Source organism: Micromonospora sp. WMMD812, assembly GCF_027497215.1.
GTDB lineage: Bacteria > Actinomycetota > Actinomycetes > Mycobacteriales > Micromonosporaceae > Micromonospora.
This window is the reverse complement of the sequence record NZ_CP114904.1, coordinates 3,731,716-3,788,678: the sequence shown is the minus strand read 5'-3', so window position 1 is coordinate 3,788,678 and position 56,963 is coordinate 3,731,716. Positions and strand designations below refer to the sequence as shown.

The window sequence follows — 56,963 nt, the reverse complement described above, 5'->3', positions numbered from 1 at the left end:
GCGCGGCGCGGCGGCGGTGCGGTCCCAGCCGAGGGCCGCGAACGCGGCGGCCGGGTTGAGGCCGAGCCCCTCGCAGAAGGCGACCACCCGCTCGGCCTCCGGGTCACTGGCCCAGTCGCCGCGTACCCACCGGTTGATGGTCTGCCGGGAGACGCCGGTGCGGCGGGAGACCTCGGTGCCACTCCAGGCCCGGGTCGCACGTGCCTCATCGAGGGCACGCCGGACGAACGTCGCAAAGGCGATCTTCCGTGCGTTGGCCGTCTCGGTCACCCCGTGACGGTACGGCCAGTCGGCCCGGGATGAGGGCCCTGGCACGCTGCTGTCACGCGAACGTGACGGACCATTCGGATTTCCGGTAAACGATCCAGCGCCGCTCCTGAGGGGTATCACCTGGGCAGAATAGATGCCCGTAGGTGTCGGGGTAAACGGACGAAAAGCTGATACTGTCACGCTCATGGGACAACCTACGGTGTGTCACGTGCCTGAGACGATCGGTGCTCACATGCGTCACATCTTCGGTGCAGGGGAGGTGTGGTGACCGAACTAGCAACCCGTGCCCAGGCCTTCGGTCTGATCGCCCAGGGGGTCGATGCCGGCCTGAGCGCCCCCTGGCGCCTCTACCTGGCCCGGGGCTGCCGTTACCTCTCGCTGAGCGTGGGCGACCGGACGGAGTGGAACGCCTGGCGTACCCACCTCGGCTGCCCCGAGCTGAGCGTCCGGGTCTACGACGCCGGCGGCGAGATCCGGCGGTCGTCGGTGGCGGAGGTGGTCCTGGACGGCTGCCGGATCAGCGTCGAGCTGGTCGAGGAGGTCAGCACCGACGACCTGGACCGGCTGCTGGTCGCCGATCCCACGAGCGTCGAGCCGGAGGAGCGATGACCCGGCACCCGCGGCACATCGGAGGGGCGCGATGAGCCCCTTCCTCGCGATCTTCCTGGTACTTGTGCTCGGCGCGACCAGCTACGCGGCCGGGCGGTTGCACGGGCAGCTCAGCTACCGCATCGGCTACCGGTTCGGCTACCGGCAGGGCTACTTCGACGGCGACCGTGGCGCCTGGAACCGGCGCCGCCGGGACGCGCAGGCCGCCATCGCGTCGGCGTTGTCCGCGCCGCCGAGCACGCTGCAGGTGAGCGGCACGGTGGCCCGGCCCGGCACCACGTACACCGGCTCGTCGTTCACGGCGCCGGCCGCCCCGGTCACCGGGCGGCACCCGACCGGCACCCTCGTCCGGCGAACCGGTTAGACGGCCGACGGGGCGCCCACGGGCGCCTCGGCGGCCGCCGAGCAGGCGCGGTGCGTCGTCCGCGGCGGACACGCACCGTCGGGGCCACGTCAGACCGGTGACGGTGGTCCCACCGGCCGGGATGCGCGCAGGGGGCATGCATCCCGGCCGGCTCCGCCGCCCACGGCTCGGCAGCCGGCGTGCCCGATCGCGCCGGCTGCCGCCGGCCGCGCGGCTGTTCACACACCGGTCCCCGGAGATCCACGATCGCCCCCTAGCCGGGGGGCCCGTACGCGGCTAGCGTCTAGGCATGGCACGGGGTTCTCCCGGGCCAACCGGTTGCCCGGACCTGCGACCTCGCGCACGGGGCCCGCATCCGACCCCGTGTCTGCCCGGGCACCGGAGGAGGCGGAACGCGGGTGGCGGGTGCCCACCTGCCGGAGCAGGCCTGTGACGACTCGCCGTACCACCGCCGGTGCCGACCAGACCCCGGCCGCGACTGCCACGACCCGCCGCGCCACCCGGAGCCGCCGCACGGCGGCCGCCGCGTCGGCCGACGCCAAGGAGCCCCGACCAGACGGCCAGGTCTATGTCCTGGACACCTCGGTACTGCTCTCCGACCCTGCGGCGTTCCACCGCTTCGCCGAGCACGAGGTGGTGCTGCCGCTGGTGGTGATCTCGGAACTGGAGGGGAAACGGCACCATCCGGAGTTGGGCTGGTTCGCGCGCCAGTCGCTGCGCATGCTGGACGAGCTGCGCGTGCGGCACGGCCGCCTGGACCGTCCGGTGCCCGCCAACGACGCCGGCGGCACCCTGCGGGTGGAGCTCAACCACACCGACGACGGGGTCCTGCCGCCCGGCTTCCGCACCGAGTCCAACGACGCCCGGATCCTCTCCGTGGCCCTCAACCTGGCCACCGAGGGTCGGGCGGTGACCCTGGTCAGCAAGGACATGCCGCTGCGGGTCAAGGCCGCCTCGGTCGGCCTGCGCGCGGACGAGTACCGGCACGGCCAGGCCAGCGACCCGACCTGGACCGGGATGTCCGAGCTGGAACTGAGCGAGGAGCAGATCGGCCGGCTCTACGGCGGCGAAGCGATCGACCTGGACGGGGCGGCGGGGCTGCCCTGTCACACCGGCCTGGTGTTGCACTCCGCGCGGGGGTCGGCGCTCGGCCGGGTCCTGCCGGACAAGTCGGTGCGGCTGGTCCGCGGCGACCGGGAGGCGTTCGGTGTGCACGGGCGCTCCGCCGAGCAGCGGATCGCGCTGGACCTGCTGCTGGACGAGTCGATCGGCATCGTGTCGCTCGGCGGGCGGGCGGGCACCGGCAAGTCGGCGCTGGCGCTCTGCGCCGGGCTGGAGGCCGTGATGGAGCGGCGCCGGCATAAGAAGGTGATCGTCTTCCGACCGCTGTACGCGGTCGGCGGCCAGGAGTTGGGCTATCTGCCCGGGTCCGAGTCGGAGAAGATGTCGCCCTGGGCGCAGGCGGTCTTCGACACCCTGGGGTCCGTGGTGCACGAGAACGTGCTCGAGGAGGTCACCTCCCGCGGTCTGCTCGAGGTCCTGCCGCTGACCCACATCCGGGGCCGCAGCCTGCATGACGCCTTCGTGATCGTGGACGAGGCGCAGTCCCTGGAGCGGGGGGTGCTGCTCACCGTGCTGTCCCGGATCGGGCAGGGCTCCCGGGTGGTGCTCACCCACGACGTGGCGCAGCGGGACAACCTCCGGGTCGGCCGGCACGACGGGGTGACCGCGGTGATCGAGGCGTTGAAGGGCCATCCGCTCTTCGCCCACGTCACGCTCAGCCGTTCGGAGCGGTCGCCGATCGCCGCGATGGTGACGGATCTCCTGGAGGATGTCCCGACCTGATGACTGTTATGTCCGGGTTCATCCGGATTTAGCTTGTGGCGCAAGTCACAAACATGTCCGGTGGTTTCCCATCGGCCTCACTGTGCGCGATGGTGTCCCACGAGCGCCCGCGCACCGGAAAGATCGCCGAGCATCGTTCGTCACACCAGGAACGAGATCGGCGGGATCCGGTACGTCGGCTGCGACCGGCTGCGGTCGGGGCGCTCACGGCGCGGGGACGGGGCCCCGAGGGCCCGACACCGCGCCGTGTCCTTGCCCCCGACGAAGGGACCACTTCGTGAGTCGGCTGTGGAGCCGGTTGGGTGCCCGTACGGCCGCCGTCGCACTGCTCTCCGTGGGTGTTGCCGGCGGCTTCTATCTGGGCGAAGACCGGGAGACCCAGCAACAGGGCCTCACCGCGCAGGTCGGCGCGGAGGTCGACCAGGCCGAGTACGAATACCAGCGGGACCGGCAGGCCGCACACCAGATGCAGTCTGCCAAGCAGCGCGCGGCCGAGTACCAGGCCAAGCTGCGGGCCGCCGAGGCCGCCAAGGAGGCAGCCGAGCGGGCCCGGAAGGCCGAGCAGGCCGCGGCGTCCCGCAAGCGCGAGCGCGAGGCCGCGGAGAACGCGCCCGCCAAGCCGTACACCGGGCCGATTCCGGCCTCCTGCGAGGAGTACAGCGGCAACCGGAAGATCGGCTGCGCCGAGATGATCAAGGCGGGCTTCGAGATCGCGGAGTTCCCCTGCCTCGACAAGCTCTGGAGCAAGGAGAGCGGCTGGAACCACAAGGCCCGCAACTCCTCATCCGGTGCGTACGGCATCCCCCAGGCGCTGCCCGGCAGCAAGATGGGTTCGGTCGCCGACGACTGGCAGACCAACCCGGCCACCCAGATCAAGTGGGGTCTGGGCTACATCGAGGGCCGGTACGACACGCCGTGCAAGGCCTGGGCGCACTCGCAGAGCAGCGGCTGGTACTGATCACCACGCGACGACGGCGGGGCGGGTGGAGCACCACCCGCCCCGCCGTTGTTCGTCCGGTGCGGCGGGACGTGAGTGGCGGCCGGCCGGGTTTGCTGATAGCAGTTGGAGGGTGACCCTGCTCCCCGGAAGTGGCGACCCCAACCGGTTCGGCACCGAGGCCTTCTACGCGGCGCTCGGCCGGGCCTTCGTCGCGATGTGCGCGGTCGTGCCCTTCCTCTTCCTCATCGAGGCGATCGACCAGGGCCTCGCGTTCGGACTGGACTCCACCGCCGGCATCATCCCGCACCGCATCGACGGTCTTGACGGGGTCTTCTTCTCTCCGTTCCTGCACCACGGCTTCGACCACCTCTACAGCAACAGCATCCCGCTGATCCTGCTCGGCACCTTCGTGCTCGCCGCCGGCGCCCGCCGGTTCCTCTGGTCCACCCTGGTGATCGTCCTGGTCAGCGGGCTCGGTGTGTGGTTCACCGGCTCGTCGAACACCGTGGTGGTCGGTGCGAGCGGGGTTATCTTCGGCTACCTCGGCATCCTGCTCACCCGGGGCATCGTCGAGCGCAGTTGGTGGAACTTCGCGGTCTTCCTGCTGGTCGGTCTGCTCTACGGCTGGCAGCTCGTCGGAATCCTCCCCACCGACGACCGGATCTCCTGGCAGGGGCACCTGTTCGGGCTGCTCGGCGGGGTGATCGCCGCCATCCTGTTCCGGCGCCGCCGCTCCGACCGGGGCGGGCCCTACCACTCCGAGTCCACGCTCTCGCTGCCCTGACGCCAGCGGGCGCCGCCGCTCCGCCCCAGCCCGCCCGGCCCCGCCCCGCCCCGCCCCAGCCCGCCCGGGCGCGCCCCGCCCCGGCGCGGCGCAGCGCGCGCCCATGCCGGGCGTGCTCATGATCTGCGCAACTTTCCGGATGTTGCTGTCTCCCAATCCTCCGAGGGGGCAACTTCAGGGATGTTGCCGCCTCGATGCGGTCCCCGGTCCCGGCTCGGCCTTGGTGCCGCGGGTTGGGTCCGGGTCAGCTCGAGCCTCGATGCGGCGGCTCGGGCCCGGGGAAGGGCTCGGGCCGCGGGCAGGGTTCGGGCCTCGGAAGGGCTCGGGCCTCGGGGGGTGTGTGGCGGCGGCGTCGCGAGCTTTCGCGCGGCGTCCTGGGACATGCTTGCCCGGGCGGCACCGCCGCCCTACCGTCGGCATCAGCACGCGTTGATCCGCGAGCGGGAAGCGACGGTACGCCATGCGCGAGGTCGATGTCGCAGTGATCGGGGCCGGTCCGGCCGGTCTCTTCGCCGCGTACTACGCCGGGTTCCGAGGGCTCTCCGTGGCGGTGATCGACGCCCTGCCGGAGCCCGGCGGCCAGGTCACGGCCATGTACCCGGAGAAGCTGATCCTCGACGTGGCGGGCTTCCCGTCGATCAAGGGCCGCGACCTGGTGGCCAACCTCGTCGCCCAGGCCGCGCCGTTCGCGCCGCGGTACCTGCTCGGCACCCGGGCGGAGAAGCTCTCCTACGCCGACGGGCACCCGGTGCTCGGCCTGGCCGGCGGGGAGCAACTGCGGTGCGGCGCGGTGATCGTCACCGGCGGGCTGGGCAGCTTCACCCCGCGCCCGCTACCGGTCGCCGAGCACTTCGTCGGCACCGGGATCGTCTACTTCGTACCGCAGCCGGCCGAGCTGGCCGGCCGGGACGTGCTGATCGTCGGCGGGGGCGACTCCGCCTTCGACTGGGCGTTGACGCTGCACCCGCTGGCCCGCTCGGTGACGATGGTGCACCGGCGGGAAAAGTTCCGGGCGCACGCCGCCACGGTCGCCCGGGTCCTGGCGCTGCCGATCCGGGTCGTGGTCAACGCCGAGGTGACCCGGCTGCACGGTGACGGCGCGGTCAGCGGCGCGGAGATCACCGTGCGGGGAAGCGCCGCGGAGACGCTGCCGGTCGACACGGTCGTCGCGGCGCTCGGCTTCACCGCCGACCTCGGCCCGCTCGCCGAGTGGGGGCTGCGGCTGGACCGGCGGCACATCGTGGTGGACAGCACGATGGCGACCAACCTGCCGCGGATCTTCGCGGCCGGCGACATCACGGAGTACCCCGGCAAGGTCCGCCTGATCGCCACCGGCTTCGGCGAGGCGGCGACGGCGGTCAACAACGCGGCCGTGGCGATCGACCCGGCCGCCCACCTCTTCCCGGGCCACTCGTCGGACGGCACCTGACCCGGACCGGTACCGTAGGCGGCTTTCCGCGTGGTCGGATTCCCGCCGCCGCCGCCGCTGCCGCTGTCGCTGTCGGTCATGCCGCGCGGCTGACGCGGCCAGCCGGTCAGGGCAGGCCGATCAGGTCGGCCATCAGCCCGACCTGGTGGTCGAAGTACGCGTCCCGGTGCGGCAGACTCCGGTTGATCCGGCCGAACAGCTCGAAGCTGATCAGGCCGAAGAGCTGCGTCCAGCCGGCCATGCCCCGAGCGAGCAGCGCCTCCGGCAGCTCCGGGAAGAAGGCGTCGGCGAGTTCGGTCAGGTCCTCCCGCAACGGTGCGGCCAGCTCGTCGGCCGGGGTCGGGGTGAGCAGGCCGGCGGCCAGCCCGTCGCGGAGGACGCCGACCAGGGTCAGCGGTGGCCGCTGGGCCGGGCCGATGGTGTCGTCGGGAGCGGCATATCCGGGCACCGGGCTGCCGTAGAGCAGCGCGTACTCGGCCGGATGGGTCAGCGCCCAGTCGCGGGCGGCCCGGCACGCGGCGTGCCAGCGCCCACGCAGGTCGTTCCGGTCGACCGCGGCGTCGGCCGCCTCCACCGCGTCGCCCAGCGCGTCGTACGCCTCGATGATCAGGGCTGTCAGCAGCTCGTCCCGGCTCGGGAAGTAGCGGTAGATGGCCGACGAGACCATGCCCATGTCCCGGGAGACCGCGCGCAGCGAGAGGTTGGCGCCGTCGGTCGCGAGGTGCCGGCGGGCCACCGCCTTGATCTCGGCGATCATCTCGGCGCGGACCCGGGCGCGGATCGAGGGTGCGGACATGGATTCACTCTGCCACATGAGAGAGCGCGCGTCCAAAACTAGAGCGGTGCTCTTGACACGGCCGCCGCCCTGCCGCATTCTGGTGTCAGTCGAGAGCAGTGCTCTCGCAACGAAGCTCTGCGTCGAAAGGTGACCTCCCATGGCACTGCACGTGATCGTCGGCGCCGGACCGGTCGGCACCGCCACCGCTCTTCTGCTCGCCGAGCGGGGTGAGCGAGTCCGCCTGGTGACCCGGCGCGGCACCGGCCCCGAACACCCGGCCGTGGAGCGGGTGGCCGCCGACGCCACCGACGCCGACCGGCTCGGCACGCTGGCCGAGGGCGCGGAGGTGCTCTACAACTGCGCCAACCCGCCGTACCACCGCTGGTCGACCGACTGGCCGCCGCTCGCCGCCGCGCTCCTGGCCGCCGCCGAGCGGGCCGGGGCGGTGCTGGCCACGGTGGGCAACCTCTACGGCTACGGGCCGGTGGAGGGCCCGATGACGGAGGCGACCCCGCTGCGGCCGAGCAGCGTCAAGGGCCAGATCCGGGTGCGGATGTGGACCGACGCCCTGGAGGCGCACCGCGCCGGCCGGGTGCGGGTCACCGAGGTGCGCGGCAGCGACTACCTCGGTGCCGGTGCCCAGTCGGTGGCCGTCATGCTGGTGCTGCCCCGGGTGCTGGCCGGGCGGCGGGCGACGGCCCCGGCCGACCTGGACGCCCCGCACAGCTGGACGTACGTGGGCGATGTCGCCCGGACCCTGGTCGCGGCCGCCGGTGACGAGCGCGGTCTCGGCCGACCCTGGCACGTGCCGAGTACACCCCCGGTCTCCCTGCGCGCCCTCGCCGAGCGCGCGGCGACGCTGGCCGGCGCGCCGGCGCCGAAGCTGTCCCGGCTGCCCTACCCGGTGCTCTGGCTGGGTGGCGTGTTCAGCCCGCTGGTCCGGGAGTTGCGCGAGGTGGCCTACCAGTTCGACCGGCCGTTCCTGCTCGACTCCCGCGCGGCGACCGCGACGTTCGGCATCGAGCCCACCCCACTCGACAAGGTGCTCGCCGAGACCCTCGCCGGGCTACGCCGCTGACGATGGTCGCGGGCCCGTTCCGCGCGGGCCCGTTCCGCGCGGGCTCGCAAAGCGGCGGAGCGCTCAGCCCCGGCTGCTCAGCCCTGGGGCTCACCGCCGGGCACTCCAACGCCGGAGGGCTCAGCGCTGGGGCGCGAGGGCGGCGACGAGCACGGCGACCATGGTGAGGGCGGCGCCGATCAGCGTGGTGGGGCCGGGATGGGAGGCCGCCGTCGGCAGGGCGAGGTCCAGCAGGACCGCGCCGACGACCTGGCCGGCGATGGTGGCCAGCCCGAGCAGCAGGACGCCGGTGAAACGCACGATGGCGGCGGCGATCGCGATGAACACGATGCCGATCGGACCGCCCAGGTAGAGCCAGGGTTCGCTCGGCAGGCTCCCGGCCGGCCAGCCGCGTACGGCCACGTCGACGGCGAGCGCCACGAGCAGCGCGACCGTACCGACGGTGAAGTTGACCAACGTGGCGGTCAGCGCGCTGTCGGCGGCGGCTCGGACCCGCCCGTTGACCGCCTGCTGCCAGGCGATGCCCACCCCGGCCAGCAGCGGCAGCACCGCCAGCGCCAGCGCCTGCGGCTCGCCGAGCCGGTCGCTGACGGCGATCAGCACCGCGACCACGGTCAGCACGGCGCCGGTGAGCCGCTGGCCGGTGACCGGCTGCCGACCGGTCGGGCCGATGCCCGCCCGGTCGACCGCCAGGCTGCTGCCCGACTGGCCGGCGACCACCGCCACGGTGAACACGGCCACCCCGAGCGTGCCGATGGTGAGCCCCTGGGTGGCCACCAGGAACGCGCCGCACACACCGCCCAGGCACTGCCACGGCCGCAGGGAGCCGGCGGCGAGCGCCTTGCGGAGGGCGACCAGGCCCCGGCGCCCCGTCGGGGTGGCCGGGACCAGGGCCAGCAGCACCAGCAGCCCCAGGCCGAAGGAGACCACCGCAGCGGCGAAGCCGTCGTCGAGGCGTACGCCCAACTCGCCGTTGATCCGGGACTGCACGGCGACGGCGACCCCGGAGACGCTAGCCAGACCCACGCCGACGATCCGGCGGGTCGCCGGCAGGGTGGCCTGGACGGTGGTGCCCGCGCTCACTCCTGCTCGGCCAGGGGTCGGCCGTCGAAGTCGACGGCCGAGTAGAGCGCCAGCTTCTCCAGCCGGTGGTACGAGTCGATCACCCGGATCGTGCCGCTCTTGGACCGCATCACGATGGACTGGGTGTATGCGCCGCCCGCCCGGTAACGCACCCCGCGGAGCAGGTCCCCGGAGGTGACGCCGGTGGCGACGAAGAAGCAGTTGTCCCCGGTGACCAGGTCGTCCGTGGTGAGCACCCGGTCCAGGTCGTGCCCGGCGGCCAACGCCTTCTCCCGCTCCTCGTCGTCCTTGGGCCAGAGCTTCGCCTGCATCACACCGCCCATGCACTTGAGCGCGCAGGCCGAGGTGATCCCCTCCGGGGTGCCGCCGATGCCCATCAGCACGTCGACGTCCGACTCGCCCCGGGCCGCGGCGATCGCGCCGGCGATGTCGCCGTCGGAGATGAACCGGATACCCGCACCGGCCCGTCGGATCTGGTTGACCAGGTCCTTGTGGCGGGGCCGGTCGAGGACGCAGACCGTCACCTCGGAGATGTCGGTGCCCTTGACCTTGGCGATCCGGCGGAGGTTGTCGGCGACCCCGGCATTGATGTCCACCACGTCCGCGTAGAGCGGGCCGACGGCGAGCTTCTCCATGTAGAAGACCGCGCTCGGGTCGAACATCGCGCCCCGCTCCGCGACCGCCAACACCGCCAGGGCGTTCGGCATGCCCTTGCTCATCAGCGTGGTGCCGTCGATCGGGTCGACCGCGACGTCCACCTCCGGACCGGTGCCGTCACCGACCTCCTCACCGTTGAAGAGCATCGGCGCGTTGTCCTTCTCGCCCTCGCCGATCACCACGACGCCCCGCATCGGGATCGAGTTGATCAGCTTGCGCATGGCGTCGACGGCGGCCCCGTCGCCGCCCTCCTTGTCACCGCGGCCGACCCAGCGGCCGGCGGCCATCGCCGCCGCCTCGGTGACCCGGACCAGGTCGAGGGCGAGGTTGCGGTCCAGATTCTGTGGAATCCGGGTCCTGGTGTTCGTCATGACGGCTCCTCCTCGCGACGGTGCGGGGTGGACCGGCGCCACGGGACGTCCCGCGCTGCCGGCTTTGTCGCTGATCCTCACACGATGGCGGACCGGGCGCGGGAGCGGGGCGGTGATGGCCCGGATACCGCCGGTCGGGCGGCTGCGAGAATGGCGGCGTGGAACCCGCACAGCCTGCCGACCGCGTACCCGCCGAGCCGACCCCGACCAGTGGCCCGACCCCGACCGGTCGCCCCTCCTCGCCCGGTAGCCCCTCCTCGACCGGCCCGGACATCCCGCCGCCGGTCGACGGCGAGCCCGCCCTTGTCGAACCGGCCGGGACCGGAACGCCAGCGCAGCCGGCCGCGCCCGCGCCGGGGGCGCAGACGGCCGCGGCCGGCCAGCCGCCGAGCGGCCTGTCGCCGGCGGGCGTCCCGGGTCCGACGCCGACGGGCGCCCCGGTGGACTCGCCGACGCCGCCGGCCGCGGTCGACGCGCGCCGGTCCGAGCGGTCGCCCAAGGACATGGCGATCTCGCTGCTGGTGCTGCTGATCCCGATCGCCCTGCTGCTGGCGTTCTACCGGGGATTCCTGGGCGGAGACGAGGCCAACACGGTCGACCCGGCGCCCGCCGTCGAGCAGGCCCGGGCGGCGAACGCCTTCCCGGTCAGCCAGCCGGCCGACCTCGGTTCCGGCTGGCGCACGGTCAGCGCCAGCTACCGGTCGGTCGACGGCGGCGCGAACCTGCGGATCGGCTACGTGACCCCGGAGGGCCAAGGTGCCCAGCTCGTGCAGAGCAACGTCCCGGCCGAGCAGCTGCTGCCGGCCGAGCTGACCGACCGCGCGCAGCCACAGGGCCAGGCCGACCTGGCCGGGCGGAACTGGCAGCGGTACACCGCCCGGGAGAACGAGCAGGCGCTGGTGCTGCTGGAGCCAGGCCGGACGGTGATCGTGGTCGGTGACGCCCGGGAGGCCGAACTGCGCCAGCTCGCCGCCGCACTGAGCTAGCCGTCGCGCTCAGCGGAACGCCGGGGACGGCGGGCCGGCGCGGGCATCGGACCGCCGGTGACGTCGGGCCGCCGGAGGCGTCGGACCGGCGGAGGCGTCGGGCGGCCGGGACGTCGGGCGGCCGGGACGTCGGGCGGCCGGGACGTCGGGCGGCCGGGACGTCGGCCGGCGGGAGCGTCGGGCGGGCGGCGACGTCGGGCCGCCGATGGCAGGTGAACGGACCGTGTCCCGTTGATGTCCGACCGGTCGGCTACGCTGCCCCGGCTGATGCCCGGGCGGTCTCATCGCCCGGGCGCTTGTCATACCTGGAGAAGAGACGACCGTGAACATTCGACGGTGGAGCGTCGGCGTTGTCGCCGCCACCCTGTTCATCCCCGCCATGGCCGCCTGCAACTCGAAGACCGACGAGCCCGCGGCCGGCGGCTCCCCCGCCGCGGCCGTCCCGGCCGACCCCAAGGAGGCGCTGCTCGCTTCCACGAAGGAGCTCGAGAAGGGCAACTTCACCTTCACCCTCGCCGGCGACGGCATGACCGGTCAGGGCCTGGTCCACAAGCCGAGCAACAGCGCCCAGGTCACCATGACGATGGACGACGGCTCCGGCACGTCCATGGGCATGGAGCTGATCTACATCGAGCCGGAGAGCTGGGTGAAGCTCGACCTGGGCGAGCTGGGTGACATGATCCCCGGCGCGGCCGCGACGAAGGACAAGTACCAGCACCTCGACCAGTCCAAGGTCAAGGACGCGGAGGCGCTCAGCCTCAACATGCAGGACGTGGACCCGGGCGACAGCGCGACGCTGCTCAAGGGCATCAGCGACGTACAGAAGACCGGCGAGGGCGCGTACGGCGGCAAGCTCGACGCCTCCGCGGTGACCGACTCCGACGCCCTGGACGCGGACCAGGTTAAGGCGCTCGGCGCGCAGGCCAAGGCCCTGCCCTTCACCGCGAAGCTGGACGCGCAGGGTCGCCTCACCGAGCTGGTGATCTCGGTTCCCGCCGCGGGCGAGACCAAGGCGCACGACATCAAGGTCACCTACGCCGACTACGGCAGCGCCACCGCCGCGCAGAAGCCGCCGGCGGACAAGGTCGTCGAGGCGTCCGAGCAGACGTACGAGATGTTCAAGTAGGTCGAACGACGGCGACGGGGGCGGCTGCGGCCGCCCCCGTCGTGTGTCCACGAGGGTCACCCGGTCGGGGCAACCGGACAGCAGGGTGATTGTGCGGCGCGCCGGCAGGGAACAGGAGGAGAGCGGACCCCGGTCGGGCAGCCACCGAGGCAACCGGCCACCGGGACCGCGCGGCGCAGCCGAGGGTCGTTGCGCCGCCCGGCTCCGGCGCCGCCAGCTGCGTCGGGTGACCCTTTTGGGAGACACAGATGAATGTTCGACGACTCAGCGCCGGCCTGCTGGCCGCCGCGTTGTTCACTCCGGGTCTCGCGGCCTGCAACGCCAACGGCACCCCGGGCGGCTCCGCCTCGCCGACCGCCACCACCTCGACGACGGCCACCGCCTCCGGTAGCGCCTCGCCGGCCAGCGGCGACGCGAAGCAGGCCCTGCTCGCTTCCACCACGGCGATCCGCGACGGGAACTTCCGGTTCACCATGACCGGTGTCGGCAGCACCGCCGAGGGCCAGGTGCACGAGCCGAGCCAGAGCGCGCAGATGCGGGTGTCGATCGGCGACGCGTCCTCGGACCTGTCGATGACGCTCGACGTCGTCCACTACCGCCCGGACAGCTGGGTGAAGGTGGACCTGGGCGGCAAGGCCGCCAGCAGCGTGCCCGGCCTGCAGAACCTCAACCTCGGCAAGTACCAGCACCTCGACCAGACCCGGATCAAGGGAAACCGCAACCTCGGCTTCGACTTCGACAAGCTCGACCCGGCCGGCAGCGAGGTGCTGACCCAGGGCATCACCGAGGTCCGGCAGACCGGCGAGGGTGCGTACAGCGGCACCATCGACCTGTCGAAGGCCGCCGAGGCGGGCTCGATGGACGCCAACGTGATCACCGCGCTCGGCCCGCAGGGCCAGTCGGTGCCGTTCACCGCGAAGCTGGACCCGCAGGGCCGGCTCAGCGAGCTGGTGATCCAGATCCCGGCGGCCGGCCAGGCCAAGGCGCAGGACGTCCGGATCACCTACTCCGACTACGGCAACGCCACTGCCGCGCAGAAGCCGCCGGCCGCCCAGGTCGTCGAGGCCCCGCTGGAGCTCTACAACCTCTTCAACTGACCGGGTGCGTCAGGCCGATCACGCGGTCGTGGTGGGGGATGGGTGCCACCGCATCGCCCATCACCACCGCTGATCGGGGCGGGTCAGGAACTCTGCTCCTGCCGGGCGGCGTCGATGCGGGCCCGGGCGCCGTCCAGCCACCGCTGGCAGATCACCGCGAGCGCCTCGCCGCGCTCCCAGAGGGCCAACGACTCCTCCAGCGACGTGCCACCGGCCTCCAGCCGCTCCACCACGGACGCCAGTTCGGCGCGCGCCTGCTCGTAGCTGAGCCGCTCGTCCGGCCCGGCCTTCGTCTCGTCAGTCATCGGCTCCATCCCAGCACACGCCGGTCCGCCCGGCTCACCCGTCCACCGTCGCGGCCAGCTCACCGTCGGCGAGGCGTACGCGCAGCGGGTCGCCCTTGCCCACCTCGGACGCCGCGCGCACCACATGCCCGTCGGCGCGCTGCACGATCGCGTACCCCCGGTCGAGGGTGGCCGCCGGCGAGAGCGCGCGCAGCCGGGCCAGGGTGTGCCGCAGCTCGTCCTCGGCGGCGGTCAGCCGATGGTCCAGGCAGCGTCCGGCCCGCTGGCGCAGCGCGGTCAGGTCGGTGGCCCGCTGGTCCACCATCACCTGTGGCCGGGCCAGCACCGGCCGGGAGCGCAGCGCGTCGAGCCGGTGCGCCTCGCGGTCGACCAGGTTGCGGACCGCCCGCTCCAGCCGGTTCCGGGCCTGGCCGATGAGGCGTACCTCCTCGGCCAGGTCGGGGACGACCCGCTTGGCCGCGTCGGTGGGGGTCGAGGCGCGTAGGTCGGCGACGTAGTCGAGCAGCGGGGCGTCCGTCTCGTGACCGATGGCGCTGACGACCGGCGTGCGGCAGGCGAAGACCGCCCGGCAGAGTGCCTCGTCGGAGAAGGGAAGCAGGTCCTCGATGCTCCCGCCGCCCCGGGCGATGATGATCACGTCGATGGTCGGGTCCGCGTCCAGGACCTTCAGCGCGTCGACGATCTGCGGCACCGCGCCCGGGCCCTGGACGGCCACGTTGACGGTCCGGAACTCGACGGCCGGCCAGCGGCGCCGGGCGTTGGTCAGCACGTCGCGCTCGGCTGCCGAGGCCCGACCGGTGATCAGGCCGATCCGGTGGGGCAGGAACGGCGGCCGGCGCTTGCGGGCCCGGTCGAAGAGCCCTTCCGCGGCGAGCAGCTTCTTCAGCTTCTCCAACCGGGCCAGCAGCTCACCGAGGCCCACTTGGCGGATCTCGTCCGCGCGCAGGCTCAGCGTGCCCCGGGCGGCGTAGAACTCCGGCTTCGCGTGCAGCACCACGCGGGCGCCCTCGCGCAGCTCCGGAGCGCCCGTGTCGAGGACGTCCCGGTTCGTGGTGACGGTCAGGCTCAGGTCGGCCGACGGGTCGCGCAGGGTGAGGAACACGGTGCTCGCCCCGGGCCGGCGGCTGATCTGCGCCACCTGCCCGTCGACCCACACCCAGCCGAGGCGGGCGATCCAGGCGCCGACCTTCTGGCTGACCACCCGGACCGGCCACGGCTCCTCGGACGTGCTCCGCTCCACCTCACCCGTGCTCACGCGCCCACCCTACGGACCTTGCCGGTGATCAAGAAGTTTGCGTCACCCGAGGCGCGTTTCCTGACGCAAACCTCTTGATCACGTGGGTGGAGTCGGGCCTCGATGGGGCGGCGTGCGCTTGGGGCGGAATGTCTGATTTTGGGGGGTCGGCGGGGGAGGCGCGCGCTGTTGGTGCGCCTCTCCGTCGGCCCTGGGTGGTGGCTGTGGTGACGGTCGCAGCCGATGTCCCGTTCCCGCGCGGCACGTACGATGGGCGGGTGACCGAGGCTCAGGCGACTCCCCAGACCGGCAAGCGCGTGCTCCTGGCCAAGCCCCGCGGCTACTGTGCGGGCGTCGACCGTGCGGTGCAGACCGTGGAGGAGGCGCTCAAGCTCTACGGTGCCCCGATCTACGTACGCAAGCAGATCGTGCACAACAAGCACGTGGTGCAGACGCTGGAGGCCCGGGGCGCGATCTTCGTGGAGGAGAACGAGGAGGTGCCGGAGGGCGCCACCGTCATCTTCTCCGCCCACGGGGTGGCACCGGAGGTCTACGAGCAGGCCCGGGCGCGCTCGCTGAAGGCGATCGACGCGACCTGCCCGCTGGTCACCAAGGTGCACCAGGAGGCGAAGCGGTTCGCCGCCGAGGACTACGACATCCTGCTGATCGGCCACGAGGGACACGAGGAGGTCATCGGCACCGCCGGTGAGGCCCCCGCGCACATCCAGCTGGTCGACGGCCCGGAGGGCGCCGACCACGTCACCGTCCGGGACCCGGACAAGGTGGTCTGGCTCTCCCAGACCACGCTCTCGGTGGACGAGACGCTGGAGACGGTGGCCCGGCTGAAGAAGCGGCTGCCGATGCTCCAGTCGCCGCCGAGCGACGACATCTGCTACGCCACGTCCAACCGGCAGCACGTGGTCAAGGAGATCGCGCCGGAGTGCGACGTGGTGATCGTCGTCGGCTCGCGCAACTCGTCCAACTCGGTGCGGCTGGTCGAGGTCGCGGTGGACGCCGGCGCCCGCGCCGGTCACCTGGTCGACTTCGCGCACGAGATCGACGACACGTGGCTGGAGGGGGCGCGCACGGTCGGCCTGACCTCCGGCGCGAGCGTGCCGGACGAGCTGGTGCAGGAGGTGCTGGCGTTCCTCGCTGCGCGGGGCTTCGCCGACGTCGAGGAGATCACCACCGCCAACGAGCGGCTCACCTTCTCGCTGCCGCAGGAGCTCAAGCGGGACATGCGCGCCGCGGCGGCCCGCGGCTGAGCCCGTCGGGAACGGTGGGGCGTCCTGGCGCGTCCGATACGGGTATGAGGACCCTTCGGTTCGCCGTCGCCGCGCTGGTCGCCGGCGCGGCACTGAGCGCTTGCGGCAGCCAGGACGGCACCAGCACGCCCACCCCCACCCTGACAACGGGAGCATCGCCGGTGACCGAGCAGCCCTCGAGCCCCACACCGTCCACACCGCCGAGCGGCCCGACCGTCGGGCCCTCCGGCTCGCCGACCGGCGCGGGCACCCCCACCCCGTCGCCGCCGGCGGGCGGCCGGTCGCTGACCGGCATCGTCACCTCCGGCGTCGAGCCGGGCTGCCTGCTGCTCGACGGCTACCTGCTGATCGGCGGGCCCCGGGACGTGCTGGCCGTGGGCGCGCGGGTCACCGTCAGCGGGCGGGTGGTTCCCGACATGATGACCACCTGCCAGCAGGGCACACCGTTCGTGGTGGAGAGCGCGCGGCGCTCCTGACGCCGGCGGCCCGGCGGCCGCTGGTCTGGGCGGTCGCGCGGTCGCTCCTGGCCCGGGCGGGCGTGTGGTCGCTCCCGGCCCGGGCGGCCGTGCGGATCAACGGGCCGGCAGCTCGCCGTCGGGCGCGTCGACCAACTCCGGCGGCCGACGCGCCAGCTCGCCGTCGGGCGTGTCGAGCAACTCCGGCGGCCGACGCGCCAGCTCGCCGTCGGCCGTGTCGACCAGCTCGGGCGCCTGCGGCTGCCGCGGTGCCAGCTCGACCTGCGGCGGCGCGGCCAGCTCCTGGTCGGAGACGCCCAGCTCGGCGAGCTTTCGGGCGCTGACCAGCACCCGGGCCTCCAGCGAGCCGACCGCCCGGTTGTACGCGGTGACCGCGCTGCCCAGCGCGGAGCCGAGCTTGCCGACGTGGTCGCCGAGCGTGGCGAGCCGGCCGTGCAACTCGCGGGCCAGCGAGTGCACCGCGGCCGCGTTGCGCGCCAGCGCTTCCTGCCGCCACGAGTAGGCCACGGTGCGCAGCAGCGCGACCAGCGTCGCCGGGGTGGCCAGCACCACGTTGCGGGCGAACGCGTGCTCCAGCAGCGTCGGATCGCGCTGGAGGGCCACGTCGAGGAACGGGTCGGCCGGCACGAACAGCACCACGAACTCCGGTGTGCTGTCGAACGCGGCCCAGTAGGACTTGGCGGCCAGCCCGTCGACATGGGCCCGCAGGTGCCGGGCGTGCGCGTCGAGGTGGCTGTCCCGGCCGCGCTCGTCGCGCGCCTCCATCGCCGTGAGGTAGGCGTCGAAGGGCGCCTTGGCGTCGACCACCACCGACCGGCCGCCGTGCAGCCGGACCACCAGGTCTGGGCGGACCACCTGGTGGTCGGTCGCCGAGGTGACCTGCTCGGCGAAGTCGCAGTGCTCCAGCATGCCGGCCGCCTCGACGATGCGGCGCAGCTGGTGCTCACCCCAGCGGCCCCGGACCTGCGGTGCGCGCAGCGCCGCCACGAGCTGCTTGGTCTCGGTGCGCAGCTCGCCGGAGACCGCGCTCATCGAGCGGACCTGCTCGCGTAGCTCGGCGTAGGCGTCGACCCGGTCGTGCTCCAGCTCGGCCACCCGCTGCTCGTAGCGGCGGAGAGTGTCGTGCAGCGGAGCGACGGCGCGGGCCACCGCCTCCTGGGACTGGGCGGTCGCCTCGTAGCTGAGCGCCCGCATGGACTGCTCCAGCCGCCCCTCGCCCTCCCGGGTGGCGCGCAACGTGGCGTCCAGCCGGGCGATCTCGGCCGCGGAGCGGGACCGGGCGGCGAGCCAGCCCACCGCGCCGCCGGCGCCGAGGCAGAGCACCACCACGGCCAGCGTCGGGAAGTCCATCACTGAAGCTTGCCAAACGCGTACGACTTCGCCGGTGCGGGTACCTTCGTGCCCATGGAACTTCTGCTCGTGATCGTCCTCGTGGGGCTGGTGGTCGGGGCCTTCGTCTGGTGGCGGCGCGAGTCCGCCGCGCGGGAGGCCCGCAGCCTGGCCGACGTGCGGGCGGACGCCCAGCGCTGGTACGAGCGCCTGGGCGGCCAGGTGATGAATCTGCACGGCGACGCGCCCGCGGTCCGGCAGGCGCTAGTCGACGCCGGGGAGCGCTACAACGCCGCCGGCAGCCAGCTGGAGCAGGCTCGCAGCGTGCAGCAGTATCGGCTGGCCCGGGAGACCGCGCTGGAGGGGCTCGCGTACGCGCGGGCGGCCCGGATCGCGCTCGGCATCGACCCCGGCCCCGAGCTGCCGCCGCTCCTCGCCGCCGAGGGCACCGGCGAGCTGACCCGCGAGCGGCAGGTCGAGGTGCAGGGGCAGACCTTCAAGGCCGGACCGCAGCCGGGCCGGGACACCCCCTACTACTACCCCGGTGGGCGCTACCAGGGGCGTCCGGTACCGGCCGGCTGGTACTCGACGCCGTGGTGGAAGACCGCGCTCGGCGCCGGCGCCGGCGTGCTGGGCGGCATGCTGATCGCCGACGCGCTCTTCTCGCCGGCCTTCGCCGACCCGGGCTACGGCTACGAGGCCGGTTACCAGGAGGGCTTCTCCGACGGCGCCGACCACGGCGACGGCGCGGGTGGCGAGGGCGGCGGCGACATGGGCGCCGATATGGGCGGCGGCGACTTCGGCGGCGGTGACTTCGGCGGAGGCGGCGACTTCTGAGTCCACCGGCGGGTGCACGATCCGCCCGTGCCGGCCCGGGCGACCGGACCGGCGGCGACCGCCGTGGCGTCGGCTGGCTCGGGTTCGACCGAGAAGCGTGATGACTCTGCGGCATAAATATGCCTCCGAGTCATCACGCTCGCATGCATGCTGCCCCCGCGAGCCGCGAGCCGCGAGCCGCGAGCCGCGAGCCGCGAGCCGCGAGCCGCGAGCCCGTAGGTCAGCCGGTGTTGCGCATTCCGGCGGCGATGCCGTTGACCGTGGTGAGCAGCGCACGCTCCAACGCCGTACCGTCGCTCGGGGCGCGACGGCCGCCCGGCGCCGTGGCGACCGCCCGGCCCGCGGCGCCCGAGTCGCGGTACTGCCGCAGCAGCGCCACCTGGAGGTGGTGCAGCGGCTCCAGGTAGGTGTCCCGCACCGCGAGGGTGCGCTGGAGGACCGGCGAGTTCTCCAGCAGCGCGGGCGAGGCGGTCACGGCGAGGACCTCGCGCTTGGTCAGCTCGTACTCCTGCTCGATCTTCTCGAAGATCGGGTGGAGCTTCTTCGGCACCAGCGACTCGACGTACCGACGGGCGATCGTCAGGTCGGTCTTGGTCAGCATCATCTCCACGTTGGACAGGAACGTCCGGAAGAAGTGCCAGTTGCGGTGCATCTCGGCGAGCACGTCGGCCAGCCCGGCCTCCCGGGCCGCGGCGAGCCCGGAGCCCACGCCGAACCAGCCGGGGACGATCTGGCGGGTCTGCGTCCAGCCGAACACCCACGGGATGGCCCGCAGCCCGGCCAGGCCGGCGCCGGTGTTGGGCCGCTTCGCCGGACGGGATCCGATGTTGAGCGCGCCGAGCAGTTCGGTCGGGGTGGACGCCCAGAAGTACGCGGGCAGGTCCGGGTCCTCCACCAGCGAGCGGTACGACCGGTACGCGGACTCGGACACCACGTCCATCGTGGCGTCCCACCGTTCCAGCAGCTCGGCGGGCTGGCGCGGCGCGGTGTGCAGCAGGGTGGCCTGGAGCACCGCGGCCAGGGTCAGCTCCAGGTTCTCCCGGGCCAGCGACGGCAGGGTGTACTTGTCGGAGATCACCTCACCCTGCTCGGTCACCTTGATCGCGCCGTCCAGCGTGCCGTACGGCTGGGCCAGGATCGCCTCGTGCGTCGGCCCGCCGCCGCGACCCACCGTGCCGCCCCGGCCGTGGAAGAGCCGCAGGTGGACCCCGTGCCGGGCGGCCACGTCACGCAGCGCCCGCTGCGCCCGGTGGATCGACCACTGGCTGGTGGTGATGCCCGCCTCCTTGTTGGAGTCGGAGTAGCCGAGCATGACCTCCTGCACGTCGCCCCGGGCCGCGACCAGCGCCCGGTACGCGGGCAGCGAGAGCAGCTCGTCCAGCAGCTCGCCGCCGGCGTTGAGCTCGGCCGGGGTCTCCAGCAGCGGCACGAACCCGATCCGGGCCCGGCCGGTGTGCACGTCCACCAGCCCGGCCTCCCGGGCCAGCACCACGGCGGCGAGCACGTCGTCCACACCGAGCGTCATCGAGATGATGTACGACTCGATCACCTCGGTGCCGAACCGGTCCTGCGCCTCCCGGATGGTCCCGAACACGTCGAACGTCTTGCGGGCCGCCTCGGTGAGCGGAGTGTCCAGGGTAGAGAGCGGACGACGGCCGGTCAGCTCGTCGGCGAGCAGCTTGGTGCGCTCCAGCCGGGTCAGCGCCGGGTAGTCAGACACCTCGCCGACGGCCGCGTAGAGCTGGGCCAACACGGCGTGGTGTGCCTCGGCGTGCTCCCGGACGTCCATGGTCGCCAGGTGCAGGCCGAACGCCGAGACGGTGCGGATGCTGGAGGCGAGCCGGCCGACGGCGGTGAGCTGGCCGGAGTTGCGGGCCAGCGAGGCGCGCAGCAGTTCCAGGTCGGCGATCAGCTCGGCCGAGCCCCGGTAGTCCCGGCCCGGCACGTGCGCGGTGCCCTGGCGCAGCCGCTGCCGGGTGTTGGCCAGCTTGGCCTTCACACAGCGGGCCTTGAGCCGGTAGGGCTCCTCGGCGTTGACCCGGCGGAACCGGGGCGCCACCTCGGGCAGCGCGTCCAGGTCGGCGGCGAGGCTGGCGGAGAGGTCCAGCGAGACCCCGCGCAGCCGCCGGGAGACGGACACCTCGTTGATCAGGTGGTCCATCGCCTTCTCGGTGGCCTCGATGCCGTGCTCGTGCTGGATCGTCAGCACGTCGCGGGTCACCGTCGGCGTGACGAACGGATTGCCGTCCCGGTCCCCGCCGATCCAGGTGCCGAAGCTCAGCGGCCGGGCCGTCGGGGAGGTCTCCACGCCGAGCGTCCGCAGCGTGTCGGCGAGGTCGTCGAGGACCTGCGGGGCGGCCTCGGCGTACAGGTCGCGGAGGTAGTAGATGGCGTTGCGCGCCTCGTCGGTCGGGTCCGGCCGGTCCAGCCGCAGCTCGTCGGTCTGCCACATGAGGTCGAGCAGTTCGGCCAGCCGCCGGTTCGCCGGCCCCTCGTCGCTGGCGCCGTAGAGGATCGCGTTCGCCGTCTCGGTGTCCAACTCGTCGGCGATCGCCCGGAGCTTCGACAGGATCGACCGGCGGGCCGCCTCGGTCGGGTGCGCGGTGAAGACCGGCCGGACCGCCAGCCGGCGGGCCACCGAGGCGATCTCCTCGGCCGGCACCCCGCGCTCGGCGATCATCTTGGCCGCCTGGTCCAGCCAGCCGCCCTGCACCGCCCGGCGCCGGCGCAGGTCGCGGGCCCGGTGCACCTGCTCGGTGATGTTGGCCAGGTGGAAGTAGGTGGAGAACGCCCGGGCCAGCTTGGTGCCGGTGGTCACGTCGAGCGTGGCGAGCCGCTGGGCGGCGGTGGGGGCGTCGGAGCGGACCAGCGCGCGGATCTCCTCGACCAGGTCGAGCAGTGGGCGGCCCTCCTGGCGGGCCAGGGTCTGGCCGAGCAGGGTGCCGAGGCGGCGGATGTCGGCCCGCAGCGCGGCGTCGGGGCCGTCGTGGTCGTGCTGGTCGGTCACGGTGCGCTCCTTACGTCGAGACGAAGGACAGCGCTGTCCGACTCCCTGGATGGTATCCGCGCGGACCGGGATGTAAGGAGGGCCCCCAGGAGATCACCTTCCACCGGGCCCGCGCGGTCCGGTCCCGCCGCTGGTCGCGCCCCCCGGACCGGTCGGGTGATCTCAGCCACCGGCGGGCGCGGCGGCCCGGCGGTCCCGGGGGTGTTCTCCACCACCGGCGGCCGGGACGCGGGACGCGGTGGCGCGGCGACCCCGACGCAGGCTCGCGGAGCAACCATGCCGCCAGCCTAGGACCGCTTTCGCGGCGTTCGTGGTGATTCACCGCCCGGAAATCGCTTGGCCGCTCGGTTAGCTTCTGATCATGGTGTCGCTGCGCTACCCGCCCAAGCCGCGCCCGGGCGACCGGGTCGCCGTGGTCTCGCCGTCCGCCGGACTGCCGGCCGCCTTCCCGCACGTGTACGAGCTGGGACTGCGCCGGCTGCGCGACGAGTCCGGCCTGGAACCGGTGGAGTACCCGACCACCCGGATGGCGGGCGCCGACCCGCGCGACCGGGCCCGGGACCTCACCGCCGCCTTCGCCGACCCGTCGATCACCGCGGTGCTGGCCACGGTCGGCGGCGACGACCTGATCACCGTCACCCCGCACCTGGACGACGCGGTGCTACGGGCCAACCCGAAGCCGTACTTCGGCTACTCGGACAACACCAACGTCCTCAACCACCTCTACCGACTGGGCATCGTGGCCTACCACGGCGGGTCGGTGCTGGTGCACCTCGGCCGGCCGGGCGCGCCGCACCCGCTGACCTTCGACTCGCTGCGTGCGGCGCTGTTCACCTCCGGCTGGTACGACCTGACGCCGGCGACCGAGTGGGGCGACCAGCCGAACGACTGGCGCGACCCGGCCACGCTCACCGACGAACCGCTGATGCTCCCCGGTGAGGGCTGGCGCTGGCAGGGCCCGGCGACGGTGGTGCAGGGACGCACGTGGGGCGGCAACCTGGAGATCCTGCACTGGCTCATGGCGACGGACCGGGTCCCGTCCGCCGCGGAACTGGCCGGCTCGGTGCTGATGGTCGAGACCTCGCAGGAGCTTCCGTCCGCCACCGAGGTGTTCCGGATCCTGCGCAACATGGGGGAGCGCGGGCTGCTCGCCGGCTTCCCGGCGGTGCTGGTCGGCCGGGCCAAGGCGTGGGACTTCGACCGCCCGCACACCCTCGACGAGCGGCGGGCCTGGGCGGACGCCCAGCGGGCGGCCGTCACCCGGGTGCTCGCCGCGTACGCCGACGAGCCGGTGGTGGTCTTCGACGTTGACCTCGGCCACACCGACCCGCAGCTGATCGTCCCGTACGGCGGCGAGGTCCGGGTCGACGCGGTCGAGCGCCGGATCTCGGTGCGCTACTGACCGTCAGTCCTCGACGACGGCGTAGGCGCGGACCGGGAAGGTGCCCATGCCGGCGACCCGCGGCGGTGCGGCGGTGAACCGGAAGCCGGCCGGGGGCAGCGCGTCCAGGCCGGTCAGGTGCTCCACGATGGGGATGCCGGCGGCCAGCAGCGTGCTGTGCGCGGGGCGCTCCCCGCCGGCCGCCGGGCTCATGTCGTCGATGTTGATCGAGTCGATGCCGACCAGCGCCGCGCCCGCGTCGGCGAGGGCCCGGGCGGCGTCACCGGTGAGATAGGGCGCCTCCGGGGCGCCGTACCGGTCGGTGCCGAAGTTCGCGTCCCAGCCGGTGTGCAGCAGCACCGCGCGCCCGGCCACGTCGTACGGGGCCAGCATGAGCCGGTCCACCGCGCGGGTGCCGGCCGGCACGCGGACCACCACGCCGGGCAGGTCCACGAGCCGGTCGAGCGGCACGCCGCTCAGGTCGACCCCGTCGGCCCAGCGGTGCGCCGGGGTGTCCAGGTAGGTGCCCGTGTTGGCGATCATGTCGATCCGGGCCACCCGGAACTCGGTGCCCGGGGCGTAGTTGGCCCGGGACGCGGCGAAGGTCAGCCAGTCGCCGATCCGGGGCGCCGGCCAGCCGGGCAGGGTGGTCATCCCGTCGCCGATCACGTGACTCAGCTCGACGAGCCGGCGGCCGGTGCCGGACTCGGCGGCGGCGACTCCTCGGCCACCCTTGTGCGGCTCCTGGATGACCGTCTTGTCGGTGATCCGTACCTCGGCGACCATCAGCAGGCCGAGATGCCGGACCAGGAGCGCGGCGAGGTCGTCGTCGCTGATCTCCCGGCCGGGGATGTCCAGCCGGAACCCTTCGGTCCGCAGCCCGCCACCGTTGGCGAAGCTGATCTCCGCGTCGAACTGCGCCCGCCACTGCTCACCCATGCGGACACCCGACCACGACCCGTCGCCCCGGGTCAAGATCCACCATTCCGCGGCCCCGCCTGAAGGTGGCGGCAACTTCATGGAAGATGCTGCCTCCCGCACGCCGCAGGCAGCACTTTCCGCGAAGTTGCGTGGATCTTGCGGATGGGCAGGGGCGGACGGGGTGGGCGCGGGATGGGGGCGGCAGGTCGGTGGGCGGGGATAGGCTGGTGGGCGTGCACCCCCCGTCCGGCCGGACGAGGGGCATCTGTCGTGTGTCACGACTACGCGTGCCGACTCCCCTGGAAGTGATGTCACATGCTCACCGGTCTGTTCTCCGCCGCCCTGGCCGACCCCGGTCTGGCTCGGGCGCGTGACCTGGCGCGCTCCGGTGCCGCGCAGGTCGACGGGCTGGACCTCACCGCCCCGCCGGCGCTGCGCCCGTTCGCGGTCGCGGCGGTCGCGGCGGATCCCGGCGAGGCCGGCACCGGCGGCACGCCCGGCGGGGGCGCCGGTCGCCCGGTGCTGGCCGTGACCGCCACCACCCGGGAGGCCGACGACCTCGCCGCGGCGCTGGGCAGCCTGCTCCCGTCCGAGCAGGTGGCGGTCTACCCGTCGTGGGAGACGCTGCCGCACGAGCGGCTCTCGCCCCGCTCGGACACCGTCGGCCGCCGGCTCGCCGTGCTCCGCCGGCTGGCCCACCCGCAGTCGGCCGACGCGCACGGCCGCAGCGGCCCGCTGCGGGTGGTCGTCGCCCCGGTGCGCTCGCTGCTGCAACCGCAGCTCAAGGGACTCGGGGACTTGGAGCCGGTGCAGCTCGCCGCCGGGGTCGAGGCCGATCTGGAGGAGGTCGCCCGCCGGCTCATCGACATGGCGTACGCCCGGGTCGACCTGGTCACCAAGCGCGGCGAGTTCGCGGTGCGTGGCGGCATCCTGGACGTCTTCCCGCCCACCGACGAGCACCCGTCCCGGGTCGAGTTCTGGGGCGACGAGGTGGAGGAGATCCGCACGTTCGCGGTCGCCGACCAGCGGACCATCGAGCAGGTCGCCCAGCTCTGGGCGCCGCCGTGCCGCGAGCTGCTGCTCACCCCCGACGTGCGCCGGCGGGCCGCGGCGCTGGCCGAGCAGCACCCGGAGTTGGCCGAGATCCTGGACAAGCTGGCCGAGGGCATCCCGGTCGAGGGGATGGAGTCGCTCGCCCCGGCGCTGATCGGCGCCGACTCGATGGAGCTGCTGCTGGACGCGATGCCGGCCGGCACCCACGTGCTCCTCTGCGACCCGGAGCGGATCCGCACCCGGGCGCACGACCTGGTCCGTACCTCGGAGGAGTTCCTCCAGGCCAGCTGGGCCGCGGCCGCCGTCGGCGGCCAGGCCCCGGTCGACCTCGGCGCCGCCGCCTTCCGCAGCCTGGCCGAGGTACGCGCGGCCGCCGGGAAGCTGAGCCAGCCGTGGTGGACGCTCTCCCCGTTCGGCCTCGTCGAGGCGGAGGCCGCGCCGGCCCGCCAGCCCTGGGAGGACGCGCCGGAGGAGGTCAGCGTCACCCCGGACGACGCGATCGCGGTGACCCTGGCCGCCCAGCCGGCGCCGCTCTACCACGGCGAGACCGCCCGGGTGGTCGACGACCTGAAGCGCTGGGCCGGTGAGGGCTGGTCGATCGCGCTGGTCTTCGAGGGGCACGGCCCCGCCCAGCGGGCGGTCGAGGTGCTCCGCGACGCCGGGCTGGGCGCCCGGCTGACCGAGACCGTGCCGACCGCGCCGGCCCCCGGCGAGCTGCTGGTGGCCTGCGGCTCGCTGAGCGCCGGCTTCGTCGACGAGGCCTCCCGGTTCGTCCTGCTGACGGGCAACGACCTCACCGGCGGACGGGGCACCTCGACCCGCGACATGCGCAAGATGCCCAGCCGGCGGCGCAACACCATCGACCCGTTGGAGCTGAAGGCGGGCGACTTCGTCGTGCACGAGCAGCACGGCATCGGCCGCTACGTCGAGCTGGTGCAGCGCACCGTGAACGGCGCCTCGCGGGAGTACCTGGTCATCGAGTACGCCGCGAGCAAGCGGGGTCAGCCCGGCGACCGGCTCTTCGTCCCCACCGACCAGCTCGACCAGCTCAGCCGGTACGTCGGCGGCGAGCAGCCGACCCTGCACAAGATGGGCGGCTCGGACTGGCAGAAGTCGAAGGCGCGGGCGCGCAAGGCGGTCCGGGAGATCGCCGCCCAGCTGATCCAGCTCTACGCCGCCCGCAAGGCGTCCAAGGGGCACAACTTCGGCCCGGACACGCCCTGGCAGCGGGAGCTGGAGGACGCCTTCCCCTGGCAGGAGACGCCCGACCAGCTCGCGGCAATCGAAGAGGTCAAGCGGGACATGGAGCAGACCGTCCCGATGGACCGGCTGATCTGCGGCGACGTCGGCTACGGCAAGACCGAGATCGCGGTCCGGGCGGCGTTCAAGGCGGTCCAGGACGGCAAGCAGGTCGCCGTCCTGGTGCCGACCACGCTCCTCGTGCAGCAGCACTACAACACGTTCGCCGAGCGGATGGGCCAGTTCCCGGTGACGATCCGGCAGCTGTCCCGCTTCCAGACGCCTAAGGAGGCCGAGCAGACCCTGACGATGGCGGCCGAGGGCACGGCCGACATCGTCATCGGCACCCACCGGCTGCTCCAGGCCGCCACCCGGTTCAAGTCTCTCGGGCTGGTGATCGTCGACGAGGAGCAGCGGTTCGGCGTCGAGCACAAGGAGCACCTGAAGTCCATGCGGGCCTCGGTCGACGTGCTGAGCATGTCGGCCACCCCGATCCCGCGGACGCTCGAGATGGCGATCACCGGCATCCGGGAGATGTCCACCATCGCCACCCCGCCCGAGGAGCGCCACCCGGTGCTCACCGCCGTCGGGGCGTACGACGACCGGCAGGTGGCCGCGGCCATCCACCGTGAGCTGCTCCGCGACGGGCAGGTCTTCTACCTGCACAACCGGGTGGAGTCGATCGATCGGGCGGCCCGCCGGATCCGTGAGCTGGTGCCGGAGGCGCGGGTCGCGGTGGCGCACGGCCAGATGGGCGAGGAGGCGCTCGAGAAGGTGATGGTCGGCTTCTGGGAGAAGGAGTTCGACGTGCTGGTCTGCACCACGATCGTGGAGTCCGGCATCGACATCCCGAACGCCAACACACTGATCGTCGAGCGGGCCGACCTGCTCGGCCTGGCCCAACTGCACCAGATCCGCGGCCGGGTGGGCCGGGGCCGGGAGCGGGCGTACGCGTACTTCCTCTACCCGGCGGACAAGCCGCTCACCGAGAACGCGCACGAGCGGCTGGCCACCATCGCGCAGCACACCGAGCTGGGCGCCGGCATGTACGTGGCGATGAAGGACCTGGAGATCCGGGGCGCCGGCAACCTGCTCGGCGGCGAGCAGTCCGGGCACATCGAGGGCGTCGGCTTCGACCTCTACGTGCGGATGGTCGGCGAGGCGGTGCAGGCGTTCAAGGGCGAGCGCCCGGAGGAGGAGGTCGACGTCAAGATCGACCTGCCGGTCGACGCGCACCTGCCGCACGACTACGTCGGGGTGGAGCGGCTGCGGCTGGAGATGTACCGCAAGCTCGCCGAGGCCCGCGACGAGGAGCGGCTGCGCGAGGTCGTCGCCGAGATGACCGACCGGTACGGCGAGCCGCCCACCCCGGTGCAGAACCTGGTCGCGGTGGCCCGGTTCCGGCTGCTCGCCCGCCGGTACGGCCTCACGGACGTCAGCGTGCAGGGCAAGCACCTCCGGTTCGGCCCGCTGCCGCTGCCCGACTCGAAGCAGATGCGGCTCAAGCGCTACCACCCGGACGCGGTCTACAAGCAGGCCACCGAACAGGTCAGCGTGCCGCGGCCGAGCACCCGCCGGGTCGGCGGCGAGCCGCTGCGCGACCAGGCGCTGCTGGAGTGGTGCGCCCAACTGCTCTCCGACGTCCTCGGCGAGCCCGCCCTGGCAACGACGGCCGGCTGACCCACGCCCCCGCACGACGCGGTGATCATGAAGTTGTTGTCGCGACACGCCGGCGCGGCGGGCAACAACTTCATGATCGCCGGCGGTCGTACGGGGTGGACGGTGCGCAGGGTGGGGGGCGTCACAGCTGGGGGTTGGGCATGAGAGAGTGGCGGTCATGCGTGCTCGCCGTCTGATCGCCGCCGCCAGCGTCGCGGCCCTCGGTGTCCTCTCCCTCGCCGCCTGTGGGAAGTCCGCTCCGGACGTCGCCGCGTACGTCGGTGACACCAGCTGGTCGACCGCGCGGGTCGACGAGATCTACGACGACCTGCAGGCGAAGTACGGCGAGGCGGTCCGCCAGGAGGCGAGCCAGGCCGGGGCGACTCCGTCGCCGGACCAGCTGCGCTCCTCGGTGACCCGCCAGGACGTGCTCAATCTGCTGATCAGCCTGGAGCTGGGCAAGCGGGTGGCGGCCGCGAAGAACGTCCAGGTGCCGGACCAGGTCAGCCCGGAGGAGCTCCAGCAGGGCCTGCGGGTGCCCGCCGCGGCGGAGTACACGCGGCTCTGGGGCGAGTGGATCGACGTCTCGCAGGCGCTCAGCCAGCAGCTGCCGTTGGCCGAGCAGCTCAGCGACGACGCGGTGATGGCCGTCTACCGGGCGATCGCCAAGACCGGCGCGATCGACGGCGGGCTCTCGGTGGACCAGGTCCGGCAGGCGTTCGGCGACGGCGGTTTCGTCCGGGCCGCGTCGGCGCTCAGCGCCGCGCTTCAGGAGGAGGCCGAGCGGGCGGACATCGCGGTCAACCCGCGCTTCCGCACGGTCGGGGTGCCGTCGGTGGTCAGCACCGGCCAGGCGCTGGTCTTCTACTCGCTGCCGTACATCGACCAGAACGGTCCGGTCACCGACATCTCCACCCCCGAGCCGCTGCCGTCGGCCGAGCCGGCGGAGACCGCGGGCACCGACAGCTGAGCATGACCGATCGGATCGTCCTGCTGGTCACCTCGCCGCGGTTGCCGGCCGGGCTGCTGACCGCGGCCGCCTGGGACGTCGTACGGTCCGCGCCGGTGCTGACCGGCGCGGAGAGCGAGCTCACCGTGGCGATCCGCAGCGCGGGCGGCCAGGTCACCGTGGTGACCGAGGGCGTGACCCAGGCGCTGTTGGACGCGGTCGCGGAGCATCGCACCGCGGTCTGGCTGGCCGGACCGACCGGCGACGAGGCGGTCGCCCGCGAGCTGGGTCTTCGGTTGGCCCGCGAACCGGGTCTGGCCGAGTTGGAGCTGATGTACGGCTCATGGGACCCGCCGGGCGCCCGGCTGCTCGACGCGGTGACGGTGATGGACCGGCTGGCCTCCCCGGGCGGCGATCCGTGGAAGCGGGCGCAGACGCATCGGAGCCTCGCCGGCTTCCTGATCGAGGAGTGCTACGAGGCGTACGACGCGATCAGCGCCGGCGACACCGACGCGCTCCGCGAGGAGCTGGGTGACGTGCTGCTCCAGGTGTTGCTGCACGCCCGGCTGGCCGAGGAGCTGCCCGAGGGCGAGCGGTGGACGGTGGACGACGTGGCCGGCGGGTTGGTCGACAAGATGGTCCGTCGCAACCCGCACGTCTTCGCCGGCGCCGAGGCCGGGACGCTGGAGGAGATCACCGCCAACTGGGAGCGGATCAAGCGCGCGGAGAAGGCGCGTGGGTCGGTGCTCGACGGCGTTGCGCTGAGTCAGCCCGCGCTCGCCCTGGCCGCGAAGATCCTGGAACGCGCCGGTCGGGTCGGGCTGGCCGTGCCGCCGCCGCTCGCCGAGGGCCAGGTCGACCCGGAGGCGCGCCTGGGCGCGAGCTTGCTGTCCACGGTCGCCGCCGCCCGCGAGGCCGGCCTCGACCCGGAGGCCGCCCTCCGCCGGACGACGTTCGCGTACGCCGAAGCCGTCCGCGCCGCCGAGGCCGAGGCCCCAACCCCCACCGCCCCACCCACCGACCAGAGCTGATCAAGAGGTTCGGGTCAGAAGCCGGGCACTGGCTGACGCGAACGTCTTGATCAATGTGGCGCTGCGGGGCGTCGTGGGTGGCCGGTAGGGTCGGCGGGTGGAATCGTTTGCACCGCTGGCCGAGTGGATCGTCGAGGCGCTGCTGGAGAGCCGGCCCGGGCTGGCCACGTCGGCCGGCGACCACCGGTTCGACGACCGGCTGCCCGACTTCTCCCCGGACGCGCGCGTGGCCGACCGGGCGATGCTCACCGACGCGGCCAACGCGCTCTCCGAGCTGGACGCGGAGTCGCTCGAAATCGAGGAACAGGTGGACCACGCCCTGCTCAGCGCCCTGGTCGACCGGGAGCTGTTCGAGCTGACCGAGATCCGGGCGTACGAGTGGGACCCGCTGCAGCACAACCCGGGCCCCCTGCTGCACGCGCTGGTCGCCCGCCCGTACGCCCCGGCGGACGTCCGGCTGACCCAGCTGGCCGGGCGGCTGGCCGCCGTGCCGGACGCGCTGGCGATCGCCCGCGGCACGCTGCGTGACATGCCCCGCATCCACGCCGAGACGGCGGTCGGCCAGTTCACCGGCACGGCCGCCCTGATCCGCGACGAGGTGCCGCTGCTGCTCGCCCAGGCCCCCGAGCTGCACGGCCACGTCGAGCCCGCCGCCACCGCCGCGATCGCGGCGATCGAGGAGTTCGTCGCCTGGTTGCGCGCCGGTCTGGCGGCCGACGCCGGCCCGGGCCGCGATCCGCGACTGGGCCGGCGGCTCTGGGAGGCGCGGCTCTGGCACACCCTCGACACCGAGCTGGGCGCCACGGAGATCCGTCGGCGCGCGTGGGCCAACCTGGACCGGGTCACCGAGGAGATCCGGGAGGCGGCGGTCGAGCTGGTCGGCGGTCCGGCCGACGACGAGACCGTACGGCGGGCGTTGGACCTGCTCGCCGCCGAGCACCCGGACGACCACACCATCGTCGACCTGGCGGGCGTGACCCTGGACGAGGCGACTGACTTCGTGCGTGCCCACGACCTGGTCACCCTGGTCGGCGACCCCTGCGTGATCCAGGAGATGCCCGAGTTCGCCCGGGGCGTGGCGGTCGCCTACTGCGACTCACCCGGCCCGTTGGAGACCGCGGACGTGCCGACGTTCTACTGCATCGCACCCACCCCGGCGGACTGGCCGGCGCAGCGGGTGGAGTCGTTCTACCGCGAGTACAACGACCACATGATCCGCAACCTGACCGTGCACGAGGCGATGCCGGGGCACTTCCTCCAGCTCGCGCACGCCCGCCGGTACCGCGGGGCGACCCGGGTACGCGCGCTGGCCGAGTCCGGCCCGTTCATCGAGGGCTGGGCGGTCTACGCCGAGGAGCTGATGGCCGGGCTCGGCTTTGGTGGCCTGCCGGTGCGGTTGCAGCAGCTCAAGATGCAGCTGCGGATGACCATCAACGCGCTGCTGGACCAGCTCGTGCACTGCGAGGAGCTGCCCGAGGCCGAGGCGATGGCGCTGATGAGCGGGCGCGGGTTCCAGGAGGAGGGCGAGGCGGCCGGCAAGTGGCGCCGGGCGCTGCTCACCTCGACCCAGCTCTCCACGTACTTCGTGGGCTACAGCGAGGTCGCCGAGATCGCCGCGGCCCGGCCGGCGGACGTGCCGGTGCGGGACTGGCACGACGCGATGCTCGCCCACGACTGCCCGCCCCCGCGCCACCTGCGTACCCTGCTCGGCCTCTGACCGGGTCCCGGCGGCAGCCGGGCGATCCGGTCGCCGCGCGGGCTCAGCGCCGCGCCCGGGCGGCGGCCGCGTCGATCAGCCAGCGCGAGAGGGAGTACGCCGGCGGCAGCTCGGCCGGCAGCGCGTCCAGCGGGAACCAGCGCGCCCGCACCAGCTCGCGCCCGTCCACCACCGGTTCGGCGGTCGGGTCCGCGGCAGTGGCGGTGAAGCCGGTGAGCAGCACGCCGGGGCCGGACATCGCCCACGGCTGGCTCCCGAAGTACGTCGGCTCGTTCACGGCCAGCCCCACCTCCTCGCCGACCTCCCGGTGCACGGCGGCCTCCAGCGTCTCGCCCGCCTCGACGAAGCCGGCGACCAGCGCCCAGAGGTCGGTCGGCCCGTACGAGTGCCGCACCAGGAGCAGCTCGTCGGTGCCGCCGGCCCGGGCGGGGCGGGTGATCGCGACCAGCACCGCGGGGGAGAGCCGCATCGGCACGTACAGGTCGCAGTCGGGGCAGCGGCGCGCCGGCTCGCCCGGCACGTCGGCCAGCTCGGCCCGGCACGCTCCGCACCAACGGTGGCCGTGTCGCCAGGTCACCACCTGCAACGCCCGGCCGGCCAGCGCGGCGAGCGGCTCGGGCAGCTCGGCGGCGACCGCCCGCCAGCTCACCCAGCGGCCGTGATCTCCGGTGCCGGCCGCCGGCGCCCCGCCGGCTGACGCGTCGGGCGCCGGCCGCGCGGCGGCCCAGGCCGGCACGCCGTCGAGCGTGCCGAGCGGCACCCAGCCGTCGTCGTCGGGCAGGTCGGCGATCCGGGGAAACCGCCCGTCCGGCCCGATCAGCAGCTTCCGGCCGGCCACCAGCAGCGCGGGATCGCCGGGGCCGGGCGGCCCGGGGTGACCCGCGCCGGGCACGAACCGGGGGCCGGCGGTCACGAGGTGGTCGAGCGCCGGTCGACCACGCCGGCCCCGGGGGGCAGCTCGAACGCCGCGCCGTCGACCGTTTCCGAGTAGCGGCTCAGGGCTAGGTCCATCGCCTTGCCGTCGACCTGCCCGGTGAAGCTGCCGAGCACCCCCTCGGTGGTCACGCAGGCGCTGAAGTCGCCCGTCGCCTGCTCCACGTCCACGCAGGTGGCGTGGTGTCCGGCGAGGGTGGTGTCGCTCAGGTCGATGACCGCCGCCGGGTCGAGCGCTGCGGTGGTCAGCATCCCCACCACGATCGGCGGGGTGATCAGGCCGTGCCGCTTCGCCTCGGCGAACAGGGTCACCGAGGGCTTGCTGCCGGCGACCGGCGGCGGCGCGAGCGTGCACATCGTCCGGGCGCCGGTCGCGTCGCACCGGGTGGTCGCGTCGGCGGTGACGGTGAGTGTCCCGCCCGGGTAGCGGTATGCCGAGCGGGCCGGGTCCTGCGCCTGCGTGATGGCGGCCGTCTCGCCGCCGGGGAGCTGGTAGTCGGCCGAGTAGGTCAGCTCCAGCGCCCGGTCCAGCCGGGTGGCGAGGTCGTTGACCAGATCGGCCCGCCCGATCGCCCGTCCGGCGTCGTCGAGGGCCTGACAGCCGGTGACCGTGAGCGACGCGATGACCGACACGGCGAGCATGCGGAGAGTGGTCGAGGCGGCGGGCATGCCGCTCAGCCTGATAGATCGGGTCCACGCTACGCAAACCGGTTGCCGGTTGACGCCCGAGAATCCGGGAATGTCCGTGGAGGGCGGCCTTGGGGGCAGGTTTCGGACCACGCTCCGTGGCACCGCACGGCCCGCGCCCGCGCGTCGCCCGATACGCTGCGTTCAACACCTGCCTCAGCCGCACCGTCGCGGCTCGCACCGGAAACACACATACGAGGAGCGACTCAGTGGCAACCATCGAGGGAATCGTCGCCCGGGAGATTCTCGACTCGCGGGGAAACCCGACCGTCGAGGTCGAGGTCGGCCTGGACGACGGCACGGTGGCCCGCGCCGCGGTGCCCTCCGGCGCCTCCACCGGCGCCTTCGAGGCGATCGAGCTGCGCGACGGTGACGCCGACCGCTACCAGGGCAAGGGCGTCGAGAAGGCGGTCTCGAACGTCGAGGACCGCATCGTCGACCAGATCATCGGCTACGAGGCCAGCGAGCAGCGCCTCATCGACCAGAAGATGCTCGACATCGACGGCACGGACAGCAAGTCCGAGCTGGGCGCCAACGCCATCCTGGGGGTCTCCCTGGCGGTGGCGAAGGCGGCGGCCGGCAGCGCCGAGCTGAGCCTCTTCCGCTACCTGGGCGGCCCGAACGCCCACCTGCTGCCGGTGCCGATGATGAACATCCTCAACGGCGGCGCGCACGCGGACTCCAACGTCGACATCCAGGAGTTCATGATCGCGCCGATCGGCGCGCCGAACTTCCGCGAGGCGCTCCGCTCCGGCGCGGAGGTCTACCACGCGCTGAAGTCCGTCCTGAAGAAGAAGGACCTCTCCACCGGCCTCGGTGACGAGGGCGGCTTCGCGCCGAACCTGCCCACCAACTCCGCCGCGCTGGACCTGATCGCCGAGGCGGTCGAGAAGGCCGGCTACCGGCTCGGCACCGACATCGTCTTCGCGCTCGACGTGGCCGCGACCGAGTTCTGCGAGAACGGCACCTACACCTTCGAGGGCGCCGCGAAGACCGCCGAGGACATGAGCAACTACTACACCAAGCTCATCGGCGACTACCCGATCGTGTCCATCGAGGACCCGCTCTCCGAGGACGACTGGAGCGGCTGGCAGACCCTGACCGCGGCGGTCGGCGACCGGATCCAGATCGTCGGCGACGACCTGTTCGTCACCAACCCGCAGCGGATCGCCCGGGGCATCGCCGAGCAGGCCGCGAACGCCGTGCTGGTCAAGGTCAACCAGATCGGTTCGCTCACCGAGACCCTGGACGCGGTGGACCTGGCCCACCGGGCCGGCTTCAAGTGCATGATGAGCCACCGCTCCGGCGAGACCGAGGACACCACGATCGCCGACCTCGCGGTGGCCACCGGCTGCGGCCAGATCAAGACCGGCGCCCCGGCCCGTTCGGACCGGGTCGCCAAGTACAACCAGCTCCTGCGGATCGAGGAGGAGCTGGGCGACGCGGCGCGGTACGCCGGCGTGGGGGCGTTCCCGCGCTACCGTTCCGCCTGAGACGCGCGAGGCCTCGGGGGAGGGGTGTGACGATGCAGCAGCGCCGCACACCGGGTGGTCAGCGTCCCGCCCGCCGGCCCGGCCAGTCCGGCCGGCCGGGCGGGGCCCGCGGCGCCCGGGCGTCGGTCCGCGAGACCGGCGTGCGCGCCGAGCCACGCGGAGCCGCCGGTCGCGCGCCGGGCGCCACCCGGGGCGCCGAGGGCGTACGCTCCGCGAACCGGCCGGCGGCCGCCCGGCGCACCACGGCCGGTGGCACGGTCAAGCGGCTCTCCGCACCCCACCCCCGACGCCTGACCGGCCGGGCCACCGTGCTCTTCGCGGTGCTCATCGCGCTCGCCCTGGCATACACCTATCCGGTCCGCGTCTACCTCGACCAGCAGACCGACATCGAGCGGATGGAGGCCGCGCAGGCGGCGCAGGAGAAGCTGATCGCTGACCTGTCCGCCGAGGCGGCCAAGTGGCAGGACCCGGCCTTCATCGAGACGAAGGCCCGGGAGCGGTTCTACATGGGACGTCCCGGCGAGAAGCTGGTGATCCTGCTCAACGACCCGGAGGGCGCCGCGCGGGACGCCGGCAAGTCGGCCCCCCGCGCGCCGACCACGCCCGATCCCTGGTACGACACCCTGTGGTCGAGCGTCGAAGCGGCCAACGGCGAGCAGCCCGCCAACTGAGCACCGAACGAGCACCGAACGAGAGATGGGCACCGTGACTGTCGTACCACCGCAGGAGTCGGCGGCGGATTCCGTACCCCCGCCGAAGCGGGAACCGGCGACCGAGGCCGACCTGGCCGCGGTGGCCGCGCAGCTCGGACGCCCGCCCCGGGGCACCCGGGCGGTGGCCCACCGGTGCCCGTGCGGCCTGCCCGACGTGGTGGAGACGACGCCCCGGCTGGCCGACGGGACCCCGTTCCCGACGCTGTTCTACCTCACCTGCCCCCGGGCGACCGGCGGGTGCAGCCGGCTGGAGTCGGCCGGCCTGATGAAGGAGATGGCTGAGCGGCTGGCCGCCGACCCGGAGTTGGCCGCCCACTACCGCGCCGCGCACGAGGACTACCTGGCCCGGCGCGAGGCGATCGGCGAGGTGCCGGAGATCGCCGGCATCTCCGCCGGCGGCATGCCCGGCCGGGTGAAGTGCCTGCACGTGCACCTCGGCCACGCGCTCGCCGCCGGGCCCGGGGTCAATCCGTTCGGCGACGAGACGCTGGCGCTGCTCGAGCCCTGGTGGACGGCCGGGCCGTGCGTGGACGTGCCGGCGGCCGAGTGAGCCCACGGTGACCGACGAGATCGTGGTGCGGCGCGCCCGCACCCGGGACGTGCGGGGGATCCGCCGGCTGGTGGACACCTACACCGACGACCGGCGGCTGCTCAGCAAGGCCACCGTCACCCTCTACGAGGACGTGCAGGAGTTCCGTGTCGCGGCGCGCGCCGACGACGACAGCGTGGTCGGCTGCGGCGCGCTGCACGTGATGTGGGAGGACCTGGCCGAGATCCGCACGGTCGCGGTCGACCCGTCCGTCCGCGGCCGGAAGATCGGGCACCGGATCGTCGGCGACCTGATCGACGCGGCCCGCGACCTGGGCGTGGCCCGAATCTTCGTGCTCACCTTCGAGACGCGCTTCTTCGGCTCGTTCGGCTTCACCGAGATCGACGGCGCCCCGGTTCCGCAGCCGGTCTACGAACAGTTGCTGCGCTCGTACGACGAGGGTGTCGCGGAGTTCCTCGACCTGGAGCGGGTCAAGCCGAACACCCTCGGCAACACCCGGATGCTGCTGCGCCTCTGAGTCCTGCCCCCGTCCCGCCGCTCTCCGCCGCCGGGTTCGCCGGCTGCCGTAGGGTTGGCCCCGTGACGACGCGCGTGGCCGCCATCGACTGCGGGACCAACTCGATCCGGCTGCTGGTGGCCGACCTGCCCGACCCCGGTGCCGGGCCCGAGGTGCCGCTGACCGACGTCAGCCGCCGGATGGAGATCGTCCGGCTCGGGCAGGGCGTGGACCGCACCGGCCGGCTGGCGCCCGAGGCGATCGAGCGTACGCGGGTCGCGTTGGCCGGCTACGCCGCCGACATCGAGAAGCTCGGCGCGGAACGGGTCCGAATGTGCGCGACCTCGGCCACCCGGGACGCCAGCAACGCCGGGGACTTCCGCGCCATGGTGGAGCAGACCCTCGGGGTCGCTCCGGAGGTGGTGACGGGGGACGAGGAGGCGCGGCTCTCCTTCACCGGCGCGGTGCGCGGGCTGCCCGCCGACGCGAAGCAGCCGTTCCTGGTGGTGGACATCGGCGGCGGCTCGACCGAGTTCGTGGTCGGCACCCGGGACGCCGGGGTGCGGGCGGCCGTGTCGATGGACATCGGCTGCGTCCGGATGACCGAGCGGCACCTGCACGGCGACCCGCCCGGGCTGGACGAGATCGCCGCCGCGCAGGCCGACATCGCGGTCGCGGTCGACCGGGCGCTCTCCGTCGTGCCCGGCCGCGAGGCCGCCACCCTGATCGGGCTCGCCGGGTCGGTCACCACCGTGGTCGCCATCGCCCAGGGCCTCCAGGCGTACGACCCGGAGCGCATCCACCACGCCCGGGCCTCCTACGAGCAGGTCGCGGAGGTGACGGCCGACCTGCTCGGCAAGACCCGCGAGCAGCGGCTGGCCATCCCGGTCATGCACCCGGGCCGCGCCGACGTGATCGGTGCCGGCGCCCTGGTGCTCCGCGTGATCATGGAGCGGGCCGGGATGCCGTCGGTGGTCGCCTCCGAGCACGACATCCTCGACGGGATCGCCTGGAGCCTGCGCTGACGGCTCGCGCGGCGGGTCAGGTTTCCCGGCCCGCCGCGCGGCGTGTCGATCGGACGACTCGCGGGGACGCCGTTCGTTGACGCTATTACGCATCGCACAGTAGTGTGCGAAGCGTGGATACGACCCAGCTCCTCAAGGGCGTGCTCGACCTGGCGGTTCTCGCCGTGCTCCGGGAGGAGGACGGCTACGGCTACGACATCCTGCGCCGGCTGCGCGAGGCCGGCCTCGAGGAGGTCGGCGACGCCTCGGTCTACGGCACGCTGCGCCGGCTCTTCGCCGCCGGCCTGCTGACGACGTACGTGGTGCCGAGCGAGTCCGGCCCGCACCGCAAGTACTACTCACTCAACGCCGCGGGCCGGGACCAGTTGACCCGCTCCGGCAAGCTCTGGCGCTCCTTCGCCACCACCATGGACACGCTGCTCGACGATCGGGGGATGGCGGCATGACCGTCACGGAGCAGGAGATCACGGACTACGTCGGACGGGTCCGGGCGGCGCTGGCCGACCTGCCGCCGGCGGTCCGCGACGAGCTGAGCGAGGATCTGCCGGAACACCTCGCCGAGGTGGCCGCCGAGGCCGACGGCTCACTGGTGGACCGGCTCGGCGAGCCCGAGGCGTACGCCGCCGAGCTGCGCGCCGCGGCCGGCGCGCCGACCGCCCGCGGGCGCCAGGTGGACCAGCGGGTCGCCGCCGCCGTGGCCCGCGTCCGCGGCCGGCTGCGCGGCCTCGACGCCCGGCTCGGCCCGCCGCTGGGGTATGCGACCGCGAGCGAGTTCCTGCGGCTGCTCCGACCGGCCTGGTGGGTGCTGCGCGGCTACCTGGCCGCGATGCTGGTGACCGTGGTGACCACGGGCGGCGGGTTCGGTCTGCTTCCCCGGCTCGGCGGTGAGTTCCTCGCCGGCCTGGTCATGCTCGTCGGCTTCGTGCTCGCGTCGATCTGGCTCGGCCGTCGCTCGGAGCGCCTGCGCGGCTGGCCGCGCTGGGCCCTGCACGCCGGCAGCTTCGTGCTCGTCGTGTTCGCCTTGGCCGGCCTCGCCAACGCCGAGGACCGGGCCGGCTACCAGGAGTACGGTTACGACCCGATCGCGGTCAACAACCCGTACGACCGGGTCCGGGACGTGTTCGTCTACGACAGCGAGGGTCGGCTGGTGGAGAACGCCCGGCTCTTCGACCAGAACGGTGACCCGATCCGGCTCGGCTACCCGGACTGCGTCGACGAGCGGGACCCGAACGGCAACCCGCTGTTGCGCCCGTACCCGTACTGCCCCGACCAGGCGCCGTTCGCGCCGCGGGCGCCCGTGGGAGCCGCGCCGCCCGCCCTGCCGCCGCTGCCGTCACCGACCCCGTCCGTGACCGCCACGCCGCAGCCCACGGCCACCGCTACCGCCGGTCCGGGTGCGACGGTGAGCCCGAGCGGCACGCCGGGGCAGACGGTCAGCCCCACGCCCAGCGTCACCGGCTGATCCCGCTCCGCCGACTCCCGGTCGCCACGCGGCGCGGCGGCCGGGAGTTCCTGGTCACACCCCAAGCTGGGAGATTGCTGAACAAGCTGGGAAATGGCTGAACGGAGGAGGTCGGCGGGGCGGCGGAGCGAGGGTGATGATCGCTACGGTGTCGTCTGCTCATTCACCCCCTGGAAGGAACCCCCGTGTCAGAGCAGGTCGCACCGCCCCCCTCGGCCAACCCCGAGCAGCCCCAGCCGGCCGTGCCGGTGCCGCCGGCCGCGCCGGAGCCCAAGAAGTCCGGTGCCAAGAAGGTGCTCGGCATCCTCGGCGCGATCGTCGTGATCGTCGTCATCGCCGGCCTCAAGTTCGGCCTCGCCAGCTTCTTCGACAAGGACGCCACCGCCGAGGCGAAGGTCGGTGACTGCATCGCCGAGCTGCCCGAGATCACCGGCACCGAGGAGGAGGAGGCCAACGACGCCAAGGTCGTCGAGTGCACCTCGACCGACGCCGCGTACAACGTGGTCGGCCGGGTCGAGGGGCAGACCGAGGCGCAGGCGAAGGAGGGCACCGCCTGCGAGCAGTACATCAAGGAGGGTGAGGACGGCTACCTCTTCTACAGCATCGAGCCCGGCAAGACCGGTTACCTGCTCTGCCTGACCAAGAAGTCCTGAGTCCGGAGCAGCACGGCACAGCCACCGCCGACGGCGGCGCGGAGACTCTCCGCGCCGCCGTCGGCGTATCAGCCTCCACCGCCGGGCAAACAGGAGGTGAATGCCACTGTTCCGGCATCTTCCCGGCGCGGTCGCGGCGTGGCAGGCTACCGACACTGGGCGACCAGCCAACGATGACTGACCGCTAGGAGGACGGGCCGATGGGCGAAATGGTGAGGTATCGCAGCAACGGCGGTACGAGCGAGGGCTATCTCGCGATACCCTCCGGCGGTGCGGCCAGCCCTGCGGTCATCGTCATCCAGGACTGGTGGGGCCTGGTGCCCCACGTACGCGCGGTCGTGGACCGGTTCGCCGAGGCCGGCTTCGTCGCGCTCGCTCCGGACTTCCGGCACGGCGGGCCGGCCAGCAAGCCGAGTGAGCCCCGGCTCATGCTGAACAGCACGCAGATGGACGAGGCGGCGTCGGACATCGCCGCGGCCGCCGACTACCTGGCGGATCGCTCCGAGGTCACCGGCAAGGTCGGCTGTGCCGGCTTCTGCGCGGGCGCCAGCCTGGCCCTCTGGGCGGCGACCCGGTCGGAGCGGATCGTCGCCACCGCGGCCTTCTACCCCCGGCTCCCCTGGGAGGGGATGAGCCCCGAGTGGGTCGACTACGCGGGCAAGGCCGCGCTCATCCACTGCTCGGAGGCGGACGGCACCTCGTCCGCCGAGGGTGTGCAGGCCGCACGCCAGGCGATCGAGACCGCCGGCGGCAGCTGCCAGACCTACGACTACCCGGGCACCGCGCACGCCTTCTTCAACGAGGACCGGCCGGAGAACTTCGACCAGCGGGCCGCCGCGACCGCCTGGGCCCGCACCCTCGAACTGTTCCGGGCGAAGCTTGGCTGAGCCGCGTACGCCGGGGGAGGTGGTCGACCGCGCCGCGCGGGCGACCGACCTGGCCGACCTCGATGCGGCGGTGAGCGACTGCTTCGCCTGCCCCCGACTGGTCGACTGGCGGGAGGAGGTCGCCCGGACCCGAAGGGCGGCCTTTCGCGACCAGCGGTACTGGGGCCGTCCGGTGCCTGGGTTCGGCCCGCCGGACGCGCGGATCGCCATCCTCGGGCTGGCACCGGCCGCGCACGGCGGCAACCGCACCGGCCGGATCTTCACCGGGGACCGGTCCGGCGACGTGCTCTTCGCCGCGCTGCACCGTGCCGGCCTGGCCAACCAGCCGACCAGCGTCGCCGCCGACGACGGGCTCGCGCTGCGGGACACCCGCATCTTCGCCGCGGTGCGCTGCGCCCCGCCGGACAACAAGCCGACGCCCGAGGAGCGGGACACGTGTGCACCCTGGCTGCACCGCGAGGTGACGCTGATCCGTCCCACGCTGCGGGTCGTGGTCGCGCTGGGCGCGTTCGCCTGGGCTGCCTGGTGGCCGACGCTGCGTCAGGTGTACGGGGTCCGTCCGCCCAGCCCGCGACCGACCTTTGCGCATGGGGCACACTGGTCCGGCACGGCCGCACCGGATCTGCTCGGCTGCTACCACGTCAGCCAGCAGAACACCTTCACGGGACGGCTGACACCAGGAATGCTGGACGACGTGTTCGCCCGGGCGAAGCAGTTGGCCGGAGTGGACTGACCTGCGTGGGGCGGTGGCGATGACGGACGGAACGCGCCGGCCCACGCCGTACCCCTCGGCGGCGGACGGCGGGCCACGGGCCGGTCTCGGCCTGTTGCGTCGCTGGTGGCCGGTCGGCGTGGTGGCCCTGCTGCTCGCCGCCACCGCGCTGGCCGCGTCGCACTCGTCGATCGGGGCGTCCCGGATCCCGCCGGCGGCGGAGGACATTCCGTTCGTGCCCGAATATCCGACGGCGGAGCCGCCGCCGTCCATCCCGGTCGAGCCGCGCGACGCCGCCGAGGCCACCCAACCGCACGTCCCGCAGTGGATCCTCACCGCCGCGGTCGTGCTGCTCGGGCTGGCCGTCCTCGGCGCGATCGGCTACCTGGCCTGGGCGCTGCTCCGTGGCGCGCGGCGCCGCAGCACCCGGGCGTTGCCACGGCAGCGGGCCCGGCGCAGCTCCGCGGGCACCACCGACGAGGTGGTGGCGGCCGTGGACGCCGGCCTGGTCGACCTGGACGACCGGGACACCGACCCTCGGGTCGCGGTCATCGCCTGCTGGGTCCGCCTCGAGGAGGCCGCCGCCGCGGCCGGCGTCCCCCGACTGGCCGGCGACACCCCCACCGACCTGGTCACCCGGTTGCTTCGCGGCGACCCCGCGGCCGGCGTGCCGGCGATCGTCAGCGCCGACGTGCTGGGCGAGTTCGCGCACGTCTACCGGGAGGCCCGCTACGCGACCCGGCCGGTCGACGAGCGCACCCGGGACCAGGCACGGACCGCGCTGCGCCGGCTGCGCGGCGAGCTCACGACGGCGACGCCGGGCGAGGCGCAGTCGTGACCGAGCGAGCCATGAGGTTCAGCAGTGGCGCACTCGCGCCGGCGCCGAGCGGAGCGAGGTGCCGGCATGAGTGGTAGCGCGAGCATCGACGACCTGCTGACCTTCGAGGAGGAGCGGGTCCGGCACGACGACCGGGAGCGGGGCAGTCGGGCCGGGCAGGTGCTGCGCGCCCTGACCGGCATCGCGTCCGTGGTGGTCGTGCTGGTCGTCGGCCTGCGCGCGGTCGGCCTGCGGGTCTCGCTGCTGATCCTGATCGCCGGCGTGGTCGCGTTGTTCGCGGTCCGCCGCGTGGTCGCCGCGTTGGCGCCCCCGCCGCCGTCCCCGGCCCGCCCCCGGGCCCGGGCCACCGCCGTCGACGACGGCACCTGGAACTGGAACGACCGGGACGCGCTGCGCACCGCGATCAACGGCTGGGAGGTGCCGCTCGACTGGTCGGCGACCCGGCCCGAGCGGTTCACCGAGGTGATCCTGCCCCGCCTCGGCGAACTGGCCGACGAGCGGCTGCGCCTGAAGCACGGCGCGACCCGCGACTCGGATCCCGTCCGGGCCCGCGCCCTGCTCGGCGAGCGCCTCTGGGCGTTCCTGGAGACCCCGCCCCGTCGCACCCCGTCGCCGCGCGACCTCGCGGTGATCGTCGCCGAACTGGAGAAGATCTGATGAACGACGTGGACCGGACCATGCCCGCCGCCGAGGTCGGTCACCTGGCTCGGGCGGTGCTGGACGCGGTCGGCTCGGTCGTGGTCGGCAAGCGGGACGCCCTGGAGCTCGTCCTCGCCGGGATCCTGGCCGGCGGGCACGTGCTGCTGGAGGATCTGCCCGGCCTGGGCAAGACCCTCACCGCGCGGTCCTTCGCCCAGGCGCTCGGGCTGGACTTCCGCCGGCTCCAGTTCACCCCGGACCTGTTGCCCGCCGACGTCACCGGCTCGTTCCTGTACGACCAGCGCAGCGGCGACTTCGCGTTCCGCGCCGGCCCGGTCTTCACCAACCTGCTCCTCGCCGACGAGATCAACCGGACGCCGCCGAAGACCCAGTCGGCCCTGCTCGAGGCGATGCAGGAGAAGCAGGTCTCGGTGGAGGGCGTCACCTACCGGCTGGACGAGCCGTTCCACGTGCTGGCCACCGCCAACCCGATCGAGTACGAGGGCACCTACCCGCTGCCCGAGGCGCAGCTCGACCGCTTCCTGCTCCGGGTCTCGTTCGGCTACCCGGCGCACGAGGAGGAGTGGGAGGTGCTGCGCCGGCGGATGGCCCGTCGCCGCGAAGAGGCCGAGATCAAGGCGGTGGTGGACGCGGCCACCCTGCGCGCGATGCAGGCCTCGCTGGAGGACGTGGTGGTGGAGGATTCCATCGGCCGGTACATCGTGGCGCTCACCGCGGCCACCCGCGAGCACCCGTCGGTGCTGGTCGGCGCGTCGCCACGCGGCTCGCTGGCGCTGTTGCTGCTGGCTCGGGTCCGGGCCGTGTTCGCCGGTCGGGACTACGTGGTCCCGGAGGACGTCAAGGAGGTGGCGGTGCCGGCGCTGGCGCACCGGATCACGCTGCGCCCGGAGATGTGGCTGCGTCGGGTCGATCCGTCCTTCGTGGTCGGTGAGGTGCTGGAGGGCACTCCGGCACCGGCCAGCGGCGCGCTGCCGAGCTACGCGGCCGGCGGGCCCGGGCACTGATGGCGGGGCCGCGCGCGGAGCAGGAGCCGGCGGCGACCGGCGGCTGGGCGCCCACTCGGGCGCTCGGCCGCGCCGTGCTGGTCACCGGCCTGCTGCTGGTGGCCGCGGTCGTGCTCGGGCGTATCGACCTGATCGTGCTGGCCGCGCCGTTCGCGCTCGGCACCGCGTACGCGCTGCGCCGCCGGCCCGCGGCGCCGCCCGAGGTGTGGGTCGCCGCCGACGAGGGGCACCTGATCGAGGGCGGCGAACTGACCGGGTCGGTGACCATCGGCAACCCGGACACGGTCGACTACGAGGTGGCCGTAGTGCGGACCCGCGTCTCGCCGTGGCTGCGGATCGACCGGGTCGGGTTCGCCGGTGGCGCCGCGGCGGGCGGCCGGGCGGTGGCCGACCGGCCGTTCGTGACGTCGGTGCCCGCCACCTCTGCGGTCGACCTGGAGCTGACCGGCACCGCCCTGCGCTGGGGACGGCATCCGGTCGGTCCCGCCGGCGCGCGGGTCGCGGTCGCCGGTGGGCTGCTGGTCTCCCGGGCGGTGATCACCGAGCCGGTCCGGGTCCGGGTCTACCCGAAGACGGAGCCGTTCGAGGCGGTGGAGGCGATGCCCCGGGCCGCCGGGCTGGTCGGCGCGCACCACTCCCGACGGCCGGGCGAGGGCGGTGAGCTGGCCGGTGTCCGGATCTTCGCGCCGGGTGACCGGCTGCGCCGGATCGACTGGCGGGTCTCGCTGCGTGCCCGGCAGCTGCACGTGGCCGCCACCCTCTCCGACCGGGACGCGGAGGTGGTGGTGCTGCTGGACGTGCTCGCCGAGGCCGGCCGCTCGGGCGGCGTGTCCGGTGCCGCCTCGGTGCTGGACACCACCGTACGAGCCGCGGCCGCGATCGCCGAGCACTACCTGCACCGGGGCGACCGGGTGTCGCTGCTGGAGTACGGGCCGACGGCCCGCCGGCTGCGCCCCGCGACCGGCCGCCGCCAGTACCTCACCGTGTTGGAGTGGCTCCTCGACGTCCACGTGGAGCCTAGCCGGCACGAGCCGTACGACCTGGTCTTCGGTCCGCAGTTGCTTTCCGCGGACGCGCTGGTGGTGGTGCTGACCCCGCTGCTGGACGAACGGTCGGCGCAGATGCTGGCGAGGCTGGCTCGCTCCGGCCGGTTCGTGGTGGCGGTGGACACCCTGCCCGCCGACCTCACCGCGCCGAAGGATCGGGGCTGGGCCGAGGTGGCGTACCGGCTGTGGCGGTTGGACCGGGACACGATGATCGCGCAACTGCGCGAGCACGGCGTGCCGGTGGTGGGCTGGGCCGGCGCGGGCAGCCTGGACCAGGTGCTGCGCGACGTAGCCCGGTTGGCGACCGCCCCACGCGTTGGTGGCCGGTGAACGCCACGCCGCGCGGCGGGCGGCCGGTGGACGGGGGAGGCCCACGATGATCGACGCCGTCACCGAACGGGTCCAGGCGCTGCGTACGGCGGCCAACCGGATCAGCCTGACCCCGTTGCTGGTCCGGGCCGGCATCTTCCTCACCGCGGTGGCCGGCTTCCTGCTGGCCTTCCCGGCGGAGGTGCTCGCCGGTCAGCAGCTCGGCGCGCTGGTGCTGGTGGCGCTGCTGCCCGCGGTCGGTCCACGTCGAGTCTGGCCGACGTTCGCGGTGCTGGTCACCGTGGGCGGGTGGCTGCTCGCCGCCGACGGGTACGGCCGGCCGATCGCGCTGTGGCGGCTGCTCGCCCTGTCCGCGTTGCTCTACCTGCTGCACACCCTCTGCGCACTGGCTGCGCTGCTGCCCTACGACGCGGTGGTCGACCCGGAGCTGATCACGCGCTGGCTGGTGCGAGCCGGCGCGGTGCTGCTGGCCGCGGCGGTGCTGGGGGTGCTGCTGATGGAGGTCCCCGACCTCGGCGCCGGCACCGGCTACCAGCTGGCCACGGTGGCCGGGTTGCTGGTCGCGGTGGGCGTGGCGGCGATGCTGGGGTGGCTGCTGCGCCGCCGGTGAAAATCGGGAAGGCGATCAGTTGCGCAGGTCACAGCGGTTGTGCTCCGTCACAGAAGGGGGGCGCGGACGGGAATACCCGAGCACCCCGGGGAAAGATAGATGACGTGAATCCGAAGCGGATCCTTGTGGTGGGTGCCGGGCACGTCGGCCTGTACGCGGCCCTGCGCCTGTCGAAGAAGCTCAGCGTCCGTGAGGCTGAGGTCATCGTGGTTGACCCGCAGCCACACATGACCTACCAGCCGTTCCTGCCGGAGGCCTCGGCGGGCAACATCTCCCCCCGCCACGCGGTGGTGCCGCTGCGACGGGAGTTGCGGCGGTGCAAGGTGGTGGCGGGTACGATCACGCGGATCGAGCACGACCGCAAGGTCGCCACGGTCCAGCCGATCTCCGGCCCCACCCGGGAGATCGCGTACGACCACGTGATCGTGGCCCCCGGTTCGGTGTCCCGGACGCTGCCGATCCCCGGCCTGCACGAGCACGGCATCGGGTTCAAGACCATCGGTGAGGCGATCTACCTCCGCAACCACGTGCTGGACCGGCTCGACGTCGCGGCCGTCACGCCGGACCCGGAGGTCCGCCGGACCGCGCTGACCTTCGTCTTCGTCGGCGGTGGCTATGCCGGCATCGAGGCGCTCGCCGAGATGGAGGACATGGCCCGCGACGCGCTGCGGTACTACCCGGAGCTCGAGCCGGACGAAATGCGCTGGGTGCTGGTCGAGGCCACCCAGCGGGTGCTGCCCGAGGTGGATCGGGACATGGGCGCCTACACGGTGCAGCAGCTGCTCAAGCGGAACATGGACATCCGACTGGACACCCGGCTCGAGTCCTGCGTCGACGGGGTGGTCAAGCTCTCCGACGGGGACAGCTTCGCCGCCGACACCATCGTCTGGACGGCGGGCGTCAAGCCGTCGCCGCTGCTGGACAGGACCGACTTCCCGCGCGACGAGCGGCGCCGGGTCACCTGCCTGCCGACCCTCCAGGTGGTCGACGGCGACCGGGTGGTCGAGGGCGCGTGGAGCGCGGGCGACTGCGCCGCGGTGCCGGACCTGACCGGCCCGCCCGGGGCGTACTGCTCGCCGAGCGCCCAGCACGCGGTGCGTCAGGCCGCCCGGATGGCGGACAACATCAAGGAGGTCATCCGGGGCCGGGAGCCGGTGGAGTACCGGCACAAGCACGTCGGCAGCGTGGCCAGCCTGGGCCTGCACAAGGGCGTGGCCCAGGTGTACGGCGTCAAGATGACCGGCTGGCCGGCGTGGTTCATGCACCGGACGTACCACATGAGCCGGATCCCCTCCTTCAACCGGAAGGTCCGGGTGGTCGTCGACTGGTCCCTGGCCTTCTTCCTGAAGCGCGAGGTGGTCGCGCTCGGCCAGCTGCACGACCCGCGCGAGGAGTTCGCCGAGGCGTCCCAGCCGGTCGGCGCCCGCCAGAGCTGAGTCCACGTACCACGACAGGCCCCCTTCCGCCGCCGGGCGGGAGGGGGCCTTCGCGTGCTGACCGGTGGGTGGCCGCGCGCCGTGGGCGAGCGGCGTCAGACCCGCCAGATCCAGGCGTCGGCGATGCGGGTCGACGGGCCGTAGAGCTGCTCCAGGGTGCCGCGCAGGCTGTCCACGTGCGGGGCGTCGGCGGCCAGGGCCACGCAGGAGGCGCCCCAGAAGTCCGCGTCCCGGGCGGCCTGCCGCCGCTGCTCGTCGCCGATCACCGGCAGGTCGCCCCGGCGGGCGACCTCGGTGAGCAGGGCCGAGGTGGGCTGCTGGAAGGTGCCCATGGCCGCGCCGCCGCCCCGGCCGTACGGGCCGATGAAGAAACCCTCCGGCGTGGCGAAGGCGGCGTCCGCGGCGGCGGCCCAGCGCATCGGCCAGGGCTCCTTCGGGGTGGGCAGCGGGACGGGCACCAGCACCCCGCCCGGCTGGACGCACTCCCGCCAGTGGCCGCCGGTGATGAACTCCGGCAGCGGGGGCCGTTCGGCGGTCGGCAACGGGGCGGGGAAGAGCGGCAGCAGCGCCGCGCACACCGCCGCCGGCACCAGCCGCCGTGCCCGGCCGGTGCCGCGCAGCGCCCGGTCCACGGCCAGCACCAGCAACGTCGCGGCCAGCGGCAGGACGGCGAGGGCGAACCGCATCGGGAGCGCGCCGTCCACCACCGGCAGCCCCGACAGCAGGACGTACGGCCCGGGCACCCCGGTTCGCGTCCCACTGAGCACCACGGAGGGGCCGAGCGAGAGGACGCCCATCACCAGCCCCGCGACGCCGCAGGCGACCACCAGCCGGCGGCGACCCAGCCAGACCGCGCAGGCCGCGGTGACCAGCAGCAGCGGCCAGCCGAGGAACGTGTTGTACTCCGCCGGGCCGGTGGTGAGGCGGGCCGCGTCGTCGCTGCCCGCCACGGACAGCGGCGAGACCGTCCACCAGCTGCGCAGGTCCGCCGAGAAGTAGTGCGGGCTGAACATGCCGTCGGCGACCCCCTGCGGGCCCGCGAACTGGAACCAGAGCGGGTAGCCGAGCGCCAGCAGCGCCAGCCCGGCGGCGAGTGCCATGCCGCCGGCGAAGGCGGGCAGCGCGCGGCGGGCGAGGTCGCGGTCCACCGCGGCGTAGGTGACCGCCATCACGAGCAGGGTGATCGTGGCGAGGAAGAGCACCTCCTCGCCGATGAAGACCTGGGCGGTGACCGCCGCGGCGAGGCCGACGGCGGAGCTGACCAGCCGGCGCCGGTCCGGCCCCAGCACGACGGTCGTGCCGTCGGCCGGGTCGACCGGCCGGACCCGCTCCGGGTCCGCGGCGCGCAGCAGGCGGACCACCAACCAGACGATGACCGGGACCAGCCACTGCGCGGTCATGTGCAGGTGGCTGTTGGTCTGGGAGATCATCCCCGGGCCGAAGCCGCAGAGGCCGGCGCCCAGCCCGGCGGCGAGCCGGCGGGCGCGCAGCGTCCGGGTGAAGAGCAGGTACCAGGCGACGGCGGTGCCGGCCAGGTTGGCCGCCGCCAGCAGGGCGAAGGTGACCGGCGCGCCCAGCAGCAGGGTGATGGGGGAGAGGGCGACGCCGAGCGCGATGACCGTGGTGTTGGTCATCAGGTTCACCCCGTCCGGCGCGTTGAGCCGGTCGGTGAGCAGGTTGAAGTCGCCGAGCAGGGCTCGCGCGTCGACCGCCAGGAACCACTCGTAGAGGGTCTGGTCCGCCGGGTTGAGCGCCAGCGTCCGGGAGCCCGGGTCCGGCCACAACCCGTGGGTGAGCCAGCCGGCCAGCAGGGCGAAGAACAGCGCGACCGCGAGGTCCGCGCGGTGCCGGCCGATGGCGGCCAGCACCCGGGTCGTCCGGGACCGGCGGGTGGGCCGGTCGGCGAGGCGGAGAGCCTGCTCAGGGGCGGCGTCGGGGGCCGTGGGGGCTGCGCTGCTCACGGCTTCGACCCTAGTGTGGCAACGGCGGCGGGGTACGCCGGGTGGCCGCCGACCGGTTACCGTGACACTGCACCGCGGCGTGTCGTCGTCCCGGTGCCGCCCGGCCCGGGTGGTGGAACGGCAGACACGGCCGCCTTAAAAGCGGCTGCCGCAAGGCGTGCGGGTTCGACCCCCGCCCCGGGCACGATCACATTTCCACCCCCTCATCTGCTCGGTGATCTCCACGAATGGGCGCGGCAGTCTACTCTTGGGTGTGCGCGTTCACGTGCACACGACCCCCTGAGGGAGGCCAGAAAGTGAAGACCTCGAACCCGGTGCTCGCCCGGCTCGGCCAGGCGGCCGAGCGGGAGCGCTCCGCCGGGTACGCCCCGACCGGGCCGTACGGCGCGCCCGGCATTCCCCAGCAGTACCCGACCGGGGCCGGCTACCCGGCCGCGCCGCCGACCGTGGCGCCCATGTCCATCGACGACGTGGTGATCAAGACCGTCACCCTGCTCGGCATCGTCGGCGTCATGGCCACGGCCGCCTGGGTGCTGGTCCCCGACGCGCTGGTCGGCGTCGCCTGGATCGGTGCCGCGATGGTCGGCCTGGTCCTCGGCCTGATCATCTCGTTCTCCCGGATGGCGAACCCGGCGCTGGTCGTCACGTACGCCGTCGTCGAGGGCGTGTTCGTCGGCATGGTCAGCAAGTTCTTCGAGACCCGCTACGACGGCATCGTGCTGCAGGCCGCGGTCGCGAGCTTCGGCATCTTCTTCCTGATGGCCCTGCTCTACAAGGTGCGGGCCATCCGGGCGACCCCGGCGTTCGTCAAGGGCGTGACGGCGGCGATCGTCGGCCTCTTCGCGGTGATGCTGATCAACTTCGTGCTGTCCCTGTTCGGCGTCAACACCGGCCTGCGCGACGGCAGCCCGCTGGCCATCGGGTTCAGCCTGGTCGTCATCGTGGTCGCCGCGCTGAGCTTCGTGCTCAGCTTCAAGGAGGTCGAGGACGGCGTCCGGATGGGCCTGCCGCAGCGCTACTCCTGGGTCGCCGCCTTCGGCATCCTGGTCAGCCTGGTCTGGCTCTACATCGAGATCCTGCGCCTGCTGAGCTACTTCCAGGGCGACGACTGACCGTCGTCCGCCCGACCGTCGGCGCCCGTCCCCGCATCGCGGGGGCGGGCGCCTCCGCGTCCGGGGCGGTCCGTCCGTCGGCCCGCGTCCCGGGCACCGCCGTTTTCCCGCCGCCGCCCGACCGGCCGGTGCAGAGTGACTGCGAGGGGTCCGGCGGCGAGGGGGTGGCGGTGCGCAGTACCAACCCGGTGCTGAACCGGCTCGACGAGACCACCCGGCTGGAGAGCCGGGTGCTCGGCGTCGGCGCCGCGGAGGAGATGACCGTCGACGACGTGGTGGTCCGGACGGTCGGGCTGCTTCTGCTCACCGGCGCCACCGCGCTGGTGTCCTGGCTGTTCGTGCCGGAGGCGGCCTGGGTGCCGGCCGCGCTCGCCGGCAGCGCCCTCGCCTCGATCGCGTTGGCCCTAGTCATCTCGCTGCGGGCGATCACCAACCCGCTGCCGATGGTCGCGTACGCGGTCGTCCAGGGGCTGCTGCTGGGCGTCGCGAGCCGGGCGTTCGAGCTGGTCTACCCGGGCATCGTGTCGCAGGCGGTGGCCGGGACGTTCGGCGTCTTCCTCGGCATGGCGCTGCTCTACCGGGCGCGGCTGATCCGGGCGACGCCCCGGCTGGCCCGGCTGGTCATCGGCACCCTGCTCGGGATCGTCGCGATCAGCGTGGTGAACCTGGTGGTCTACCTGGTCACGGGGCGGCAGGGGCTGGAGGTCTACAGCCTGACCGGCGAGGTGGGCGGGCTGGCGTACGTGTTCGCGGTGGTGGCGATCATCGCCGGGGCGTTCAGCTTCATCCTCGACTTCGACCTCGTCGAGCGGTCGGTCCGGGCCGGCCGACCCCGCCGGTACGCGTGGCTCTGCGCGTTCGGGCTGCTCACCGGCCTGGTCTTCCTCTACTGGCAGCTGCTGCGACTGCTCAGCTACCTGCGCCGGTGAGCGGCCGGCGGTGATCCGGGGGCTGGCCGGTCCGTACACTCGGCGACGATGAGCGCAGCGGAACTGGACCGGGCGGTGCGGCTGCTGGTCCGTCAGGTCGGGCACTGGGAGCAGCCCCGCTGGGCGGCCGCCGCCACCGGCGGCAACGCGGCCCGCGGCGACCTGGTGCACCGGCTGGTGCAGGAGATCGCCAACCTGGCCGCCGACGCCGAGGGCCAGCCGCGCCGCACGGTGCCGCGGCTGGTGAACGACCTGGCCCTGCCCGACCAGCTCCGGGTCGTCGCCGCGGACCTGCTCGCGGCCGGCGCGGCGCCCGACGCGCTGGCCCGGGCCGCCGCCGAGGTGGAGGCGACCCGGAGCGCGCTCTGACCGTGCTCCGCGCCCGCGCCGCTGACGAGGGTCAGCGGCTCAGCTGAGCCGTTCGATCACCATGGCCATGCCCTGGCCGCCGCCGACGCACATGGTCTCCAGGCCGATCGTCCGGTCGTGCCACTCCAGCGCGTTGAGCAGGGTGCCGGTGATCCGGGCGCCGGTCATCCCGAACGGGTGGCCGACGGCGATCGCGCCGCCCATCACGTTCAGCTTCTCCAGCGGGATGTCCAGCTGCCGGTACGACGGGATCACCTGGGCGGCGAACGCCTCGTTGATCTCGACGAGGTCGACGTCGTCGATGGTCATGCCGGCCCGCGTGAGCGCCTGCTTCGACGCCTCCACCGGGCCGAGGCCCATGATCTCCGGGGAGAGCGCGGTGACGCCGGTGGAGACGATCCGGGCCAGCGGCGTGATGCCGAGGTCGCGGGCGCGCTGGGCGCTCATGACCACCACCGCCGCGGCCCCGTCGTTGAGCGGGCAGCAGTTGCCGGCGGTGATTCGCCCGTCCGGCCGGAACACCGGCTTCAGGCCGGCGACGCCGTCGAGGGTGACCCCCGGGCGCGGCCCGTCGTCGGTGCTGACCACGGTGCCGTCCGGCGTGGTGACCGGGGTGATCTCACGGGCCCAGAAGCCGTCGTTGATCGCCTTCTCGGCCAGGTTCTGGCTGCGTACGCCGAACTCGTCCATGTCGGCGCGGCTCACGTCGTACACCTGGGCCAGGTTCTCCGCGGTCTGCCCCATGGCCAGGTAGATGTCGGGCAGCTCGCCGGACTCGCGCGGGTCGGTCCACACCTCCGCGCCGTCCTGGGCGCGGGCCTTGGACCGCTCACGGGCCGCGGTGAAACGCGGGTTCTCCCAGCCGCCGCCGACCAGCGCCTGCGCCTCCGGCGGCAGGCCGTCGGAGCTGCCCCGGGCGTACCGGGAGACGGTCTCGACGCCGGCGGAGATGAAGACGTCACCCTCGCCGGCCCGGATCGCGTGCATGGCCATGCGGGTGGTCTGCAGGGAGGAGGCGCAGTAGCGGGTCAGCGTGGCGCCGGGCAGGCCATCCAGGCCCATCAGGGTGGCGACCACCCGGGCCATGTTGAAGCCCTGCTCGCCGCCGGGCAGGCCGCAGCCGAGGTAGAGGTCGTCGATCTCGGTCGGGTCGAGCTGGGGGATCTTGTCGAGGGCGGCCCGGACGATGGTGGCGGCGAGGTCGTCCGGGCGGACGTCGCGCAGGGACCCCTTGTGGGCCCGGCCGATGGGGGAGCGTGCGGTGGCGACGATGACGGCGTCGCGGGACGACTCAGTCGACATGAGCCCACGTTAACCCGTCGGTAACTTGGCGCGGAACCCGCGCGGCGGGCGGGAAATGTCACCCCTCCCTCGCCGCCCGGCGCCGGTTCGATCGGTGGGTCAGTGCCGGGAGGCGACCGCCGCGGCGGCGGCGACCGCGGGCAGCAACGCGTGCGCCCAGACCCGGTAGCCGTCGGCGGAGGGGTGGAAGCCGTCGTGGCAGAACGTGCCGGCGTCGGCGCGGAACACCGGGCCGGTCTCGGTGGCCAGGTCGACCACGGACCCGCCGGCGTCCAGCACGGCCGCCGTCTGGGCGTGGGCGACCCGCCGCCCCGACCAGCCGACCAGCTGGCGCAGCGGCGGGGCGATCGCGCGGACCGCGCCGAGATCCGGGCAGGTGCCGACCACGACCTCCACCCGCGCCTCGCGCAGTCGGTGCACGGCCGACCCGAGGTACGCCGCCGCGTCGGCCGGCCGGCGCATCCCGGTGGCGTCGTTCGCGCCGATCAGGATCAGCGCCACGTCCGGACGCTCGCCGAGCAGGGCCCGGGCCACCTGGGTGGCGAGGTCGGTCGAGCGGGAGCCGGACACCCCGACGCTGGACAGGTGCACCAGGCGGCCGGCGGGGCCCTCGGCCAGCAGGTTGGCCAGCTGGCCGCCGATGGTGTCCTCCAGGCGGTCGACCCCGACGCCGAGGGCGGACGAGTCGCCGAGCAGGACCAGCCGTAGCGGCGGCGCGCCGGCCCGGCCGATCGTGGCGCGCAGGGCCAGCCCGAGCTCCGGCTGGGCGTAGCGCCGGTGCCGGGCGACGAACGCCTCGCCGGCGAGGAGCGCGGCACCGCCCACCGTACCGGCGATCAGGGAGAGCACCGCCGCCCGGCCGAGCCGGCCGGCGAGCCTGGTGGCCATGTCCTGCTCGCTCATGCCAGTCCCTCCACAGTGGATGAGTCGGTGGTCGGGCCCGGCTGCGGGACGGCACCGACGCCGAAGAACGCCCGGCGCCGCAGTTGCGCCCACCGGCCGGCCGGGCCCCGGTCGCGGCCGCGAACCTGGGCGCCGCTGACCTCCGTGCCGGCGTGGCGGGCCGCCTCCTGCGCCGCTTCCGGCAGCGACCGTACGCCCTGACCCGGCGCGAGCGCCGCCCGCCGCTCCTGGCCGGCGCCGAGCGCGGAGAGCACGGTGGGCAGCAGCGCGGCGGCGGCCACCGCGTAGCCCTCGGCGGACGGGTGGAACCGGTCCCAGGCGAACATCCGGGCCGGCTCCGCCGCGAACCGCGGGCCGAGCAGATCGCCGAGGGAGACCGTCCAGCCGCCCGCCTCGACCACGGCCACCGTCTGAGCGGCGGCGAGCTGCCGGCTCCAGCGCCGGGCCAGCCAGCGCAGCGGTGGCTGGATGGGCTGGATCGCGCCCAGGTCGGGGCAGGTGCCGACGACCACCTCGCAGCCGGCGGCGCGCAGTGTGCGGACCGCCTCGACCAGGTAGCGCACGGCCAGCGCCGGCGGGGTGCGGTTGGTGACGTCGTTGCCGCCGATGAGGATCACCGCGATGTCGGGCCGGCAGTCGAGGGCCGCCTCGACCTGGTGCCGCAGCCCGGCGGAGATCGCTCCGACCACGGCGAAACGGTGCAGCCGCACCGGCCGGTGCGTCCGGCGGGACAGGCCGGTGGCGAGCAGGGCGCCGGGCGTCTCCCGCCGGCGGTGCACCCCGTAGCCGGCGGCCGACGAGTCGCCGAGCACGACCATCGTGAGCGGCTCGCCGGGGAACTTCGCGCCGTAGACGCCGTCGCAGCGGGGCGGGGGAGCCTCGGCCATCGGGATGATGCGGCGGGCCTGACGCGCCTGGCCGAGCAGCACCCCGGCGGTCGCCACGAAGGCTGCCGCGGTGGCGCCCGTGCCGATCGCCGTCAGGCGGGCGATCTGCCGGGCGCGCTGCCAGCGCGGACCAACCGGTACGACGGAACCAGCCACCCCCATAAGGCGACAGTATCGCGCCGGCACGACACGTCGCTGTCGTCGGACCGGCTCGCGGGTGCCTGGCGGAAGACCGTTCTGGGTACGTCATTCTCCGGGCGGTCCCGGCCGCCACGGGGGCTTGCGCCGGGACGTCACGCTGTCCCCCGGGAGAGGAGCGCGAGATGGGGAAGACATTGAAGCGGAGCGCGGCCTTCGCGGCCCTGGCCCGGGCGCTGGCCAGCGGGGCTCGCGGCGGGCCGTCACTGGGCGCCCGGCTGGCGGCGCTCCCCCGGATGATCCGGGCGACCACCCGCGGCGAGTACGACGGCGGCCTCCGACTGGCCCTGATGACCGCGGCGACGGCGTACATAGTCTCGCCGATCGACCTGCTCCCGGAGATCCCACTGGCGATCTTCGGCCTGGCCGACGACGCGGTCATGGTCACCTGGCTGGCCGGCAGCGTGCTCGCCGAGACCGAGCGCTTCCTGGAGTGGGAGGCGCGTCGGGACTCGGTCATCCCCGGGCGTGTGGTGCCCTGACGACACGTACCCTGGGCGCTGGGAATCCGCGAACCACCTGCCCGGCCGCCGTCGCCGGCGCCGAGGAGAAGGACACATCGAGGTGCAGTACTACGACAACGTCGTCGACCTGATCGGCAACACCCCCCTGGTACGGCTGCGCAACGTCACGGCCGGCATCCAGGCCACCGTGCTGGCGAAGGTGGAGTACCTGAACCCGGGCGGTTCGGTGAAGGACCGGATCGCCCTGCGCATGGTGGAGGACGCCGAGAAGGCCGGCATCCTCAAGCCCGGCGGCACCATCGTCGAACCGACCAGCGGCAACACCGGCGTCGGGCTGGCCCTGGTGGCCCAGCTCAAAGGCTACAAGTGCGTCTTCGTCTGCCCGGACAAGGTCAGCCAGGACAAGCAGGACGTGCTGCGAGCGTACGGCGCCGAGGTGGTGGTCTGCCCCACCGCCGTCGCACCGGAGGACCCGCGCTCCTACTACAACGTCTCCGACCGGCTGGCCCGCGAGATCCCCGGCGCCTGGAAGCCCAACCAGTACAGCCACCCGGCCAACCCGCGCTCGCACTACGAGAGCACCGGCCCGGAGCTGTGGAAGCAGACCGAGGGCGAGATCACCCACTTCGTCGCCGGCGTGGGCACCGGCGGCACCATCTCCGGCATCGGCCGCTACCTGAAGGAAGCCTCCGACGGCCGGGTACGCGTGATCGGCGCCGACCCGGAGGGCTCGGTCTACTCCGGCGGCACCGGCCGGCCCTACCTGGTCGAGGGGGTCGGTGAGGACTTCTGGCCGGAGACGTACGACCGGGGGATCGCCGACGAGATCGTCGAGGTCTCCGACAAGGCCTCGTTCGAGATGACCCGGCGGCTGGCTCGCGAGGAGGGTCTGCTGGTCGGCGGGTCCTGCGGGATGGCCGTGGTGGCCGCGCTCGAGGTGGCCCGCAAGGCCGGCCCGGACGACGTGGTGGTGGTGCTGCTACCCGACGGCGGCCGGGGCTACCTGTCCAAGATCTTCAACGACGCGTGGATGGCCCGCTACGGCTTCCTGGACAACTCCGGCTCGGAGCCGACCGTGGCGGACGCGCTGGCGAGCAAGCCGGGCGGCCTGCCCGAGCTGGTGCACGTGCACCCGACCGAGACGGTCCGTGACGCGATCGACTACATGCGCGAGTACGGCGTCTCCCAGCTGCCGGTGCTCAAGGCCGAGCCGCCGGTGGTGACCGGCGAGGTGGCCGGGTCGATCGCGGAGCGGGACCTGCTGGACGCGCTCTTCACCGGTCAGGCGCACCTGCACGACACGATCGAGCGGCACATGGCCGCACCGCTGCCGATGATCGGCGGCGGGCAGCCGGTGAGCGAGGCGGTCGGCCTGCTGGAGAAGTCCGACGCCGCGCTGGTGCTGGTGGACGGCAAGCCCAAGGGCGTACTCACCCGGCAGGACCTGCTCGCCCACCTCGGCGCGCGCTGAGTCGACCTGACG

General features: G+C 73.6%; 53 protein-coding genes, 1 tRNA gene and 1 pseudogene (1 of these 55 running past the window's edge). 40 read left to right on the top strand and 15 right to left on the bottom strand.

Annotation, left to right across the window (positions count from 1 at the left end):
• Positions 1–270, bottom strand: the 5' portion of a protein-coding gene (locus tag O7603_RS17325; protein WP_281570846.1) for an XRE family transcriptional regulator. Its footprint begins 174 nt before the window's first position; the window shows 270 of its 444 coding nt (coding positions 1–270); it begins with the start codon at positions 268–270; its stop codon lies beyond the left edge, outside the window.
• 264 nt (positions 271–534) lie between these two features.
• On the opposite strand from O7603_RS17325, the gene O7603_RS17320 reads away from it, so the two are divergent.
• From O7603_RS17320 to O7603_RS17295, 6 genes are all read left to right on the top strand, one after another.
• Positions 535–879 (top strand): hypothetical protein, encoded by a 345-nt coding sequence (locus O7603_RS17320; protein ID WP_281570845.1) that lies wholly within the window; start codon positions 535–537, stop codon positions 877–879.
• Between the two features lie 31 nt (positions 880–910).
• Positions 911–1,243 carry a hypothetical protein gene (locus O7603_RS17315; RefSeq protein WP_281570844.1) on the top strand — a complete coding sequence of 111 codons (333 nt, stop codon included), beginning with the start codon at positions 911–913 and terminating at the stop codon, positions 1,241–1,243.
• Positions 1,244–1,672: 429 nt separating this feature from the next.
• Entirely contained in the window at positions 1,673–3,088 is a 1,416-nt protein-coding gene (locus O7603_RS17310) for a PhoH family protein (RefSeq protein WP_281570843.1), read from the top strand.
• 277 nt (positions 3,089–3,365) lie between these two features.
• Positions 3,366–4,046 carry a lytic transglycosylase domain-containing protein gene (locus O7603_RS17305; protein ID WP_281570842.1) on the top strand — a complete coding sequence of 227 codons (681 nt, stop codon included), beginning with the start codon at positions 3,366–3,368 and terminating at the stop codon, positions 4,044–4,046.
• A gap of 112 nt (positions 4,047–4,158) precedes the next feature.
• Positions 4,159–4,812, top strand: a complete 654-nt coding sequence (locus O7603_RS17300; protein ID WP_281570841.1) for a rhomboid family intramembrane serine protease — start codon at positions 4,159–4,161, stop codon at positions 4,810–4,812.
• Between the two features lie 460 nt (positions 4,813–5,272).
• The gene (locus O7603_RS17295; RefSeq protein WP_281570840.1) at positions 5,273–6,241 is read left to right on the top strand and encodes an NAD(P)/FAD-dependent oxidoreductase; all 969 of its coding nucleotides are present in this window, start codon (positions 5,273–5,275) and stop codon (positions 6,239–6,241) included.
• 106 nt (positions 6,242–6,347) lie between these two features.
• On the opposite strand, the gene O7603_RS17290 is transcribed toward O7603_RS17295, so the two are convergent.
• On the bottom strand, positions 6,348–7,037 hold the full coding sequence (locus tag O7603_RS17290; RefSeq protein ID WP_281570839.1) for a TetR/AcrR family transcriptional regulator: 690 nt from the start codon (positions 7,035–7,037) through the stop codon (positions 6,348–6,350).
• A 139-nt stretch (positions 7,038–7,176) separates the two neighbouring features.
• On the opposite strand from O7603_RS17290, the gene O7603_RS17285 reads away from it, so the two are divergent.
• Positions 7,177–8,097, top strand: a complete 921-nt coding sequence (locus O7603_RS17285; protein WP_281570838.1) for an NAD-dependent epimerase/dehydratase family protein — start codon at positions 7,177–7,179, stop codon at positions 8,095–8,097.
• A 120-nt stretch (positions 8,098–8,217) separates the two neighbouring features.
• Here the strand turns inward: O7603_RS17285 and O7603_RS17280 are convergent, their stop codons facing one another.
• Entirely contained in the window at positions 8,218–9,150 is a 933-nt protein-coding gene (locus O7603_RS17280; protein ID WP_281576719.1) for a DMT family transporter, read from the bottom strand.
• A 26-nt stretch (positions 9,151–9,176) separates the two neighbouring features.
• On the bottom strand, positions 9,177–10,208 hold the full coding sequence (glpX, locus tag O7603_RS17275) for a class II fructose-bisphosphatase (protein ID WP_281570837.1): 1,032 nt from the start codon (positions 10,206–10,208) through the stop codon (positions 9,177–9,179).
• Between the two features lie 158 nt (positions 10,209–10,366).
• Here glpX and O7603_RS17270 point away from each other — a divergent pair, with 158 nt between their 5' ends.
• From O7603_RS17270 to O7603_RS17260, 3 genes are all read left to right on the top strand, one after another.
• Positions 10,367–11,194: a DUF4245 domain-containing protein gene (locus tag O7603_RS17270; protein WP_281570836.1), complete on the top strand. Its 828-nt coding sequence runs from the start codon at positions 10,367–10,369 to the stop codon at positions 11,192–11,194.
• A gap of 322 nt (positions 11,195–11,516) precedes the next feature.
• Entirely contained in the window at positions 11,517–12,320 is an 804-nt protein-coding gene (locus tag O7603_RS17265; protein ID WP_281570835.1) for a hypothetical protein, read from the top strand.
• Between the two features lie 248 nt (positions 12,321–12,568).
• Complete coding sequence (locus O7603_RS17260; protein ID WP_281570834.1) at positions 12,569–13,417, top strand: hypothetical protein; 849 nt, start codon at positions 12,569–12,571, stop codon at positions 13,415–13,417.
• Positions 13,418–13,500: 83 nt separating this feature from the next.
• Here the strand turns inward: O7603_RS17260 and O7603_RS17255 are convergent, their stop codons facing one another.
• Both O7603_RS17255 and xseA read right to left on the bottom strand, forming a co-directional pair.
• Positions 13,501–13,722, bottom strand: a complete 222-nt coding sequence (locus O7603_RS17255; protein ID WP_281570833.1) for an exodeoxyribonuclease VII small subunit — start codon at positions 13,720–13,722, stop codon at positions 13,501–13,503.
• A 34-nt stretch (positions 13,723–13,756) separates the two neighbouring features.
• Complete coding sequence (gene xseA, locus O7603_RS17250; RefSeq protein WP_348651079.1) at positions 13,757–14,923, bottom strand: exodeoxyribonuclease VII large subunit; 1,167 nt, start codon at positions 14,921–14,923, stop codon at positions 13,757–13,759.
• A 311-nt stretch (positions 14,924–15,234) separates the two neighbouring features.
• Here xseA and O7603_RS17245 point away from each other — a divergent pair, with 311 nt between their 5' ends.
• Positions 15,235–16,221 carry a 4-hydroxy-3-methylbut-2-enyl diphosphate reductase gene (locus O7603_RS17245; RefSeq protein WP_281570831.1) on the top strand — a complete coding sequence of 329 codons (987 nt, stop codon included), beginning with the start codon at positions 15,235–15,237 and terminating at the stop codon, positions 16,219–16,221.
• Between the two features lie 44 nt (positions 16,222–16,265).
• Positions 16,266–16,697, top strand: coding sequence for a hypothetical protein (locus O7603_RS17240; RefSeq protein WP_281570830.1), 432 nt, complete (start codon positions 16,266–16,268; stop codon positions 16,695–16,697).
• A gap of 219 nt (positions 16,698–16,916) precedes the next feature.
• Here O7603_RS17240 and O7603_RS17235 read toward each other — a convergent pair.
• A pseudogene (locus O7603_RS17235) lies at positions 16,917–18,047 on the bottom strand (DNA recombination protein RmuC); the annotation flags it as partial.
• A 54-nt stretch (positions 18,048–18,101) separates the two neighbouring features.
• Between O7603_RS17235 and O7603_RS17230 the strand changes: the two are divergent.
• Complete coding sequence (locus O7603_RS17230; protein WP_281570829.1) at positions 18,102–18,863, top strand: hypothetical protein; 762 nt, start codon at positions 18,102–18,104, stop codon at positions 18,861–18,863.
• 220 nt (positions 18,864–19,083) lie between these two features.
• Here O7603_RS17230 and ppc read toward each other — a convergent pair whose 3' ends face one another.
• Positions 19,084–21,870 (bottom strand): phosphoenolpyruvate carboxylase, encoded by a 2,787-nt coding sequence (ppc, locus tag O7603_RS17225; RefSeq protein ID WP_281570828.1) that lies wholly within the window; start codon positions 21,868–21,870, stop codon positions 19,084–19,086.
• 361 nt (positions 21,871–22,231) lie between these two features.
• Between ppc and O7603_RS17220 the strand changes: the two genes are divergently transcribed.
• Complete coding sequence (locus tag O7603_RS17220) at positions 22,232–23,272, top strand: S66 peptidase family protein (protein WP_281570827.1); 1,041 nt, start codon at positions 22,232–22,234, stop codon at positions 23,270–23,272.
• A gap of 3 nt (positions 23,273–23,275) precedes the next feature.
• Here the strand turns inward: O7603_RS17220 and O7603_RS17215 are convergent, their stop codons facing one another.
• On the bottom strand, positions 23,276–24,190 hold the full coding sequence (locus O7603_RS17215; RefSeq protein WP_281570826.1) for a cyclase family protein: 915 nt from the start codon (positions 24,188–24,190) through the stop codon (positions 23,276–23,278).
• 297 nt (positions 24,191–24,487) lie between these two features.
• On the opposite strand from O7603_RS17215, the gene mfd reads away from it, so the two are divergent.
• The 4 genes from mfd (at position 24,488) to O7603_RS17195 (ending at position 31,820) form a co-directional block, all read left to right on the top strand.
• Positions 24,488–28,144, top strand: a complete 3,657-nt coding sequence (mfd, locus tag O7603_RS17210) for a transcription-repair coupling factor (protein WP_281570825.1) — start codon at positions 24,488–24,490, stop codon at positions 28,142–28,144.
• A 157-nt stretch (positions 28,145–28,301) separates the two neighbouring features.
• Positions 28,302–29,093, top strand: coding sequence for a hypothetical protein (locus O7603_RS17205; RefSeq protein ID WP_281570824.1), 792 nt, complete (start codon positions 28,302–28,304; stop codon positions 29,091–29,093).
• Between the two features lie 2 nt (positions 29,094–29,095).
• On the top strand, positions 29,096–30,103 hold the full coding sequence (locus tag O7603_RS17200; RefSeq protein ID WP_281570823.1) for a nucleoside triphosphate pyrophosphohydrolase: 1,008 nt from the start codon (positions 29,096–29,098) through the stop codon (positions 30,101–30,103).
• Between the two features lie 97 nt (positions 30,104–30,200).
• The gene (locus O7603_RS17195; RefSeq protein WP_281570822.1) at positions 30,201–31,820 is read left to right on the top strand and encodes a DUF885 domain-containing protein; all 1,620 of its coding nucleotides are present in this window, start codon (positions 30,201–30,203) and stop codon (positions 31,818–31,820) included.
• A 43-nt stretch (positions 31,821–31,863) separates the two neighbouring features.
• On the opposite strand, the gene nudC is transcribed toward O7603_RS17195, so the two are convergent.
• Both nudC and O7603_RS17185 read right to left on the bottom strand, forming a co-directional pair.
• Complete coding sequence (gene nudC / locus O7603_RS17190; RefSeq protein WP_281570821.1) at positions 31,864–32,733, bottom strand: NAD(+) diphosphatase; 870 nt, start codon at positions 32,731–32,733, stop codon at positions 31,864–31,866.
• Positions 32,730–33,422, bottom strand: a complete 693-nt coding sequence (locus O7603_RS17185; protein WP_281570820.1) for a hypothetical protein — start codon at positions 33,420–33,422, stop codon at positions 32,730–32,732. The genes nudC and O7603_RS17185 overlap by 4 nt, the downstream gene beginning before the upstream one ends.
• A gap of 227 nt (positions 33,423–33,649) precedes the next feature.
• Between O7603_RS17185 and eno the strand changes: the two genes are divergently transcribed.
• The 16 genes from eno (at position 33,650) to O7603_RS17105 (ending at position 47,355) form a co-directional block, all read left to right on the top strand.
• Positions 33,650–34,933, top strand: coding sequence for a phosphopyruvate hydratase (gene eno / locus O7603_RS17180; RefSeq protein ID WP_281570819.1), 1,284 nt, complete (start codon positions 33,650–33,652; stop codon positions 34,931–34,933).
• A 32-nt stretch (positions 34,934–34,965) separates the two neighbouring features.
• A complete protein-coding gene (locus O7603_RS17175) occupies positions 34,966–35,604 on the top strand; it encodes a septum formation initiator family protein (RefSeq protein WP_281576718.1) in 639 nt (212 codons plus the stop codon).
• Between the two features lie 34 nt (positions 35,605–35,638).
• Positions 35,639–36,196: a DUF501 domain-containing protein gene (locus O7603_RS17170; protein ID WP_281570818.1), complete on the top strand. Its 558-nt coding sequence runs from the start codon at positions 35,639–35,641 to the stop codon at positions 36,194–36,196.
• Positions 36,197–36,203: 7 nt separating this feature from the next.
• Positions 36,204–36,713 carry an amino-acid N-acetyltransferase gene (locus tag O7603_RS17165; RefSeq protein WP_281570817.1) on the top strand — a complete coding sequence of 170 codons (510 nt, stop codon included), beginning with the start codon at positions 36,204–36,206 and terminating at the stop codon, positions 36,711–36,713.
• Between the two features lie 74 nt (positions 36,714–36,787).
• Entirely contained in the window at positions 36,788–37,717 is a 930-nt protein-coding gene (locus tag O7603_RS17160) for a Ppx/GppA phosphatase family protein (RefSeq protein WP_281576717.1), read from the top strand.
• A 113-nt stretch (positions 37,718–37,830) separates the two neighbouring features.
• The gene (locus tag O7603_RS17155) at positions 37,831–38,163 is read left to right on the top strand and encodes a PadR family transcriptional regulator (RefSeq protein ID WP_091394259.1); all 333 of its coding nucleotides are present in this window, start codon (positions 37,831–37,833) and stop codon (positions 38,161–38,163) included.
• Positions 38,160–39,179: a hypothetical protein gene (locus O7603_RS17150; protein ID WP_281570816.1), complete on the top strand. Its 1,020-nt coding sequence runs from the start codon at positions 38,160–38,162 to the stop codon at positions 39,177–39,179. The genes O7603_RS17155 and O7603_RS17150 overlap by 4 nt, the downstream gene beginning before the upstream one ends.
• Before the next feature lie 185 nt (positions 39,180–39,364).
• On the top strand, positions 39,365–39,832 hold the full coding sequence (locus tag O7603_RS17145; protein ID WP_281570815.1) for a hypothetical protein: 468 nt from the start codon (positions 39,365–39,367) through the stop codon (positions 39,830–39,832).
• A gap of 200 nt (positions 39,833–40,032) precedes the next feature.
• A complete protein-coding gene (locus tag O7603_RS17140) occupies positions 40,033–40,719 on the top strand; it encodes a dienelactone hydrolase family protein (RefSeq protein ID WP_281570814.1) in 687 nt (228 codons plus the stop codon).
• Positions 40,712–41,452: a uracil-DNA glycosylase gene (locus O7603_RS17135; RefSeq protein ID WP_348651021.1), complete on the top strand. Its 741-nt coding sequence runs from the start codon at positions 40,712–40,714 to the stop codon at positions 41,450–41,452. The genes O7603_RS17140 and O7603_RS17135 overlap by 8 nt, the downstream gene beginning before the upstream one ends.
• Before the next feature lie 19 nt (positions 41,453–41,471).
• Positions 41,472–42,269 (top strand): DUF4129 domain-containing protein, encoded by a 798-nt coding sequence (locus O7603_RS17130; RefSeq protein ID WP_281570813.1) that lies wholly within the window; start codon positions 41,472–41,474, stop codon positions 42,267–42,269.
• Positions 42,270–42,335: 66 nt separating this feature from the next.
• On the top strand, positions 42,336–42,926 hold the full coding sequence (locus tag O7603_RS17125; protein ID WP_281570812.1) for a hypothetical protein: 591 nt from the start codon (positions 42,336–42,338) through the stop codon (positions 42,924–42,926).
• Positions 42,926–43,933, top strand: coding sequence for a MoxR family ATPase (locus O7603_RS17120; RefSeq protein WP_281570811.1), 1,008 nt, complete (start codon positions 42,926–42,928; stop codon positions 43,931–43,933). The genes O7603_RS17125 and O7603_RS17120 overlap by 1 nt, the downstream gene beginning before the upstream one ends.
• Positions 43,933–45,309, top strand: a complete 1,377-nt coding sequence (locus O7603_RS17115) for a DUF58 domain-containing protein (protein WP_281570810.1) — start codon at positions 43,933–43,935, stop codon at positions 45,307–45,309. Before O7603_RS17120 ends, O7603_RS17115 begins: the two co-directional genes overlap by 1 nt.
• Positions 45,310–45,355: 46 nt before the next feature.
• A complete protein-coding gene (locus tag O7603_RS17110; protein WP_281570809.1) occupies positions 45,356–45,919 on the top strand; it encodes a hypothetical protein in 564 nt (187 codons plus the stop codon).
• Between the two features lie 104 nt (positions 45,920–46,023).
• On the top strand, positions 46,024–47,355 hold the full coding sequence (locus tag O7603_RS17105; protein WP_281570808.1) for an NAD(P)/FAD-dependent oxidoreductase: 1,332 nt from the start codon (positions 46,024–46,026) through the stop codon (positions 47,353–47,355).
• Positions 47,356–47,450: 95 nt separating this feature from the next.
• Here the strand turns inward: O7603_RS17105 and O7603_RS17100 are convergent, their stop codons facing one another.
• Entirely contained in the window at positions 47,451–49,316 is a 1,866-nt protein-coding gene (locus tag O7603_RS17100) for a hypothetical protein (protein WP_281570807.1), read from the bottom strand.
• A gap of 103 nt (positions 49,317–49,419) precedes the next feature.
• Between O7603_RS17100 and O7603_RS17095 the strand changes: the two genes are divergently transcribed.
• From O7603_RS17095 to O7603_RS17080, 4 genes are all read left to right on the top strand, one after another.
• Positions 49,420–49,500, top strand: a tRNA-Leu gene (locus O7603_RS17095).
• 112 nt (positions 49,501–49,612) lie between these two features.
• Positions 49,613–50,428: a Bax inhibitor-1/YccA family protein gene (locus O7603_RS17090; RefSeq protein WP_281570806.1), complete on the top strand. Its 816-nt coding sequence runs from the start codon at positions 49,613–49,615 to the stop codon at positions 50,426–50,428.
• A 170-nt stretch (positions 50,429–50,598) separates the two neighbouring features.
• Entirely contained in the window at positions 50,599–51,357 is a 759-nt protein-coding gene (locus O7603_RS17085; protein ID WP_281570805.1) for a Bax inhibitor-1/YccA family protein, read from the top strand.
• A gap of 48 nt (positions 51,358–51,405) precedes the next feature.
• On the top strand, positions 51,406–51,726 hold the full coding sequence (locus O7603_RS17080) for a hypothetical protein (protein WP_281570804.1): 321 nt from the start codon (positions 51,406–51,408) through the stop codon (positions 51,724–51,726).
• Positions 51,727–51,765: 39 nt separating this feature from the next.
• Here the strand turns inward: O7603_RS17080 and O7603_RS17075 are convergent, their stop codons facing one another.
• The 3 genes from O7603_RS17075 to O7603_RS17065 all read right to left on the bottom strand — a co-directional run bounded on the left by O7603_RS17075 (position 51,766) and on the right by O7603_RS17065 (position 54,980).
• Positions 51,766–53,028 carry an acetyl-CoA C-acetyltransferase gene (locus tag O7603_RS17075; protein ID WP_281570803.1) on the bottom strand — a complete coding sequence of 421 codons (1,263 nt, stop codon included), beginning with the start codon at positions 53,026–53,028 and terminating at the stop codon, positions 51,766–51,768.
• Between the two features lie 99 nt (positions 53,029–53,127).
• Positions 53,128–53,931 carry an SGNH/GDSL hydrolase family protein gene (locus tag O7603_RS17070; protein WP_281570802.1) on the bottom strand — a complete coding sequence of 268 codons (804 nt, stop codon included), beginning with the start codon at positions 53,929–53,931 and terminating at the stop codon, positions 53,128–53,130.
• Positions 53,928–54,980 carry an SGNH/GDSL hydrolase family protein gene (locus tag O7603_RS17065; protein ID WP_281570801.1) on the bottom strand — a complete coding sequence of 351 codons (1,053 nt, stop codon included), beginning with the start codon at positions 54,978–54,980 and terminating at the stop codon, positions 53,928–53,930. Before O7603_RS17065 ends, O7603_RS17070 begins: the two co-directional genes overlap by 4 nt.
• Positions 54,981–55,141: 161 nt before the next feature.
• Between O7603_RS17065 and O7603_RS17060 the strand changes: the two genes are divergently transcribed.
• Together O7603_RS17060 and O7603_RS17055 are read left to right on the top strand one after the other, a co-directional pair.
• Positions 55,142–55,498 carry a YkvA family protein gene (locus O7603_RS17060; protein ID WP_281570800.1) on the top strand — a complete coding sequence of 119 codons (357 nt, stop codon included), beginning with the start codon at positions 55,142–55,144 and terminating at the stop codon, positions 55,496–55,498.
• Positions 55,499–55,580: 82 nt separating this feature from the next.
• On the top strand, positions 55,581–56,951 hold the full coding sequence (locus tag O7603_RS17055; protein ID WP_281570799.1) for a cystathionine beta-synthase: 1,371 nt from the start codon (positions 55,581–55,583) through the stop codon (positions 56,949–56,951).
• Positions 56,952–56,963 lie beyond the last annotated feature (12 nt).

Bases quoted from the DNA above. Each gene is read 5' to 3' on its own strand.
- O7603_RS17140 (WP_281570814.1), top strand. From the start codon at position 40,033: ATGGGCGAAATGGTGAGGTATCGCAGCAACGGCGGTACGAGCGAGGGC.
- O7603_RS17130 (WP_281570813.1), top strand. From the start codon at position 41,472: ATGACGGACGGAACGCGCCGGCCCACGCCGTACCCCTCGGCGGCGGAC.
- O7603_RS17215 (WP_281570826.1), bottom strand. From the start codon at position 24,190: ATGGGTGAGCAGTGGCGGGCGCAGTTCGACGCGGAGATCAGCTTCGCC.
- glpX (WP_281570837.1), bottom strand. From the start codon at position 10,208: ATGACGAACACCAGGACCCGGATTCCACAGAATCTGGACCGCAACCTC.
- O7603_RS17240 (WP_281570830.1), top strand. From the start codon at position 16,266: ATGAGGACCCTTCGGTTCGCCGTCGCCGCGCTGGTCGCCGGCGCGGCA.
- O7603_RS17120 (WP_281570811.1), top strand. From the start codon at position 42,926: ATGAACGACGTGGACCGGACCATGCCCGCCGCCGAGGTCGGTCACCTG.
- O7603_RS17230 (WP_281570829.1), top strand. From the start codon at position 18,102: ATGGAACTTCTGCTCGTGATCGTCCTCGTGGGGCTGGTGGTCGGGGCC.
- O7603_RS17070 (WP_281570802.1), bottom strand. From the start codon at position 53,931: ATGAGCGAGCAGGACATGGCCACCAGGCTCGCCGGCCGGCTCGGCCGG.
- O7603_RS17115 (WP_281570810.1), top strand. From the start codon at position 43,933: ATGGCGGGGCCGCGCGCGGAGCAGGAGCCGGCGGCGACCGGCGGCTGG.
- O7603_RS17205 (WP_281570824.1), top strand. From the start codon at position 28,302: ATGCGTGCTCGCCGTCTGATCGCCGCCGCCAGCGTCGCGGCCCTCGGT.
- O7603_RS17260 (WP_281570834.1), top strand. From the start codon at position 12,569: ATGAATGTTCGACGACTCAGCGCCGGCCTGCTGGCCGCCGCGTTGTTC.
- O7603_RS17295 (WP_281570840.1), top strand. From the start codon at position 5,273: ATGCGCGAGGTCGATGTCGCAGTGATCGGGGCCGGTCCGGCCGGTCTC.
- O7603_RS17150 (WP_281570816.1), top strand. From the start codon at position 38,160: ATGACCGTCACGGAGCAGGAGATCACGGACTACGTCGGACGGGTCCGG.
- O7603_RS17080 (WP_281570804.1), top strand. From the start codon at position 51,406: ATGAGCGCAGCGGAACTGGACCGGGCGGTGCGGCTGCTGGTCCGTCAG.
- O7603_RS17060 (WP_281570800.1), top strand. From the start codon at position 55,142: ATGGGGAAGACATTGAAGCGGAGCGCGGCCTTCGCGGCCCTGGCCCGG.
- O7603_RS17185 (WP_281570820.1), bottom strand. From the start codon at position 33,422: ATGCCCGCCGCCTCGACCACTCTCCGCATGCTCGCCGTGTCGGTCATC.
- O7603_RS17125 (WP_281570812.1), top strand. From the start codon at position 42,336: ATGAGTGGTAGCGCGAGCATCGACGACCTGCTGACCTTCGAGGAGGAG.
- O7603_RS17220 (WP_281570827.1), top strand. From the start codon at position 22,232: ATGGTGTCGCTGCGCTACCCGCCCAAGCCGCGCCCGGGCGACCGGGTC.
- mfd (WP_281570825.1), top strand. From the start codon at position 24,488: ATGCTCACCGGTCTGTTCTCCGCCGCCCTGGCCGACCCCGGTCTGGCT.
- O7603_RS17200 (WP_281570823.1), top strand. From the start codon at position 29,096: ATGACCGATCGGATCGTCCTGCTGGTCACCTCGCCGCGGTTGCCGGCC.
- O7603_RS17285 (WP_281570838.1), top strand. From the start codon at position 7,177: ATGGCACTGCACGTGATCGTCGGCGCCGGACCGGTCGGCACCGCCACC.
- O7603_RS17075 (WP_281570803.1), bottom strand. From the start codon at position 53,028: ATGTCGACTGAGTCGTCCCGCGACGCCGTCATCGTCGCCACCGCACGC.
- O7603_RS17255 (WP_281570833.1), bottom strand. From the start codon at position 13,722: ATGACTGACGAGACGAAGGCCGGGCCGGACGAGCGGCTCAGCTACGAG.
- O7603_RS17110 (WP_281570809.1), top strand. From the start codon at position 45,356: ATGATCGACGCCGTCACCGAACGGGTCCAGGCGCTGCGTACGGCGGCC.
- O7603_RS17290 (WP_281570839.1), bottom strand. From the start codon at position 7,037: ATGTCCGCACCCTCGATCCGCGCCCGGGTCCGCGCCGAGATGATCGCC.
- O7603_RS17315 (WP_281570844.1), top strand. From the start codon at position 911: ATGAGCCCCTTCCTCGCGATCTTCCTGGTACTTGTGCTCGGCGCGACC.
- O7603_RS17065 (WP_281570801.1), bottom strand. From the start codon at position 54,980: ATGGGGGTGGCTGGTTCCGTCGTACCGGTTGGTCCGCGCTGGCAGCGC.
- O7603_RS17175 (WP_281576718.1), top strand. From the start codon at position 34,966: ATGCAGCAGCGCCGCACACCGGGTGGTCAGCGTCCCGCCCGCCGGCCC.